Here is a 56,916-nt window from a genome sequence, read left to right on the forward strand (position 1 = left end):
CCTGGACGGCCGCGCCCGCCGGGAGGGCCGCGCCGGTGTCAGAGCGCGACCGCAGCCGACTGCCGGGCGATCTCGAGCTCCTCGTTCGTCGGGATGACGAGCACCGCGACACGTGAGGTGTCCGTGGAGACGACCCGGGCCTCCCGTGAGTGCAGCTCGTTGCGGTCGTCGTCGATCTCGATGCCCAGGTGCTCGAGCCCGGCGAGCACGCGGCGGCGCAGCAGCGCGTTGTTCTCCCCGACGCCCGCGGTGAAGACGACCGCGTCGAGCCCGCCGAGCTGCGCCGTGTAGGCGCCCACGTACCGGCGGATGCGGTGCCGGTACACGGCGAGCGCCGACTCGGCGACCTCGTCGCCGTGCAGGGCCGCCTCCTGCACGTCGCGCATGTCGCCGTTGCCGGTCAGGCCGAGCAGGCCGGACTCCTTGTTGAGCATCGTGTCGAGCTCGTCGAAGGACAGCCCGGCCTCGCGGTGCAGGTGGATGAGCACGGCGGGGTCGAGGTCGCCGGAGCGGGTGCCCATGACGAGCCCCTCGAGCGGCGTGAGCCCCATCGAGGTCTCGATCGACCTCCCGCCGTCGATCGCTGCGGCCGACGCGCCGTTGCCGAGGTGCAGCACGATGGTCTTCAGCTCGGACAGCGGGCGGTCGAGGAACACGGCGGCCTGCTCGGAGACGTACTTGTGGCTCGTGCCGTGCATGCCGTAGCGGCGCACCCGGTGCTCCGCGGCGAGGTCCGCCGGGATCGCGTACGTGTACGCCTCCGGGGGCATCGTCTGGTGGAACGCGGTGTCGAACACGGCGACCTGCGCGACGTCCGGGAACACCTGCTTCGCGGCGCGGATCCCCTCGAGGTTCGCGGGGTTGTGCAGCGGCGCGAGGCTGTTCAGCTGCTCGATCTGCTGCTCGACCTCGTCCGTGACGACGGTCGCGCGGTCGAAGTCGGTGCCGCCGTGCACGACCCGGTGGCCGACGACGGCGGGCGGGTGCTCGTCGAACGACGGGCCGACCTTGCCGAACGCGTCGATCATCGCCTGGAACCCGGCGGCGTGGTCGGGCACGGACGCCGAGTCGTTCGACGACGACTCCCCCGTCAGCGCGTTGGTGTGCTTCCAGGCGCCGGACGACTCGCCGATGCGCTCGACGAGTCCGGAGGCGAGCGTGCGCTCGCCCTCGAGCTCGATGAGCTGGTACTTGAACGAGCTCGATCCGGAGTTGACGACGAGGGCTGCGGTCACGGGTGGGTCACTTTCTCTGTCGGACGGGAGGCACGGCGTGCGTCGCGCGGGTCAGGCCGCGTCGGTCGCGGTGCCGGCCTGGATCGCGGTGATCGCGACGGTGTTCACGATGTCGCCGACGAGCGCGCCGCGGGACAGGTCGTTGATCGGCTTGCGCAGGCCCTGCAGGACCGGGCCGATCGCGACCGCGCCGGCCGAGCGCTGCACGGCCTTGTAGGTGTTGTTGCCGGTGTTCAGGTCGGGGAAGACGAAGACCGTCGCCCGGCCCGCGACCGGGGAGTCCGGCATCTTCGTCGACGCGACCGTGGGGTCGGCGGCGGCGTCGTACTGGATCGGCCCCTCGACGAGCAGGTCGGGGCGGCGCTCCCGCACGAATGCAGTGCCGGCACGGACCTTGTCGACGTCGGCGCCGGAGCCGCTGTCGCCCGTCGAGTAGCTGAGCATCGCGACGCGGGGGTCGATGCCGAACTGGGTCGCGGTCTCGGCGGACGAGATCGCGATGTCGGCGAGCTGCTCGCTCGTCGGGTCGGGGATGACGGCGCAGTCGCCGTAGACGAGCACCCGGTCGGCGAGCGCCATGAGGAAGACGCTCGACACGATCGACGTGTCCGGGCGGGTCTTGATGATCTCGAACGACGGGCGGATGGTGTGCGCGGTGGTGTGCTTCGCGCCGGAGACCATGCCGTCGGCCAGGCCGAGCTGCACCATCATCGTGCCGAAGTACGAGACGTCGGTCACGGTGTCGCGGGCGAGCTCGATCGACATCCCCTTGTGGGCGCGGAGCCGGGTGTACTCCTCGGCGAAGCGCTCCCGCAGCTCGGGGTCGAACGGGGACACCAGGTGCGCGGCCTCGAGGTCGAGGCCGAGCTCGGTGGCCCGAGTGCGGATCGCGGCGGGCTCGCCGAGGATCGTCAGCTCGCAGACCTGGCGCTGCAGCAGGCTCGACGCCGCGCGCAGGATCCGGTCGTCCTCGCCCTCCGGCAGGACGATGTGCTTGCCGTACCCGCGGGCCCGGTCGAGCAGGCCGTGTTCGAACATGAGCGGGGTGACGACGCCGGACGGCGCGAGCTGCAGACGGTCGCGGAGCACCTCGGCGTCGACGTGCTGCTCGAACAGGGCCAGGGCGAGGTCGGCCTTGCGGGGCGAGTCCGCCGCCAGGCGGCCGCGCGTCTGCGTGATGCGCAGGGCGGTGTCGTAGGTGCCGAGGTCGTTCTGCGCGATCGGCAGCGAGCTCGACAGCCCCTCGAGCAGTCGGGACACCTGCGGCGCGATCTCGAACCCGCCGTTCAGGATCACCCCGGCGAGGCTCGGGAACGTCTCGGACTGGTTCGCGAGCAGCGTCGCGATGAGCACGTCGCTGCGGTCACCGGGCACGACGACGATGCCGCCCTCGATGAGCCGGGGCAGCACGTTCTCCATGCTCATGCCGGCGACGACGGTGCCGAGGGCCTCGCGGTCGAGCAGTGCCTCGTCGCCGCGGACCAACGTCGCACCGGTCGTCTCGAGCAGCGCGCGGACGGTCGGCGCGACCAGGACGCGGTCCTCCGGGATCGCCCACACGACGACGTCCGGGTGGTCGTCGTGCACGGCGCGCTCGACGCTCGCCACGACGGCGGGCAGGGCGTCGGGGTCGGCGCGGTTGACGACGACGCCGAGCAGCTGCGCGTGCGCCGCGCGGAGCTCGCTCGTCGTGACGTCGGCGACCTGCGCCATGTCCTCCGGGGTGCGTGCGCCGCGCTCGGCGGCGTCGCGGCCTCCGAGCACGAGCAGGACGGGTGCGCCGAGGTTCGCGGCCACCTTCGCGTTGAAGGACAGCTCGGTGGGACTGCCGACGTCGGTGTAGTCCGACCCGAGGACGACGACCGCGTCGCACTGCCGCTCGACCTGCGCGAAGCGGCTGACGATCGTGCCGAGCGCCGCGTCGGGGTCCGCGTGCACGTCGTCGTAGGTGACGCCGACCGCGTCGTCGTACGAGATCCCGACCGCGGTGTGCTGCAGGAGCAGTTCGAGCACGTAGTCCGGCTCGTCGACCGACCGGGCGACGGGGCGGAAGACACCGACCCGGCCGACGGATCGCGCGAGGGTCTCGAGGACACCGAGGGCGACGGTGCTCTTGCCCGTGTGTCCTTCTGCTGACGTGATGTAGATGCGGGTCGACACGTCCCTCAGGGTAGTCGTCGGACACGTCACGACGACTGGGAGGGAGCGCTCCCGCGACACGCGGTCGTGAGCACCCTCGAAGAACCTGTAGCATTGGGTGTCGCCGTCGCGAGACGGTGCCCAGGAGAATTCGCCTAGTGGCCTATGGCGCACGCTTGGAAAGCGTGTTGGGTGCAAGCCCTCGGGGGTTCGAATCCCCCATTCTCCGCCAGAGCGAGCAGGAACGGCTGCGAGCAAGGTCGAAGGGCCCGCGTCACGAGACGCGGGCCCTCCGTCGTCCGACCCGGCGGCACTGGTCCCCCACCCGGCCGACGAGCGTGTCCCCTGTCGACCGCGCACTCCTCGGAATCCGGCTGAACGGGGTGGAACGGGCTGTCCCCGGGCCCCCTCGGTCACCTATGCTGACCCGAGCGGACGGCTCCGGGACGAGTCGACCGCGGTGCACCGAGCGGCAGGGGCGTCGCTCGAGGGGCGGCCCGTCGGCGTGCCCGCCGCACCCGAGGGGACGAGGAGATGCGCATGGGGGACACGACCGTGCCCGCGACACCGAGCCTGCGAGCCGACGTGTACGACGTGGTCCTGCGCCCGCGCCGGTCGCTCGTCCGGTCCACCGCCCTGAGCATCGTGTTCTCCGCCGTTCCGCTCGCCGTCGCCCTGCTCTGGGTCTCGTTCCCGTTCCGCGGGTGGACCGTGGCCGCCGCCGCCGTCCTTGCGGTCGTGGTGGTCGTCGCCGTGGCCTTCGTCCGGCTCAGCACCGCCTACATCGGCATCGACACCGAGGGGCTGACGATCCGCGGTGTGGTCACCCCGCACCGCCGGGTCCCCCGCGACCGCGTGCACAGCCTCGTGCTCGCGACGACGTTCGGCGCCTCCGTCGACCGGACGACCCGGGAACTCGTGGCGTTCGACGCGGAAGGGACGCACCTGTTCCGCATCCGGGCCGACGTGTGGGGCGACCGCGGCCTCGAGCAGGTGGTCGACGCCCTCGGCGTCCAGGTCCTCGACGAGCCCCGGCCCGTCCCCGCCCGGGCGTTCGCCAAGCGCTTCCCGTCGAGCCGTACCTGGTACGAGCAGCGCGGGGCGCACGTCCTCGTCGGTGGACTCGCGGCCGTGGTCGTCGCCGCCCTGCTCTTCATCGAGACGAACGGGCTGCTCGGTGCCTGACTCCGGTGCCTGACTCCGGCGCCTGACTCCCGCGCCTGACTCCCGCGTCTCACACGCCTGCCCGTCGCTCTCAGCGGCGACGACGCAGGGTCGAGAAGATCCCCTGCACGACCTCCTTCGCGATGGTGCGTCCGAGGGACGAGCCGAGCAGCTCGGACAGCGGGTCGTCGGCCTTCCGACTGGTCGTCGTGCGCGTGCTCCGCCCGGACCGGCCCGCCCGCCGTGACGCAGCCGCGCGCTCGGCGCGTTCGAACTCGCGCTGGGCCCGCTCGTACTCCTGCTGGGCAGCGGCACGCTCCTTCGACGCGCGCTTCTCCTGCGCGGCGGCCTCCTTCGCGGCAGCGGCGGCGGTCCGCGCGGCGGCCTCCTCGGCCGCGGCTGCAGCGGCCGCGGCGTCCTTCGCCGCCTCCGCAGCAGCGGCCTCGGCGGCCGCGGCCTCCATCCGGCGTGCCAGGACCTCGCGGGCGGAGTCGGGGTCGACGGGGGTGCCGTAGGTGGCGAGCAGCGGCGACGACGCGACACGGGCCTCCAGGTCCGCCGCCGGCAGCGGGTCCATCGACCCCTGGGGGGCGCGCAGGCGCGTCCACGCGACCGGCGTCGGCGCCCCCTGCTCGTTCATCACGGTGACGATCGCCTCACCCGTCGCGAGCGAGGTGAGCACCTCGCCCAGGTCGTAGTCGCTCGACGGGTAGGTGGACACGGTCGCACGCAGGGCCTTCGCGTCGTCCGGGGTGTGCACGCGCAGCTGGTGCTGGATCCGCGACCCGAGCTGCGCGAGGACGTCGCTCGGCACGTCCTTCGGCGTCTGCGTCACGAAGAAGACCCCGACGCCCTTCGACCGGATGAGCCGCACGGTCCGCACGATCTGCTCGGTGAAGTCGCGCGAGGCACCGCTGAACAGCAGGTGGGCCTCGTCGAAGAAGAACACGAGCTCCGGCTCGTCCTGGTCGCCGACCTCGGGCAGCTCGTTGAACAGGTCGGCCAGCAGCCACATCAGGAACGTCGAGAAGACCTCGGGCTGGTCCTGCACGCCGGGCACCTCGAGCAGGCTGATGATGCCGCGGCCGTCGGGAGCGGTGCGCAGGAACTCCCGGGTGTCGATCTCGGGCGCGCCGAAGAACCGGTCGGCGCCCTTGTCGGCGAAGGTGACGAGTTCGCGCAGGATGACACCGGCGGTCTGCTTCGACAGCCCGCCGAGCTCGGCGAGTTCCGCCTTGCCCCGGTCGCTCACCAGGAACGTCAGCACGCTCCGCAGGTCCGCCAGGTCGACCAACGGCAGTCCGGCCTGCTCGGCGTGGTGGAAGACCAGTCCGAGCGAGGACTCCTGCGTGTCGTTCAGGCGGAGCACCTTCGCCATGAGCAGCGGTCCGAACCCGGAGACGGTCGCCCGTATCGGCACACCCGTGCCCCGTCCGCCGAGCGAGTAGAACTCGGTCGCGCTGGCCGTACCGGACCACTGCTGTCCGATGCCGGCGGTCCGGGCGAGCAGCTTGTCGTTCGGCTCCCCCGCCGCCGCGAGTCCGGACAGGTCGCCCTTGACGTCGGCGGCGAACACGGGCACGCCGTTCGCGGCGATCTGCTCGGCGAGCAGCTGCAACGTGCGGGTCTTGCCGGTGCCGGTGGCCCCGGCGACGAGGCCGTGCCGGTTCAGCATGCCGAGCGGGATGCGGACCTGGACGTCGGGCTCCGCCTCGCCGTTCACGAGGGCGCCGAGTTCGAGTGCGCTGCCCGCGACGGTGTACCCGGCGCGGACGGCGGCGACCGCGTCCGGTCCCAGCGGGGCCACTCCGGCCGGGCCGGGAGGCACGGGGCCGGCCGGCGGGGCGGCCGCCGGCTGCGGGGCGGTCACCTCCACCGCCGGGGCGGCGTCCGGTGCCGGGGCGGCGTCGAGGGGCGGGGTCGCGGCCGGGGCGGCGTCCGGTGCCGGGGCGGCGTCGGGTCGCGGGGTCGCGGCGGACGCGGGCTCCGCGTCGGGGGTGAGCCGGGCCTCCTGGCCGGTGGGTGCCGGGGCGTCGGCGGCGGCGGGCTCCGCGTCGGACGCGAGGCCCTGCTGCGCCGGGGCCGACGTCTGCGCGGCGAGCGCGGCGGCCAGCTCCTCGGCGCGCTGGGCGGCCTGTTCGGCGAGCCGTCGTGCCTCGTCCGCCGCCTGCTTGGCCGCCTCGGCCGCTGCCCGTGCCTGCTCCACCGCGTCGCTCATGCCGCCAGCATATGGACGCGGCTCCGGACGCGGTACGGTCCCGCGCGACCCCGATCCGGTGCGACGAGATCGTCGTCGTGCGACGTCCATCTCGTCGTCCGGGGTCGTCGGGGAGACCACCCGGCCGTACCGACCGCGCCGACCGTACCGACCGCCCGGCTCGTCAGTGCGTGAGCGCCGGCACCGTCTTCGGGCGGACGACGACCCAGAGCACCACGATCGCCATGGCCGCGGTCGAGCCCATCACCATCGCCATCGGCGTCGCGGTCGTGATGCCGAGCCAGCCGACGACCGGCGAGATGAGCCCGGCGACGCCGAAGTTCAGCGCTCCGAGGAGCGACGCGGCGGTCCCCGCCTCCTTGCCGTGGGCGGCGAGGCCGATGACCTGCACGAGCGGGAACGAGAAGCCGCAGGCGGCGATGAAGAACCACAGCGGCACGAGCACGCCGACGAGCCCGGCGCCGAGCTGGTCGAGGACGATGATCGCGACCGAGGCGAGCAGCAGCGTCGCCGTCGAGCACGCCAGGATCCACTGCGGCCCGACGCGCTGGGCCAGGCGCGCGGAGATCTGCACGCCGAGCACGACGCCGACCGAGTTGACGGCGAACAGCAGGCCGTACTGCTGCGCGTCGAGTCCGTACACGCCCTGGAACAGGAACGGCGACGAGCTGAGGTACGAGAACAGGCCGCTGAAGACCATCGCGCCGATGAGCGCGACGCCGACGAAGATGCGGTCCGAGAACAGCGCCTTGTACCGCTGCCCGATGGTCGAGTGCCCGGCCTCCTGGCGGCGGGCCGGCGGCAGGGTCTCGACGATGAGCAGGATCGAGGCGATGACGACGGCGAGGCCGTAGCAGGCGAGGAACACGAAGATGCCGCGCCAGCTGGTGAACCGGAGCATCTGCGAGCCGATGAGCGGCGCGAGGATCGGGGCGAGGCCGTTCACCATCGCCAGGCGCGACAGCATGCGGACGAGCGGCTTGCCGCCGAACAGGTCGCGGACGGTCGCCATCGCGACGACGCCGCCGGCCGCGGCGCCCATGCCCTGCAGCACGCGGAAGACCGCGAGCAGCTCGATGTCCGGCGCGGTCGCGGCGCCGATCGAGGCGCCGATGTGCACCGTCGTCGCCACGATGAGCGGCAGGCGGCGGCCGACCTTGTCGCTCCAGGGCCCGACGAGGAGCTGGCCGACCGCGAACCCGAGCGTCGTCGCCGTCAGGGTCAGCTGCACGGCGCCGTCGGTGACGCCGAACTGCTCCTTGAGCGCCGGGAACGCCGGCAGGTACAGGTCGATGGTGAACGGCCCGAGCGCGGTCAGGGCGCCGAGGACGAAGACGTAGACGAGTCGCTGCCCGCGGGAGAGCGAGTCTCCGGGGTGCAGGACCCGGATCGAACCGGTGGTGGCGGGCGCGGTCACGAGCAGCAGTCCTTCGACCTCGGGGCGGGGAGGGTGATCGCGGCTCGATCGAATCGATTCGTCCGCGGAACCATCCTACGGGTCGCGAGAGCGCTCACGAAGCGGTGCCGCGTGTTGCCGGTGGTCCCGGGGTCCCGCCGGGCACGCCGTGCGGTACCGTCGGACTGCTCGGGGGACTCCCGGCACGATCAGCATCAGAAGGGGGTGGGTGTCATGGTGGACGCCCGGATCCTGCACACGACCGCTGCCCTGCGCGAGGCGATCCTCCGGCTCGCCACCGACCGCCCGGTCTCCACGATCACCGTCGCGGACGTCACCCGCGCCGCCGGCATCAACCGCGCCACGTTCTACTCGCACGCCGTCTCCCCCGGCTCGCTGCTCGCCGACGTCCTGACGCCGGAGCTCGACCGCATCCGCGAGGACGACGCCGCAGCCCGACGCGCCGCTGCCGCCCGGGGCGCGGACGCCGCCGAGCTCGCCGCCATCACCCGCCGCGGCATCAACGCGGTCGTCGAGCACGTCACGGCCCACCGAGACATCTACTGCAAGGCCCTGCCCGACCCGAACGACGCCTCGCTGCACCGCTTGCTCGTCGAGCACTTCACCGTGTCGAGCGCCCAGCACATCCACGAGCTCGACCCGTCGTCACGTCCGCCGCTGCTCGACGACGTCGCCGCCGGCTTCGTCGCACAGGGGTTCGTCGGCGCCATCGAGGCCTGGCTCGCCGGCCCCCGCCGCTCCCGCAAGGCACTGGTCGAGACGATCACGCTGTCGTTCCCGGCGTGGTGGAACTGACCGCTCGCTAGTCGTCACCCGCGTCGTCGGGCGACGGCTTCTCGCCGCGCTGCAGGGACCGGACGACGTCCACCGCGGTGGCTGCGAGCGCCGCGTCGTCGGCCTCGCCCGGCACCCGGTAGTCGGCGGAGACGCCGTCACCACCGGTGCCCGTCGCGGGCAGCGGGTCGCCGAGCGACACCACCACGACGCCGGCGTCGTGCGCGGTCCGGACGACACCGGTCAGCGCGGAGGCGTCGGCGGCACGGACCAGCAGCGCCTTCGCGCCGGAGCGGACGAGCCCGGCGACCGCCGAGCGCTGGGCCGCCGCAGCGCCGGATGCCGGTGCCACCCGGACGACGGGGCGGAAGCCGGCGTCCCGCAGGCCGGTGCGCAGCTCGGTGGCGAGCGCGGCGTCGTCGTGGACGACCACGACCCCGATGACGGCCTGCTGGTCGAAGCCGCCGTCCGAGCTCGTCAGGTCGGTGCTCTGCACGGGCGTGGGCGCGACGGAGGTCGTGCCCTGGCAGCCGGCGAGTGCCAGGACCGTCACCAGGGCGCCGACGGCGACGACGGAGCGCATGCGGGCCACGCTACCCGCCCGTCCGCGGCGCCGGGACGGGTCCGAGTCGCCGGACCGCCGCGATCGCCAGTGCGGCGAACAGGATCATGGCGCCGAAGATGAGCGGGAAGGCGACCGTCCCCTCCGCGCCGCCCGTCGCGGTGAACAGCAGGCCGGTGGCGGCGAGGCCGATGACGCTCCCCGAGGCGTCGGCGATCGTCAGCGCCGAGCTCGCGAAGCCGTCATCGCCCTCGCCGGAGAAGCGCAGCGTCAGCATCGAGGTCCGGGGGTAGATCGCCCCCATGCCGGCACCGCCGACGAACCAACCGGCCACGAGCACCCACCACGGCAGGTGCAGGGCGGCGACCGCGAACGCCGTCAGCAGGCTCACGAGCACCAGGGCGAGCCCGACGCCGAAGGTGCGCTGCGCGGTCAGGCGCTCCTCGCCGGCCTTCCCGTGAGCCCAGCTCGCCCCCGCCCAGCTCAGCGCGGCGACGGTGAGCGCGAGCCCGGCGGTGGAGGGCTGCAGCCCGTGCTCGGCCTGCAGCAGGAAGGGCACGTAGGCCTCGCTGCCGAAGAACGACGCCGCCATCAGGCCGCGCAGCAGCACGACCGACGGCAACCCGGCCGCCGCGCGGAAGGTGCCGGTGGGCAGCAGCGGCCGGAGCGCGAACCACGTGCCGACCAGGCCGACCGCGACGGCGGCGACCATCCCCCACGGGGTCAGGTCCGGGGCGACGTTGAGCAGCAGGATCGCGACCGCGGCGGCGACCGACCACCCGATCCGGGTCCGCTGCCACGGCGGTCGCAGGGCCTCGGCGGGCGGGTGCAGGCGGCCGAGGGTCGGCACGAGCAGGGTGAAGGCGGCGACGGCGATCACGAGCGCGCCGGCGAACACCCAGTGCCAGTCCCACACGTCGGTGACGATGCCGGCCAGCGCCGGTCCGACGAGCGCCGGCACCACCCAGGCGGCGGCGAACCCGGCGAACACCGGGCCGTGCAGCTCGGCGGGGAAGATCCGGGCCACGAGCACGTAGAGCACGACGTCGATCGCGCCCGCGCCGAAGCCCTCGATGAGCCGGCCGACCAGGAAGACCGTCATCGTCGGGGCGGTCATCACCACTGCGGTGCCGGCCGCGAAGAGCAGCGCCGACACCCACGCGACGACGCGACCGCCCGCGCGGTCCGTCCAGTTGCCCGCCAGCACCATGCCCGGCACACCGGCGGCCAGCGGTGCGGCGAACGCGAGCGCGTACAGGGCCTCGCCGTCGAGGTCGCGGCTGATCACCGGCATGATCGTCGTCATCGCCAGGTTCTGGAAGGCGGCGACGCCGACGATCGCGACCATGCCGATCGTCGCGAGGGCGTGTCCCCCGCCGAACAGGCCCGTCCTCGTCGCCGTGGTGCTCACGGTTTCATCGTAGGGGTGCCCGGCGACGCCGCCGGCCGGGACCGGTGACGGTCAGCGCGCGAGCGCCTGCTGCACGTCCGCGATGAGGTCACCGGCGTCCTCGATGCCGACGGACAGCCGCACGACGTTTTCCGGAACGGCGAGCTCGGTGCCCCGCACCGACGCGTGCGTCATCTCGCTCGGGTAGCCGATGAGCGACTCGACCCCGCCGAGCGACTCCGCCAGCGCGAACAGCTCGGTCGACTCCGCGAACCGCTTCGCCGCGGCCGGCCCGCCGGCGAGCGCCACGGACAGCATGCCGCCGAACCCGCGCATCTGCCGGGCGGCGACGTCGTGCCCCGGGTGGTCGGACAGGCCCGGGTAGTAGACGCGCTCGACACCGGGCGCGGCCACGAGCGCCTCGGCCACGGCCTGCGCGTTCGCGGAGTGCCGCTCCATCCGGACGGCGAGCGTCTTGATGCCGCGCGTGGTCAGGAACGCGTCGAACGGCGACGAGATCGCGCCGGCACCGAACTGCAGGAACTGCACCTTCGCCGCGAGCTCCTCGTCGGCGAGCACGACGGCGCCGCCGACGACGTCGGAGTGGCCGCCGAGGTACTTCGTCGCCGAGTACACGACGACGTCCGCGCCGAGCGACAGCGGCTGCTGCAGGTACGGCGACGCGAAGGTGTTGTCCACGACGACGACCGCGCCGGCCTCGTGCCCCAGGGTGGCGAGGGCTGCGATGTCGGCGATCTTCATGAGCGGGTTCGTCGGCGTCTCGACCCAGAGCACGGTCGCGTCCGGCGCGTCCTGCAGCGCGGCGCGCACCTGGTCGAGCTCGCTCATGTCGACGACGACGAGCTCGACGCCCCACGGCACGTGCAGGCGGCTGACCAGGCGGTGCGTGCCGCCGTAGACGTCGTTGCCCATCACCACACGTGCGCCGGGCGACAGGACCGACCGGAGCAGGGCGTCCTCGGCGGCGAGGCCGGAGGAGAACGAGTACGCGGCGACGCCGCCGTCGAGGTCGGCGAGCAGGGCCTGCAGGCCGTCGCGCGTCGGGTTGCCGGAACGGGAGTACTCGTAGCCGTTCCGCATGCCGCCGATGCCGTCCTGCACGTACGTCGAGGTCACGTGGATGGGCGGGATGACGGCGCCGGTGGCGCCGTCGGGCTCCTGGCCGGCGTGGATGGCTCGGGTGCTGAACTCGGTCATGGGTGTTCGTTCTCCAGGTCGGGTCGGACGGGAGGCGCGGGTCGCGCCCGTCACGGGCGGTGCGTCGCGGACGCCGCCGGGTCTACTCGGACAGGTAGGTGAGCAGGTCGTGTCGCGTCAGCACCGTGACGGGCTTGCCGTCCTCGACGACGAGGAGCGCGTCCACCGTCTCGAGCGCCCGGCGTGCGGCGGAGACGGACTCCCCCACGCCGATGAGCGGCAGCGGGTCGCCGACGAACCCGCTCAGGGCGTCGGTCATCCCCGCGGCACCGGTGAAGACCTGCTCGAGCAGGTCCTTCTCGGCGACGGCGCCGATGACCTCGCCGATGACGACGGGCGGCTCGGCGGTGAGCACGGGCATCTGCGAGACGCCGTACTTCGACATGATGTCGACGACGTCGCGCACGGTGTCGGCCGGGTGGGCGTGCACGAGGTCGGGCAGGCGTCCGTCCTTGCCGGCGATGAGCGACCCGACGGTGCGGGCGTCGTCGGTCTCGGCGAAACCGTAGGAGCGCATCCAGCGGTCGTTGAAGATCTTGCCGAGGTACCCGCGGCCGCCGTCGGGCAGGAGCACCACGACGACGTCGTCCTCGGTGAGGTCGCGGGCCGCCCGGAGCGCGGCGACGACCGCCATGCCGCTCGAGCCGCCGACGAGCAGGCCCTCCTCGCGGGCGAGGCGTCGGGTCATCGCGAACGCGTCCGCGTCGGACACGGCGATGACCTCGTCGGCGATGTCCGGGTCGTAGGCGCCCGGCCAGAAGTCCTCGCCGACGCCCTCGACCAGGTACGGACGGCCGGTGCCGCCGGAGTACACGGAGCCCTCGGGGTCGGCGCCGATGATCCGGACGCGACCGCCGGAGGCCTCCTTGAGGTACTTGCCGGTGCCGGAGATGGTGCCCCCGGTGCCGACGCCCGCCACGAAGTGGGTGAGCTGCTCCTCGGTGTCGCGCCAGATCTCCGGGCCGGTGGTCTCGTAGTGGCTGCGCGGCCCGTTCGGGTTCGCGTACTGGTTCGGCTTGTAGGCGCCGGGGATCTCCTGCACCAGCCGGTCGGACACCGAGTAGTAGGACTCCGGGTGCTCCGGCGCGACCGCGGTCGGCGTGACGACGATCTCGGCGCCGTAGGCGGTGAGCACGTTGCGCTTGTCCTCGCCCACCTTGTCCGGCAGCACGAACACGCACCGGTACCCGCGCTGCTGCGCGACGAGCGCGAGCCCGACGCCGGTGTTGCCGGAGGTCGGCTCGACGATCGTGCCGCCGGGCCGCAGGTCGCCCGAGGCCTCGGCAGCGTCGATGATCCGCGTGGCGATGCGGTCCTTCGAGGACCCCCCGGGGTTCAGGTACTCGACCTTCACCAGGACGGTCGCCCGCACCCCCTCGGTGACGCGGTTCAGCTTGACGAGCGGGGTGTTGCCGACGAGGTCGACGACGGAGTTCGCGTAACGCACGCCCGCGAGTCTACGTCGCGCTGACCGCCTGCTGTCGGCTCGTGACGTGCGCGGACATCGCCGCGGAGCCCTCGGCCCGGCGACGCGACGCGGTCAGCTGCCGACCGACTCAGCGGGGGCGTTCTGCTGCCGGTGCAGCTCGGCGTACGTGCCGTCCAGCGCCAGGAGTTCGTCGTGCGTCCCCTGCTCGACGATCTGCCCGTGGTCGAGCACGAAGATGACGTCGGCGTCCCGCACCGTCGACAACCGGTGGGCGATCGAGATCGTCGTGCGCCCGGCCGCTGCCGTGTCGAGCGCGGTCTGCACCACCCGCTCCGAGATCGAGTCGAGCGCACTGGTGGCCTCGTCGAGCACGAGCACCGGCGGGTCCTTCAGCAGCACGCGCGCGATCGCGATCCGCTGCTTCTCGCCGCCCGACAGCCGGTACCCGCGCTCCCCCACCACCGTGTCGTACCCGTCCGGGAACGACGCGATGGTCTCGTGGATGTTCGCCGCCCGCGCCGCCCGTTCGACCTCGTCGTCGGTGGCGTCCGGCTTCGCGTACCGCAGGTTGTCGGCGATCGTCGCGTGGAACAGGTAGGTCTCCTGGCTGACGATGCCGATGTGGCGCATCAGGTCCTCGTGCTCGAGGTCGCGGACGTCCTGCCCCGCGAAGCGGACCGAACCGGTCGTCGCCTCGTACAGGCGGGGCACCAGGTACGACACGGTCGTCTTGCCTGCCCCGGAGGGTCCGACGAACGCAGCGAACTGCCCGGGCCGGAGCGCGAAGGACACCCCGCGCAGGGTCGGCTTGTCGGCCTCGCCGTCGGGGTAGGTGAAGGTGACGTCCTCGAAGGCCACGTGCCCGACGGCCGCCTGGTCGATCGGCTTCGCCGTCGGCGAGTCGGTGATCGCCGGCTCGAGGTCGAAGTACTCGAAGATGCGGGCGAACAACGCACCGGACGTCTGCAGGTCGAGCACGACCCGGAGCAGGCCGACGGTCGGGAACAGCAGCCGCGACTGCACGGTCGTGAAGGCGACGATCGTGCCGGCGGTGATCGGGACGTCCCCGATGATCAGCCACGCGGCGACCAGGTAGATGATCGCCGGGATGATCGACAGGAAGATCTGCACGATCGCGAAGAACCACTGGCCGGACATCTGCTGGCGGACCTGCAGGCTGATCTGGTTGCGGTTCTCGTCGCCGTAGCGCTTGGTCTCGCTGCGCTGCTGGTTGAAGCTCTTGGCGAGCAGGATGCCGGAGACACTGAGGGCCTCCTGCGTGATCGCGGTCATGTCGGAGAGCGACTCCTGCGTCGCCGAGGCGATCCGCGCCCGGACCTGACCCACCCGGCGCTGGGCGATGACGAGCAGCGGCAGCAGGACCACCGCCACCAGCGTCATCTGCCAGCTGAGCAGCAGCATGGCGACGAGCGCGGCGATGACGGTGACGGTGTTGCCGAGCACCGACGAGATCGTGTTGTTGAGGACGCTCGCCACGCCGCCGACGTCGTTCTGCAACCGGGACTGGATCACGCCGGTCTTCGTGCGGGTGAAGAAGGCGAGCTCCATGCGCTGCAGGTGCCCGAACAGGCGCATCCGCATCGCGCCCATCACCTTGTTGCCGACCGTCGCGGTCAGGTACGTCTGCCAGACGCCGACCCCGGCGCTCGCGATCCAGAGGAAGACCATCGCGGAGACGAGCTCGACGAGCACCGGAACGTTCGGCCGGCCCGACGGCGGGAAGAGTCCGACGTCGAAGGCCTTCTGCGTGAGCAGGGGCGGCACGACCGAGATCGCGGCCCCCACGAGCACGAGCACGACCGTCAGGACGATCGCCCGGCGGTGCGGCACGAAGAGCCCAGCGATGCGGTGCAGCAGGTGCGGGATCTTCGGCGCCTCGGCGTTGGCGGCCTTCTGCGCGCGGAAGTCGCCGCTCGAGATGCGGCCGCCGCCGCGCGGTCCGCCGCCCCCGCCGCCGCGCATCCCGTGGCCCATGCTCATGGGGCCAACGCTATCCCCGTCCCGTGACATCGGTGTCGCCGGTGCATTTGACCCCTCTCAGGGGGCGTGCGAGCATGTGCCGTCCCCGTCCCCGCACCACCGAGGTCCCATGTCGTCCGCGCCCTCCCGTCCCACGTCCCTGCGGGCGCAGCTCGCCCGCCGCAAGCCGATCGAGCAGCTCCAGGCCGAAGCCGCGGCGGGGGTCGACGGCACCCCGCTGCGCCGGTCCCTCGGCGTCTGGCACCTCACGATGATCAGCGTCGGCGCGACGCTCGGCACCGGCATCCTCGTGGTGCTCGGCACCGCCGTGCCGCTCGCCGGCCCCGCGGTGTGGATCTCGTTCGTGGTCGCGGGCATCGCGGCGCTGCTGTCGGCGCTGTCGTACGCCGAGATGGCCGGCGCTGTGCCGACCTCGGGGTCGAGCTACTCGTACACCTACGCGACCATGGGCGAGGGCATCGCCTGGGTCTGCGGCTGGTGCCTCGTGCTCGAGTACGCCGTCTCGGTCGCGGCCGTGGCCGTCGGGGCGAGCGAGTACGTCGACGAGACCCTCCGCGTGTTCGGCGCGCACCTGCCCACCGCGCTGTCGGCGCCTCCCGGCGAGGGCGGTCTGGTCAACCTGCCCGCAGCCGTCCTGGTGCTGCTGGCGACCGTGGTGCTGCTCCCCGGCGCCCGCGAGAGCGCCTGGGTGAACACGGTCATGGTCGTCGTGAAGATCGCCCTGCTCGTGTTCTTCGTCGTCGTGGCCTTCACCGCGTTCCAGGCCCGGAACTTCGAGCCGCTCGCCCCCATGGGCGCCGCCGGCGTGACGGCTGCCGCGTCCCGCCTGTTCTTCTCGTACATCGGCTTCGACGCCGCCTCGACCGCCGGCGAGGAGGCGAAGAACCCCCGCCGCGACCTCCCCCGCGCCATCATCGGCTCGATCGTCCTCATCACGGCGCTCTACATCCTGGTCGCCGTGGCTGCGATCGGCGCCCGTTCGTGGACCGACTTCTCGTCGACCGAGGCCTCGCTCGTCCGCATCGTCGTCGACGTCACCGGCCAGCCGCTCGTCGCGCTCGTGTTCTCCGTCGGCGCCGTCGTCGCCATCGCCAGCGTCGTGCTGACCGTGCTCTACGGGCAGACCCGCATCCTGCTGACGATGTCCCGCGACGGGCTGGTGCCGAAGGTGTTCGGCCGGGTGTCCCCGCGCACCGGTACCCCGATCGCGAACACCCTCATCATCGGCATCGCCGTGACGATCGTCGCCGCGCTCGTCCCCCTCGGCGAGCTCGCCGACGCCACGAGCATCGGGACCCTCGTCGCCTTCGCCCTGGTGAACGTCTCGGTGATCGTGCTCCGACGCTCCCGGCCGGACCTCGAGCGCTCGTACCGCGTGCCGCTCTTCCCCGTCGTCCCGGTCCTCGGCGCGCTCAGCTGCGTCCTCCTCGCGGTGTTCCTCGGCGCCACGACGTGGATCGCCTTCGGCATCTGGATGCTCGCCGGCGCCGCGCTCTACCTGGTCTACGGCCGCCGCCACAGCACCCTGCGCTGACGCGCGAGGCGGGGGCCCGCGGTCCGGTCCACGCCCGGTCCCGTCCGTTCCGGTCCGATCCGCGAAAGCGACAGTTCTCCGCGAACGTTCCGCGCCGCGCTGTCGCTTTCCGGTCCGCGCCGGTCCGATCGGTTCGGTTGGTCCGGTCGGTCCGGTTGGTCCGATCCGGTTCGCGCCGGTCCGGTCGGTCCAGTCGGTCCGGTTGGTCCGATCCGCGAAAGCGACAGTTCTCCGCGAACGTTCCGCGCCGCTCTGTCGCTCTGCCGGGAGGCCCGCCCCACCTTCCGCGAGACGTGTCGCCCTGGCAGCACAGCCACTCGGCGAGCTCGTCCGCCCCCCCCCGGCTCACCGGCACGGCACCCCGTGCTCGCGGAACAGCGCCCGAAGCCGCTCCGGGTGGTGCACGTGCTCCCAGTACACCCGCACGAAGCCGTTCACCTCGGGGCGGGCTCGGATCCGGTCCTCGCGGCGCTTCTCGTCCCAGGCGGTGTCCTCCGGGGTTCGCCCGTGCAGCATCGCCGGGTCCTCGTACTTCTGCCGACCGTCGAACTCGACGACGATGCCCTCGCGTGGCAGCCAGAAGTCGACACGGGCCACGCGGCCGTCCGCGAAGCGGAACTCGTGCTGCGGTTCCATGTCCGGGCATCCGAACTCGGCCGCCCGGACCGCGAGGTACGACTCGCCCACGGACTCGTGACGGACGTCGCAGGTCGCGAGGGCCTGCTCGAGCCGGACCGATCCCCAGGGTCCCACGCTCGCTGCGAGGTCCTCGAGGACCTGGTGTTCGACGCCCCTCCGGAGCGCGTGGTCGAGCGCGACGACGGCACCGGCGAGCGAGTCGCGCCGCGCCGTCTCGACCGCGGTGTGAGCGAGGTCGGCGACCCGCACGCCCTGGAAGGACCGGTCGGTCTGGATGACCCCTCCGCTGTGGACGGTCAACCCGACCCGGTGCAGGTCGTGGTCGAGCCCCGGCACGGTCACGTGCACCCGTTCCGGCCAGGGGCCGAGGCGAGGACAACCGTGGACGGCCGCGGCGGAGTCGAGCACGAAGACGGCACCCGGCCGGAGCAACGGGACGACTGCACGCATCCGGACGAGGTACTGCGACCGCCGGTCGAGCACGTCCCAGGCGGACCGTTCGACGTACACGCCGTGTCGCACCCGGACCAGCTCGCCGGCGCGCTGCCGTCGCTGGAGGAAGCGTGCCGCAGCGCGGTCGAGCGGGTTCGTGCGGAGGAGGTCGATCGCGTTGGCAGGATGCATGCCAGCACCCTGTCGCCGAGTGCCGCGGTGCGCGGGCCCGGTCACTGATCTGTGGAGAACTCCTGCTCGACCGGAAGCCCCGATGGTGCCGCCATCGCGACGCTGCTCGGCCCCGGCGCACCGTTCATCCCGCCGACGCGACACTCTGCCGCGAACAGTTGGCGGCAGACTGTCGCTTGCGCGGAACACTCCACCGCCCCGAACACGACGAAGGCCGCCGCCCCCGAGGGGGCAGCGGCCTTCGTGACCGAAACGGTCGAGACTACGCGAGCTCGATCGTGGCGCCGGCGCCCTCGAGCGTCTCCTTGGCCTTGTCGGCGGTCTCCTTGTTGACACCCTCGAGGATCTTGGCGTCGGCGGTCTCGACGAGCGCCTTGGCCTCACCGAGGCCGAGCGACGTCAGGCCACGGACCTCCTTGATGACCTGGATCTTCTTGTCACCAGCGGACTTGAGGATGACGTCGAACTCGGTCTTCTCCTCGACGGCCTCGGCCGGGGCAGCAGCGCCGGGGGCGGCGGCAGCGGCGACCGGGGCGGCCGCGGTGACCTCGAAGACCTCTTCGAACTTCTTCACGAAGTCCGAGAGCTCGATGAGCGTGAGCTCCTTGAAGGCCTCGATGAGCTCGTCCTGCGAAAGCTTCGCCATGATTTTCTCCTACTACTCAGTAAAACGTGTGGTTGTGGAACGCGAGCCTGATCAGGCCGCGGACTCCTGCTTCTCGCGGAGGGCGTCCACGGTGCGGACGGCCTGCGAGAGGGGGGCCTGGAACAGGTACGCAGCACCGAACAGCGAGGCCTTGAAGGCGCCGGCGAGCTTGCCGAGCAGGACTTCACGGGACTCGAGGTCGGCGAGCTTGTCCACCTCGGTCGCGGAGAGCGGGTTACCGTCGAAGTAACCACCCTTCACCACGAGCTCGGGGTTCGCCTTGGCGAATGCACGCAGCGACTTCGCGACGGCGACGGTGTCACCGTGGACGAAGGCGAGAGCGGACGGACCGGCGAGCTCGTCGTCGAACGACGAGATGCCGGCGTTGTTCGCCGCGATCTTGGTCAGCGTGTTCTTCACCACGGCGTACGTGGCGTGCTCACGGATCGAGTTGCGGAGCTCCTTGAGCTGCGCGACCGTGAGACCGCGGTACTCGGTGAGCAGAACGGCGTTCGAGCTACGGAAGGACTCCGTGAGCTCGGCGACCGCAGCTTCCTTGTTCGCCATGGTTCTCCTTGGGGGTCTTGCCGGCAGCCCCGGGTCCACGAACGAAAAAAGCTCCGGCGCAGAGGCTCGGAGCTGCTCACACCAGATGGTGGGAGTGGTTCGGAACACCTGCGCGGGATGCCTCACGTGTGAGGACCTTCGGTTGCGGCGCAAGCGCAGCAACATCCGGCGGTCTTTGGCTTCGAGAACAGTACCAGATGCGGTGGACGAGACCAAACGGCGGACGGGCGTGCCCAGCTGGGCGGCGATGCGAAGCGTTGCGCTGGGCACGCCGACCGAGCCTGCGAGGGAGGACGGGGCAGGCCCGCCCCGCGCCTCCCGACCGACACGGCCGGCACACCGCTGGCGCGTCGCGCCGGACCGGCGGCGTGGGCCCGGTCGGTCAGCGGGTTGCGTCCACCGCGGCGGGCGTCTCGGCCCACTCTGCCGTTTGCTCGACCCGGGTCGGCGCCACCGCCTGCTCGGTCGGCAGGTGCACCGTGAAGACCGTGTCGCCGGGCTCGCTCGTCACCGCGACGGTGCCGCCGTGGGCCTGCACCACCGCGTCGACGATGGCGAGCCCGAGGCCCGTCGAGCCGACGGACCGCGACCGCGAGCTGTCGGCGCGGGCGAACCGTTCGAACAGCTTCGGCAGGAACTCCGGGTCGATCCCCTGCCCGGTGTCCCGCACGGTCAGGTCGACCCCGCCGTCGCCCGGTGTGATGCCGACCGTGATGCGGGTGCCCTCGGGGGTGTGGGTCCTGGCGTTCGTCACCAGGTTCACGATGACCTGGTGCAGCCGGGCGGCGTCGCCGACGACCGAGACCGGCTCCGGGGGCACGTCGACCTCGATGACGTGGTCGGGCGACGCCGCGTGCGCGTCGTTCACGGCGTCGAGCACCAGCCCGGTCAGGTCGACCTCGGCGAACTGGATCTCGCGGCCCTCGTCGAGGCGGGCGAGCAGCAGCAGGTCCTCGACCATCGAGGTCATCCGGATCGACTCGGACTCGATCCGTCCCATCGCGTAGACGACGTCCTGCGGCAGGTCGCCGCCCATCCGCCGGGTGAGCTCGGCGTAGCCGCGGACCGAGGCGAGCGGCGTGCGGAGTTCGTGCGAAGCGTCCGCGACGAACTGCCGCACCTTCTGCTCGGAGCGTTCACGGGCCTGCATGGCGTTCCCGATGTGCCCGAGCATCCGGTTGAACGCGGCGCCGACGCGGCCCACCTCGGTGCGGGGGTCGGTGTCGGGCACGCGGACGCCGTCCAGCGCGTCGCTGCGGTCGAGCGGCAGCCGGGTGACCGTCGAGGCGGCCTCGGCGACCCGTTCGAGCGGGCGGAGCGACCGGCGGACGACGACCGCGGCGACGACGGACCCCGCGACCAACGCGGCCGCGACGACCGCCACCACCACCCAGAACAACTGCCACACGCTGTCGTAGACCGGCGCCATCGGCAGCCCGACGACGAGGACCGCCGGCCCGACCGTCACCGCGGCGATCCGGTAGGCACCGAGGGTCGAGCCGAGGTCGACCGTCGCCGGCGGCGCGCCGACCCGGACGGTACCGAGCGCCGCGGCGCTCGACCGGGTGATCGCGCTCGGTCGGCCGTAGTCGTCGAGCACGTTCGCGATGACCACCTGGCCGTCGACGAAGTAGGCGGTCAACGTGCCGACCGCCTGCCCGGACGGCCGCGACAGGTCGATGCTCGGCTGTCCGGACGGGTTCTGTTGCAGGTACCGCTGCGCACGGTTCGTGGCACCCGTGATCTGCTTGTCGATCGCACTGGTCTGGATCGAGGACAGCGCGATGATGCTGCCCGCCCCGATGACCGCGCTCACGGCGACGACCAGGGCGACGATGCTCAGGACGAGCCGGCGCCGCAGCGTCACGAGGTCGGCTTGATGACGTACCCGACGCCACGCACCGTGTGGATCATCGGGGTCTCACCGGCGTCGATCTTCTTGCGCAGGTAGGAGATGTAGATCTCGACGACCGAGGACTTGCCCCCGAAGTCGTACGACCACACGCGGTCCAGGATCTGCGCCTTCGACAGCACGCGTCGCGGGTTCCGCATGAGGAACCGGAGCAGCTCGAACTCGGTGGCGGTCAGCTCGATCGACCGGCCGGCACGGGACACCTCGTACGACTCCTCGTCGAGCACCAGGTCGCCGACCACGATGCGGGAGTCCCCCGCCTCGGAGATCGAGATCTGCGAGCGACGGATGAGGCCGCGCAGCCGCGCCACGACCTCCTCGAGGGAGAACGGCTTCGTGACGTAGTCGTCGCCACCCGCGGTGAGGCCGGTGACGCGGTCCTCCACGCTGTCCTTGGCGGTGAGGAACAGTACCGGGGTGTCGTCGTTGTTCTGCCGCATCCGGCTCAGCACCTGCAGCCCGTCGAGGTCCGGCATCATCACGTCGAGCACCATCGCATCGGGCTTGAACTCCCGCGCCGTCGTCAGGGCGTCCTGCCCGCCGTTCGCGCTCTTCACGTCCCAGCCCTCGTAGCGGAGCGCCATGGACAGCAGGTCGGTGAGGCTGGCCTCGTCGTCGACGACGAGGATGCGCAACGGGGTGCCGTCGGCACGGGTGAGACGCGGGGCTGCTGCGGGCTGGGAGATGGTCACGTCTTCGAGTATCGAGACGTTCCTATGAGCGCTCTGTGGGGGTGCCGTCACCCGGCTGTGGGTCTGCGATCAGACGATCGGCCCCGAGCCGGTCGCGCGGCGGGCGACGAACCAGGCGCGGACCGGTGCACGGGTGGCGGGGAACGCCGTCGTCGTCACCACGGCGACGAGCACGCCGCACACCGCGGGGACGAACACGGCGGTCACGGCCCCCTCCGGCAGGGCGGAACGGACGATGCAGGCCGACACCGCCGCGGCGGATGCGACGGTCGCAGCCGGCAACGCCGCTCCGAGGACGGTGCGCAACCGGACACCGGTCCCCCGCAAGGCGATGACGTAGGACGGCAGCACGAGTGCCGCACAGGCGGCCGCGTACGCCACGACCATCCCGCGGACACCCCAGGGCGACCCCGCGACGAACGCCGCGATCGTGAGCGGCTGCGACACGAGCACCCACCGGATCTGGCGACGGACGTGCCCGCTCGCGACGAACCACCACTCGGGGACACAGCCGAGCGCCCGCGCCGCGCCGCCGACCACGAGGAACGGCAGGAGGTCGGCCGACCCCGACCACGCCGACCCGAACAGCAGCTCGACGACCGGACCGGCCAGGACGCCGAGCAGTGCGAGGACCGGCCAGGCCAGCAGGGTCACCGCCGCCGTGAACTGTCGGAGCCGTTCCGTCAGGAGCGTCGGGCCCGCTTCGGCGAGCGCGGGCAGTGCGACGCGCTGCACCGCCGCTCCGATCTGTTCGAGCGGCAGTGTCATGAGCTGCACGGCCTGCACGTACACCCCGGAGGCGGCAGATCCGAAGAGCGCGGCGACGAGGACCCGGTCTCCGGTCCGGAAGACGAGCATGACCACCTGCACGATCGACACGTCACGGGCGATGCCGACCATCTCGCGGACCACCGGCCACGGAGCCGCCTCGCCACGAGGCGCGCGCCGGAGGACGGCGACCCCGGTGCCGACGACGGTCCACAGGACGACGACCTGCGCGATGACCGCGATCGGCCCGACTCCGGCGAGCGCCAGGAGGACGGCCGTCGAGGCCCCGAGCACGGCACCGGCCGACTCGACCGCGACGACCCGCCCCATCTCGGCGCGTCGGGCCATCGTGGCGATCGGGACCGCGACGGCTCCGGACACGGGGAACGCCACGGCGATCGCGAGCAGGAGGACCCCGTAGGGCGCGTCGGGCGCGAGCCACGCCGCGAGTGCTCCGGCCGTCGCGACGGCGACCCCGAGCACGAGCCCGAGGAGCGCACTCATCCGGTGCAGCGCCACGAGGACCGCCTCGGGCTGGGCGCCGGACCGCAGCACCACCGCTGCGAACCCGCCGCTGCGCACGAGTTCGAGGACGATCGACAGGCCGAGGACGACGGCGGCCGCGCCGTAGTGCTCGGGGCCGAGGATCCGCGCGACGACGACGTTCGCCAGGATCTGCACGGATGACCGGATGAGCGTCCCGCCGAGGCTCAGGAGCCCGCTGCGGAAGAACATCACGCATAGAAAATATCACATGTGTACATACGTATCCGCTACGTGCCGGTTGGCAGCCGTGAGCGTCCCTGGTCGCGACACCGTAGCGTTGGCCCCATGTTGCGCACCGCCGCCTGGCCCCCGTCCGCGACGGACGTCGACGCTCCGGCGTTGGAACGCTCGGCCGGGAGGCTCAGCGGGACCCACGCGGACCGGCTCGCGTTCGCGCGGGCGGTCGCGTCCACGACCCCGCCGCTGGCCTCGGGGACCGCCGGACGGTTCTTCGGCACCCTGGCCGCCGTGGCGGCCGCGGACGTCGCCCTGGCACGGACCGTCGAGCCACACCTCGACGCGCTCGGCATCCTCGCGCAGGCGGGAGTCGACGCGCCGGCCGGGACGACGTGGGGCGTGTTCGCGGCCGAGGCACCCGGACTCCGTCTCGACGCCACCGAACAGCAGGACGGCACCGTGCTCCTGCACGGCACGAAGCCGTGGTGCTCCCTGGCCTCGACGCTCTCCCACGCCCTCGTGACCGCACACTCCGGTGACGAGCGACGCCTCGTCGCCGTGGACCTCCGGCAGGACGGCGTCTCGGCGCACGACGACGCCTGGGTGGCGCGGGGGATGCCGGACGTCCCGAGCGGCCCGGTCGACTTCGACGGCGTCCGGGCGCAGCCCGTCGGCGACCCCGGCTGGTACCTGACCCGGCCCGGCTTCGCGTGGGGCGGGATCGGGGTCGCTGCGTGTTGGTGGGGCGGAGCGGTCGGCCTCGGCAGGAGGCTCCGTGCACTCGCCGAGGAGCGCCCGGCGTCCGAACTGCTGCAGGCGGCGCTCGGCGCGACCGTGCTCGACCTCGCCGACGCCGAGAGTGCGCTCGCGGAAGCGGCGTGCGCGATCGACGACGAGACGGCGGGACCGGAGGGTTCCGCACCGGACTGGCCGTTGCTCGCGCAGTCCGTCCGCTCCAGGGTCCGCAGGGCGGTCGACGCCGTGCGCGAGCGGGTCGTGTCCACGATCGGTCCCGCTCCACTGACCGCGGACGCGGCGGTCGCGGCGCGGGTCGCCGACCTCGAGCTGTACGTCCTGCAGGACCACGGCGCCCGGGACCTCGCACGCATCGGCCGGATCGTCGTCGAGCGCGGCGGTGTCGCGTGGTGAGCTTCGACCACCGGGAGCCCGGGACCGATCCGGCGGCGTGGACGGCCTTCCTCGACACCGTGCCGTCCGGCGCCGTCGAACTGGACGGCATCGGGTCCGTCGTCGTCCTCGCGCCGCACCCCGACGACGAGACCCTCGGTGCCGGCGGTCTCATCGCCCGGGCCGCGGACGACGGCATGCCCGTCCACGTGCTGCTCCTGACCCGGGGAGAGCACTCGCACCCGGACTCCCCCACGACCACCGCCACGGACCTGGCCACGGTGCGCGACGCCGAGTTCGCCGCCGCCGTGCGGCTCCTGCACCCGGACGCCACGGTCACCTCGGTCGGCATCCCCGACGGCGCGACCCGCGAGCACCGCGACCGCGTCGTCGGCGCCGTGGCCGACGCCCTCGCCCTGGGAGCCGGGCCGACGCTGCTCGTCGCGCCCTGGCGCGGCGACGGGCACCGCGACCACCGCATCGCCGGAGAGGTCGCCGAGGACGCAGCGCGTGCCGTCCCGGGGACGTCCCTGCTCGCCTACCCGATCTGGACCTGGCACTGGGACGACCCGACCGCGTCCGAGGCGCCGTGGGGACGTGCCCGGACACTCCGACTCACCGAGGACCAGCTGGAGCGGAAGCGCAGCGCGCTCGCGACCTACCGCTCCCAGGTCAGCCCGCTGTCGCCGGCCGTCGGGGACGAGGCGATCGTCGACGACCGGCACGCCGAGCACCACCTGCGCACGACGGAGTGGTTCTTCGCGTCGGAGCAGGTGCCCTCCCGCTCCCAGGCCTCCTTCGACGCGCACTACGAACGGAAGCCCGAGGGGTGGGACTTCGACGGGTCCTGGTACGAACGCCGGAAGCGCGCAGTGACGCTGGCCGCACTCCCCCGACCGCGGTTCCGGTCGGCGATCGAGATCGGCTGCGCGACCGGGGTCCTGACGGCGGCGCTGACCGAGCGTGCCGATGCCGTGCTCGGGACCGACATCTCCGCCGCACCCCTCGAGCAGGCCGCGCGCAGGGCACCGGACGCCCGGTTCGTCCAGGCCGCACTGCCCGCCGAGTGGCCGGCGGGGCGCTGGGACCTCGTCGTCATGTCCGAGGTCGGCTACTACCTGTCCCCCTCGGACCTCGACGCGACGATCGACCGCGTGCTCGCGTCCCTGGACGACGACGGGGTCCTCGTCGCCTGCCACTGGCGCCACCCGGACGACGAAGCGGTCTCGAGCGGCGACGCCGTCGACGCCCGCCTCGCCGAACGGTGGCCCCGCCCCGCACTGGTCCGCCACGTCGAGGAGGACTTCGTGCTGAGCGTGCTGCCGGGTCCGGCCGTCCGTTCCGTCGCGCGGGACGAAGGGCTGGTCCGGTGACCACGCCCGCACGGATCGACGTCGTGGTCCCGGCGCACGACGAACAGGACCGGATCGCCGCCTGCCTCGCCGCGCTCGGCGCCGCTCGCGCCCGGCTCGCGGCCGAGCGGCCGGACGTCGAGGTCTCCGTCACGGTCGTGCTCGACGGCTGCACCGACGGCACCGCCGCTGTGGTGGACGGCTTCGCCGTCGACGTCGTCACGACCGCGCACGTCGGGGTGGGTCGTGCGCGGGCGCTCGGCGCCGCGCAGGCCGTCCGGGACCACCCCGCCGACGCCGGGCGGCGGTGGCTCGCGCACACCGATGCCGACTCCCGGGTGCCGACCGGCTGGCTCGTGCAGCAGGCCGACGCACTGCGCTCCGGGGCGCACGTGCTGGTCGGCGCCGTCGTCCCGGACCCGGACGACCTCGATCCCGTCGTGCTCGCCCGCTGGACCCGGGCGCACCCGCCCGGAGCCGCGCTCGGACACGTGCACGGTGCGAACCTCGGCGTGCTCGCGGCGGCCTACCTGGCGCTCGGCGGGTTCGACCCCGTCCCCGAGCACGAGGACGTCCGGCTCGTCGAACGCGCGCGCGCGACGGGCTTCCGCGTCGACGCGACGGTCGACCTGCCCGTGGTGACGAGCGGCCGGTTCGCCGGTCGCACCCCTGGTGGGTACGCGGAGCACCTGCGGCAACAGTACGGCGACGCGAGCTGACCGGGTCGTCCGGCCGAGTCGCCGGCGTACCCGGCTACCGGACGAGCCACCCGGCGAGCGTCCCGAGCCGGACTGCCGCGATCCGGAGACGGCGGCGGCCGAACGGTGCGCAGACGACCGACCAGCAGGTCGCGACCACGTGCCGCAGCACCGCGCCGCGTTGCCAGGACGCCCCGTGCACGCGGTGCTTCTCCACCAGGAGGTGGTCCCACCGGGCGTAGTGCCGGTGGTTCCGGAAGAGCGCACGGACCGACCGTCGGAGCCGGTACTGGACGACCGCAGCCGGCTCGAAGCGCGTCGGGTACCCGAGGTACGTGGCGCGCCATGCCAGGTCGATGTCCTCTGCTGCGAGGAACGCCGGATCGAAGCCGCCCGTCTGCTCGAGCACGCTCCGCCGCATGCCCAGGTTGGCAGACGTCGTGTGCGGGAGGTGCCCGAAGCGCACGCTCGGCCAGGGCTGCTGCACGCTGCGCCACATCCAAGGCTCGTTGAGTCCGTCGTGCCGCAAGGGTCCGGTGCACACTCCGGCGATCGCGAGACCAGCGACCATCGCCTCGATCCAGGTGGCGGACACCACGTCGTCCGCATCACAGAACAGCACGACTTCGGTGTCGAGGGACCGCCAGCCGGCGTTCCGCGCGGCGGCCGGTCCGCGGACGACGGAGGAGTCGACGACCGACGTCCGCCAACCCGAGGGCCACGCGGTGGCGTCGACGATCGCCTCGACGTCCGCGACCGGAGCCCCGTTGCAACTCAGCACGACGGAGACCAGCCCCCGCCAGGTCTGCCGGACGAGGGCGTCGAGCTGCGCGGCGAGCTCCGTCGTCCCTCCTGGTCCGACGGGGACCACGACGCCCACCGAGGGCCGGTCGTGCGCGTCGGGAGCCCCCGTCCGGGCCCGGGATCCCGGCTCGACGGCGGTCACCGAGCCGTCCCGCCCTCGACCGTGACGCCGCCGGGTCGGAGACCGGTCGCGACGGCACGGACCGCCGGGAACGCCGCGGCGACGAGGACGGCCGCGACCATCCCGGTGCCCGCGGGCAGGAACACAGCGGCGACCGCCCCGGACGGTGCGGCGGACCGGACGGCGAGGGCGACCAGGACGGCTGCCGCCGCGGCGAGCGCTCCCGGTACGGCGGAGGAGCCGAGGTCGCGGAGTCGGATGCCCGAACCGCGCGTGGCGACGAGGAACGACGGCACCACCAGGCCGGCGCAGACCACCGCGTAGGCAGCGGCCATGCCGTGCACGCCCCAGGGCAGTGCGACGACGAGGGCGCCGAGGAGCACCGGCTGAGAGACGAACGCCCACCGGACCTGCCGCCCGGACCGACCACTCGCGACGAAGTACCAGACCGCTGCGAACCCGAGCGCCTGTGCGCCCCCAGCAGCGGCGAGGAAGGGCAGGATCTCGGCGGAGCCCGCCCACGCCGCTCCGAACAGCAGGCCGACCACCGGCCCGGCGAGCGCCCCGAGCAGTGCGAGGACCGGCCAGGCCATGAGGGTCACCGTCTGGACGATCCGCCGGTAGCGGCGGCGGACACCATCGGGGCCGGCAGCGGTGAACGCCGGCACGGCCACCCGCTGCACCGCTGCGCCGATCTGGTCGAGCGGCAGCGTCATCAGCTGCATCGCCTGCACCCAGAGCCCGGCGACGGCGGGTGAGAACACCGCGGCGACGAGCACGCGGTCACCGGTCCGGGCAGCGAGCGAGACGACCTGGACGAGGGAGAGGTCGCGCGCGGCACCGGTCATCGACCGGACTGCGGCCCAGGGTGCCGCACGACCTGTCGGAGTCCCCCGCAGCGCGGCGATGCCGGTCGCCGTCGCAGCCCACAGGACGACCACCTGCGCGATCATCGCGAAGGGACCGGCACCGGCCGCGGCCAGCGTGATCGCGGTGACCGCGCCGAGCACGACCGCGACGGACTCGACCGCGACGACTCGCCCGACCTGCTGGCGACGGACCAGGCTCGCGACCGGGACGGCGACGCGACCGGCGAGGGGGAACGCGATCGCGATCACGACGAGCAACGGGCCGTAGGGCCCGTGCGGGACCGCGATGAGCAGCACCCCGCCCGTGCACCCGACGGCAGCGGCGAGGACCCATCCGAGGCGGGCGCTCATCCGGTGCAGCGCCACGAGGACCGGCGCCGCGAGGTCACCGGAGCGCAGGACGACCGAGGCGAAGCCGTTGGTGCGGACGGGTTCGACGAGCACGGCGAGTGCGAGCACGACGGCGGCCACGCCGTAGGCATCCGGTCCGAGGATGCGAGCGGTGACGATGTTCGCGCTGATCTGGACGCAGGCACGGAAGGCCGTGCCCGTCAGGCTGATCACCCCACCCCGAACCGTCACCACGAATGCAGCATATCACATTCGCGAGAGACTTCCTTGGCTGGTTCATCGGAAGCGGCAGCGATCGCCACAGGCCCGCTCCCTACGTTCCCTCTCGTCGGCCCCGCCCGTGCACGTCGTGCGGCCGGTGACCCGCAGCCGACCACCACCGAGGAGAACCATGTTCCTGACGTACCTCAGGCGCGAACTCACGAACCGCAAGAAGCAGACCGTCATCGTCGCGATCGGGATGGCGTTGGCCATCGCCCTCGTGGTCGTCGTGTCCTCGATCGCCGGCGGCGTGCAGGCCGCGCAGTCGAGCGTGCTGCAGTCCGTGTACGGCGTCGGCACCGACATCACCGTCACGAAGACGACGACCCCGAGCGCGTCGGGCTCCGGTCGACCGAGCTTCGACTTCGGCAGCCGGAGCGGTGACGACGGCGACAGCAGCGGGTCGACCGACCTGTCGCAGTCACGGCTCGCCGTCGCGCGCGGCACGAGCACGCTCAGCGCCGCCAACCTCACGACCGTGACGGGCACCGACGGCGTCGAGGCCGCGACCGGTGTGCTGACCCTCGAGAACAGCACGTTCTCCGGTCAGGTCAAGCAGTCCACCGACGGCAGCAGCACGGACAGCAGCAGCTCCGACAGCAGCAGCACGGACAGCTCCACCCAGCAGGGGCCGCCGAGCGGCGGCGGCTTCGGCGGCGGCTCGTTCGACGTCGACTCGTTCTCCGTGACCGGCATCCCGGTCTCCGGCGACGCCGTCGGGCCGTTGACGAGCACCGAGCTCACGAAGGGCCGGACCTTCACCGCGAAGGACGCCGGCAAGGACGTCGTCGTGCTGGACGCGTCCTACGCGAAGAGCGAGTCGAAGGCGGTCGGCGACACCGTCGACATCGGCGGCACCGACTTCGAGGTCATCGGCATCGTCACCTCGACGGGCTCGTCGTCCACCACGGGCTCGAACACCTACATCCCCCTCGACACCGCGCAGGCGCTCGCCGACCTCGACGGCAAGGTCACCGCGATCTACGTGTCCGCCGAGTCCTCGTCGGACGTCAGCGCGATCAAGACCGCCCTGCAGCAGGAGCTCACCACCGCCACGGTCTCCACCGAGTCCGACCTGGCGTCGAGCGTCTCCGGTTCGCTGGGCACCGCGTCGAGCCTCGTCTCGAACCTCGGCACCTGGCTGTCGATCGTGGTGCTGGCGGCGGCGTTCCTCCTCGCGATCCTCTTCACGATCTCCGGCGTCACGCGGCGCACCCGCGAGTTCGGCACCCTCAAGGCCATCGGCTGGTCGAACGGCCGAATCACCCGGCAGGTCGCCGGGGAGTCGCTCGTGCAGGGCCTGATCGGCGGTGTCGTCGGCGCAGCGGTCGGCCTGATCGGCATCCTCGTGGTGAACGTCATCAGCCCGACCATCTCGGCGAGCGCCTCGAGCACGACCGGTGGTGGCGGCGCAGGCGGCGGCGTGCCCGGCGGCGCGGCGACCGCGGCCGCGGGCAGCGGCACGACGGGCGGCGCTCCGGCCGGCGGATTCGGCGGCGGCACGGCCACCGCGTCGACGACCGACGTGGTCCTGCACGCCCCGGTGACCGTCGAGGTCGTCCTGCTGGCGATCGGCCTCTCGATCCTCGGTGGTCTCATCGCCGGCGCACTCGGCGGCTGGCGTGCGAGCCGGCTCCGTCCGGCCGAGGCACTGCGGAGCGTGGCCTGATGCCCGGCCCCGCGACCGGCACGACACCGACCGCCGGCCCGCACGCCGCACACGCACCGACACCGACACCGACACCGAGCACGCGACCAGAAGGAGTCACCGTGACCAGCACCGACACCGCACCCGGCCAGGCGGAGGCGAACCGCGCCTCCGGTCCGATGTACCGGTTGACGAACGTCAGCAAGACGTACCAGCAGAAGAACCGGACGGTCACCGCCCTGACGAACGTGGACCTGACGATCCCGCAGGGACAGCTCGTGGCGGTCCAGGGGCCGACCGGCGGCGGCAAGTCGACGCTGCTGCAGATGCTCGGGGCGCTCGACCGACCGACGGCCGGGTCGATCCACCTCGGCGGCGACCGCGACGTGGCGAAGCTCGGCGACCGTGCGCTGACCGACCTGCGGGCGACGGAGATCGGCTTCGTGTTCCAGAGCTTCAACCTCATCCCGACGCTGACGGCGCTCGAGAACGTCGAGACGGCGTTCGCGGGGTCGCTCGCGAACCGAGCACGTCCGGAGATCCGCGAGCGGGCCACGGCTGCGCTCCGCGAGGTCGGGCTCGGCGAGCGGATGGAGCACCTGCCGGCCGAGCTCTCCGGCGGGCAGCAGCAGCGCGTCGCGATCGCCCGCGCCCTGGTGAAGAACCCCAGCGTGCTGCTGGCGGACGAGCCGACCGGTGCGCTCGACGAGGGCACCCGCGACGAGATCATGGGCCTCATCGAGAAGCAGTGGGCGGATCGCGGGCTGACGGTCGTCATCGTCACGCACGACTCGTGGGTGGCGAAGCGGGCCGAGCGTCGCCTGCGCCTCGAGCAGGGGCAGGTGCGCGAGGTGTAGCGCCGGCGGGCGGGACCGGGCCTCGGACCCGCCTCAGCCGCCGATCGGGTAGTCGCAGTACGCGAACCACCGCGAGTCCGGCGACCACGGCGGGACGTTGACCGTGCCCTGCCCGCCGTCGAGCGTCACGAGGGTCTCCGGCAGCACCGCCATCCGGGCGCCGCGGACGAGCGCGCCGGGCAGCAGCCGGAGTTCCACCCGGTGGTCGGCGGGGTGGCCCTGCACGCCGGGCTCGTACGACAGGTAGAGCAGGTGCGCGCCGTCGGGCGAGACGTGCGGGAACCAGTTCACCCGGTCGTCGTTCGTGATCCGCACCGGGTCGGTCGCTCCCGGCCGCAGGGCGACGAGCTGGGCGGTGCCGGGGGTGAAGCGCTCCGAGTTCCACACGAGCTGGTCGCCGGCGAACGAGACGCCGTCGTCCGGGTGCTCGTCGCGGGTCAGGAACGTCGGGTCTCCGGTGGCGGGGTCGACGAGTGCGACGTCGGTGGTCCAGACGCCCTGCTCGGAGTGCTCCCCGACGATCGCCGCCAGGGTCTCGCCGTCCGGCGCGATGCCGTGCAGGTAGAACTTCCGGACGACCGGCAGCGCGGTGGTGACGTCGGTGAGCGTCGCTGCGGCTCCGCCGAGCGGGACCGGGACCCGGTACAGGTCGCCGTCGCGACCGCTCACCACGACGGAGTTGCCCGAGGGGTCGAGCACGTGGTCGTTGTTGATCTCCGGGACGCCCGGCATCGGGACCGGCACGAGCGCCGACTCGTCGACGACCGTCCCGCCGTGCTCGAGCAGCCAGAGGTCGCCGCCCCCGTTCAGCAGGAGCCTGCCGTCCGGCAGCACGTTCGGCGCCTCGACGAGCAGCGTGCTCGACTCGAACACGAGCCGACTCGTCCGGCTCTCGAGGTCGTACACGTGCACCCGGCTGGTCTGTCCCGGCAGCAGCTGTCGTCCGCGCGCTTCGTTCATGGGTCCCATCCTGTCGTGGTGCGGGCCGCGTGCGCGCCGCCGCACGGACGGACGGGAGGCACGATGCGGGTCCGACCCGCATCGTGCCTCCCGTCAGGTGGTCCGGTCTACTTCACGGCACCGGCGGTCAGGCCGGCGACGAACTGGCGCTGGACCACGAGGAACGCGATGACGACCGGGATCGACACGACGAGCGAGGCCGCCATGATCTGGTTCCAGTACACGTTCGTCTGCGTCGAGTACTGCTGCAGGCCGACCGCCAGGGTCTGCCCGTCGCCGTTCGTCATGACCGAGGCGAACAGCACCTCGCCCCACGCCGTCATGAACGAGTAGATGCCGACCGCGACCAGACCCGGTCGCGCCGACGGCAGGATCACCCGGAACAGCGCACCCATCGGCCCCGAGCCGTCGACCATCGCGGCCTCGTCGAGCTCCCGCGGGATGGTCTCGAAGTAGCCCGCCAGCATCCAGATCGAGAACGGCAGCGTGAAGGTCAGGTAGGTGATGATGAGACCGGTCCAGCTGCCGACGAGCTGGATGCCGAGCGAGTTCCCGAGGTTCGTGAAGATGAGGAACAGCGGGAGCAGGAACAGCACACCCGGGAACATCTGGGTGGAGAGCACCGCGGTGGTGAAGGTGCTCTTGCCCTTGAAGTTCCAGCGCGAGACACCGTAGGCCGCGAACGTCGCGATGATCAGCGAGAACACCGTGGCGACGGTGCAGACGACGAGCGAGTTCACGAAGTACTTCGCCAGGGGCACGGTCGTCCACATGTCGATGAACGGCTGGATGGTGACGTTCGTCGGGATCCACGTGAAGTCGTTCTGCACGTCGCCGAGCGGCTTGATGGCCGTGGTGATCATCACGTAGAGGGGCACGACCGTGAACAGGGTCAGGACGACCAGGGTCACGATCTTGAAGGACTTGGCGCCGACTGTCTCACGCACGGACGGACCTCCGGTTGGTCACGGCGAGGTAGATGCCGGTGACGACGAGCAGGAAGAGCAGGAGCAACACGCTCATCGCGGCTCCGGAACCGAAGTTCCAGGTGATGAACGACGCGTTGTAGATGTGGAAGCTCAGCAGGTCCGCGGCCGGGGGCTGCGCGGTCGAGCCGAACAGGACGAACGGGGTGTTGAAGTCGTTGAACGTCCAGAGGAACATCACGAGCACGAGCGTCACGTTGACCGGGCGCACCATCGGCAGCGTGATCGAGCGCCACTGCCGGAACGGCTTCGCGCCGTCGACCGAGGCGGCCTCGTACACGTCGTTCGGCACGGACTGCAGACCGGCCATGAGCATGAGGAAGGCGAACGGCCAGGTCTTCCAGATGGCGACGACCACGACGGAGACGAACGCGTTCGAGCCGATGAGCCAGAACGGCCCGGTGCCGCCGAACAGCCCGAGCTGGTCGACCAGCAGGTGGTTGATCGCCCCGGAGTCCCGCTGGAACATGAACTTCCACGTGATGATGCCGGCGTACATCGGCAGTGCGTAGGGCACGAGGAACAGCGTGCGGAAGAGCCCGCGGCCGCGGAACGGCTTCTGCAGCGCGACCGCGGCGGCCATCCCGAACGACCACGACAGGCCGACCACGAGCACGGTGAAGGCGCACGTGATGAGGAACGAGTGCAGCACGCCCTTGCCGACGGCCTGGTCGAAGTCGACGACGAGCTGGTAGTTGCGCAGCCCGGCGAAGGGTGCGGCACCCCAGTTGGCGATGAAGTACTTCGTGAGCTGGATGAAGGAGATCCAGATGCCGGTGAGCATCGGCACGATGTGGATGAGCAGCTCGAACAGGATCGCCGGCGCGACGAGCGCGTACGGCAGCCACTGGAACGTGCGCTTGCGACCCGGCGGACGGCCCGACGCTGTCGGGGCCTTCGTGTGGGTCAGGTCGATCTGCTCGGAGTCGGGCAGGACCGTCGTGGACATGGGCAGGGCCTTTCGGCAGGAGGGATCCGGGTGCTTCGCACCCCCGGCCGGAACGGGCGGACGGGAGGCACGGCATGCGTGAGACCGATGGCTCACTGCCGACTGGTGGTCGGCTCTGGAGGTGGGGGGCGGAGGCCCGGGGCGGTCCTGCGGACGCGCCCCGGGCCTCCTGGCCGGGTCAGCCGATCGACTGGGAGACCTGGTCCTGGGCGGTCTGCAGCGCCGACTTGATGTCGCTGTCGGACACGGTGCCGCCGGTGGCGATCTTGGCGAACATGTCGTTCATCGCCTTGCCGACCGTGGACTCGAACTGGTCCTCGGCGGGCACCAGCGGGAGCGGCTTGGCCTTGTTGTTGTAGATGTCGAGGAACGTCTTGGTCTGCTCGTCGGTGACCGAGTCGGCTGCGGCGGCGAGCACCGGCAGGGCCGAGTACGGCTTGTCGAGCGTGGCCTGCGTGTCGGCGCTCGTCATGTACTTGACGAACTTCAGCGCGCCGTCCTTGTTCTTCGTGTTCTTGAAGACCGACAGGTTGATGCCAGCCGGGAACGACGCGATGTCCTGGCCGTCGGCGGTGGTCGGGAACGGCACGACGCCGAACTCGTCCGACTGCATGCCCTGCGAGGTGATCGTGGCGTTCGCGTTGTTCTGCGTGAGCATCATCGCGGCCTTGCCGTTGGCGAAGTCGGACACGGCCTGGGTGCCGTTGTCGTACTGCGCGTTCGACGTGTTGACGGCCTTGTCGGTCTGCATCAGGTCGAGGTAGCGCTTGATGCCGTCGACGTTCGCCGGGTCGGTGAAGGTCGGCTTGCCGTCCTTGTCGAACCACTCGCCGCCGTTCTGCGCCGAGGTGATGAACGCGAAGTGCGCGTTCTCGGTGTACGAGCCGCCGGCGATGGTGAAGCCGTACTTGCCGCCGGTGGTGAGCTTCTTCGCGTCGGCGGTCAGGTCCTCCCACGTGGTGGGGGCCTCGAGGCCGGCGTCCTTGAACATCGCCTTGTTGTAGTACAGGCCGTAGGCGAGGCCGTAGAGCGGGACGCTCGTGACGGTCTTGCCCGGGGCGCCGCCGGTGGAGAGCGCCACCTTGCCGAACTTGTCCGCCCCGCCGATGGCCTTCATCTCGGAGTCACCGAACTCCTGGAACGCGCCGGTCGCCTGCAGCGACGTCGCCCAGGTGTTGCCGATGTTGACGACGTCGGGGCCCTGGCTCGAGGACACGGCGGTCTGGATCTTGGTCTGCAGGTCGTTCCAGCCGATGACCTGCAGGTTCACCTTGATCCCGGTCTCCTTGGTGAACTTCTCGAGGACGGGGGTGAGCACCTCCTTGTCGTTCTGGAGCGACGTGCCCTGGTTGGACGCCCAGTACGTCAGCGTCTTGGGGTCGCTGGCTCCGGACGACCCGGAGGAGCAGGCTGTGAGGCCGGTCACCGTGAGGGCGGCGGCCGCCGTGATGGCCAGTGCGCGGATGACAGTGCGCATGACTCTCTACTTTCTCGTCGTTGAGATGGTGCAGGAGGTGGTGGTGTCGTGCTGTCGGTGGTGCTGCGGTGGTGCGTGCGGGTCGTCCCGGCGGCGCCCGCCCGTCGTCGGACGGGCTCCGGCCGGACCGGCGGTCAGGCCAGGGTGGACGCCGCGGGGTCCCAACCCTCCGGGAGGGTCGGGGAGGGTGTGACGGTGCTCTCGACGAGCACCGCCTCACCACGTTCTGCCGCCTCGGCGATGGAGACCATCACGTCGAGGACGTGGAAGGCGAGGGCGCCGGGGACCCGGTTCTCCTCGCCGGCACGGAGGGAGCGGGCCAGGTCGACCACGCCGGTTCCGCGCGTGTACGTCGAGCCGACCGCGGGGATCGACTCGGGCTCCTCGGCGCCGAGCGCGTACAGCTCGGTGTCGCCGTCGAAGTCGTTCGGGTCGGGGAAGACGACGGTGCCGGTCTCCCCCGCGATCTCGACGAAGCCGGTGCGACCGCGGTCCGACTCGAACGAGAAGACGCTCTGGGCGCTGCCGCCGTCCTCGAACTCGATGAGCGCCGAGTGGTTCGTCGGGACATCGACGGGGAACTCCGTGCCGGCCTTCGGTCCGGAACCGATCGTGCGGGTCGCTCGGGACTTCGACGCGGTCGCGGTGACCTTCTGCACCGGGCCGAACGCCTGCACGAGGGTCGTGATGTAGTACGGGCCGATGTCGAACAGCGGACCGGCGCCGTACGCGAACAGGAACTCGGGGCTCGGGTGCCACGACTCCGGACCGGGGCTCTGGAACAGCGTCAGGCCGTTGAGCGGACGGCCGATGCGGCCCTCGCGGACGGTGCGGAGGGCGGTCTGCAGACCGGCGCCGAGGAACGTGTCGGGGGCGACGCTGACCGTCCGGCCCGCGGCTCGGGCGGCGTCGCGGAGCGCGGCGGCGCTCTCGCGGTCGAGGGCGTAGGGCTTCTCGCCCCAGACGTGCTTGCCGGCTGCGAGCGCCTGCAGGGCGACCTCGACGTGCGCGGCGGGGATCGTCAGGTTCACGACGATCTCGATGTCGTCGTCGGCGAGGAGCTCCTCGACCGTGCCCGATGCCGGGACGCCCCACTTCTCGGCCTGCGCGGCGGCGCGCGGCAGGTCGATGTCCGCGATGAACCGGACCGCGACGTCCGGGAAGACCGTGAGGTTCGAGAGGTACTGGTCGGAGATGACCCCGGCGCCGATGACGCCGACGCCGACCGGGCCGGTGCGGTTGGTCTCGGCGGCGGCGGGCTGCGTGCCGGCCGCGGTGGTGGTGTCGGTCATGCGCGGACCCCCTCGAGGAACGTGTACGAGTCGGCCACGGCCTGGAAGACGTCGCCGTCGTGGTCGTCGAGCTCGACGACGTGCTGCGCGTCCGGAGCCGCGGCGACGATCTCGCGCACCGGCATGATGCCGTTGCCGACCGCGACCTGCCGCTTGTCGTCGTGCGACCCGTCGCCGTCCTTGACGTGCAGGAACTGCACCTTGTCGCCGTACTTGCCGATGATCGCGACCGGGTCGTCCCCGCCGACCTGCACCCAGTAGGTGTCGAGCTCGAGCACGACGTCGTCGGACAGGGCGTCGGCGAACACCTCGTAGGCGCTCACGCCGTCGATGCGGTTCGAGAACTCGAACGCGTGGTTGTGGTACCCGAGCACGAGGCCGTGGTCGGCGGCGCGCGGTGCGAGGGCGCTGAGTTCGCGGGCGATGGCCTCGACGTCCTCGCGGGTGGTCCAGCGCGACTCGTCGATGTGCGGGTCGATGAGCGTGCCGAGCCCGACCGTGACGCTCGCGTGGAAGATGCGCTCGAGGTCCTGCTCGCCGGCGTCCAGCAGGCGTGCGTGCCCGCTCGGGGCGGTGAGCCCGGCGTCGCGCAGTGCCGCGGCCAGTCCGTCGGCGTCGTCGACGAACCCGAAGGCCTCGACGTCCGTGAAGCCGATGTCGGCGAGGCGCCGGAGCGTGCCGGGCAGATCGGCCGAGAGGGCATCGCGGACGGTGTAGAGCTGGACCGAGATCGGTTGGGTCACCAGGGTTCTCCTCGTCGAGATGGTGCGGTCGTCACTGACCGAGCGTCACACTATGACCGCTTCTGTCGGCGGTCAAGCAGAAGTCGGCGTGATCTCGACGGACTTCGTTGCGTGGCCCGTTCGATTGTGTTTCACTCGCCCCATGGTCGATCTGACTCGGACGGCAGCGTCGCCTCCGGTCGGGACGAGCGAGCTCTTCCAGATCCTCCGCGACGGTGTGCCGCGGACCCGGGCCGAGCTCGCGAGCCTGACGGGACTCGCACGCTCCACCATCGGCGTGCGCCTCGACGCGCTCGTCGACGTCGGACTCGTCGGCCCGGTCGACACCGCGGTCTCGACGGGCGGCCGTCCCCCGGCACAGGTGGCGCTGCGACCGCGCGCTCGACTCGTCGTCGCCGCCGACCTCGGCGCCTCGCACGGCCGCGTCGCCGTGACCGACCTCGTCGGCGCGCCGCTCGCCACCCGCCAGGCGCGGATCGACATCGCCGCCGGCCCCGTCCCCACGCTGACCTGGCTGGTGTCCACCATCGACGAGCTGCTCGGCGAGGTCGGCCACTCCCGCCACGACGTCGTCGCCATCGGCATCGGCGTGCCCGGCCCGGTCGAGTTCTCCACCGGCCGCCCGGCGAACCCGCCGATCATGCCCGGGTGGGACGGCTTCGACGTCCCCTCGTGGCTGCGCCAGCACATCGCCGCCCACGTCCTGCTCGACAACGACGTCAACATCGCCGCGCTCGGCGAACGGCAGCACGGCTGGCCGGACGTCGACCACCTGCTCTTCGTGAAGGTCGCCACCGGGATCGGGTCCGGCATCGTGTCCGAGGGACGGCTGCAACGGGGCGCGCAGGGCACCGCCGGGGACATCGGACACGTCCGCGTCGCCCGCGCCGGCGACGCCCCCTGCCGCTGCGGCAACACCGGGTGCCTCGAGGCCGTGGCCTCCGGGCCGGCGATCGCCCGGGGCCTGCGCGCCGCAGGCCACGACGTCCACTCGAGCGCGGACGTGCTCGACCTGGTGAACCGGGCCGACCTCGACGCCATCGCGGCCGTGCGGCAGGCCGGGCGGGACATCGGCGAGGTACTCGCCACCTGCGTCTCGCTCATCAACCCGTCCGTGATCGCCCTCGGCGGGTCGATCACGCAAGCCGGCGAGCACCTGCTCGCCGGGGTCCGCGAGGTCGTGTACTCCCGCTCGATGCCGCTCGCCACCGAGCACCTGGTGATCGCGCAGTCGCGGTCCGGGTCGCTCGCGGCGCTGCAGGGCGCGGCGGCCCTCGCCATCGGGTACGCGCTCTCCCCCACGGGTGTCGACGCCCTGGTGACCGTTACCGACGGCCGACAGCTGGTGTCCTGACGGACGGGGACGGTGCAGCGCCGGGCGTCGCTGGCAGCTCTGGCGGCTCCGGCACGGCAGTGCGTGGCGCACGGCAGAGCGGAGGGCCGCGTCCGCTCGGTGCGTCGGTTTCGTGACGTCGGTGCACGGGGGGACAATCGTGTGGTGAAGATCGTGCAGCCCACCCTGTGGGGCGACCCGGACCCGGGGCTCGAGGTGGAGTCCGTCTCCGCCGCGCCGACCGCGGCGCCCGGGCACGACGCGTTCACCGCCCTGCGCGGGCACACCGACCGCATCGTCGCGCACTCCTCCGACCGCGTCGCCTGGCTGCGCGCGCGTGCCGCGGGCATCACGGCGACCGACGTCGCACGGCTCGCGTCGCTCCACGCGGTCGAGTCCGTCGTCACCGAGAAGCGCTACGGCTCACGGTTCTCCGGGAACGCGTTCACGGAGCACGGCAAGGACCGCGAGCCGCACATCGCCGCGTGGGTGGCCGCCACCCACGGCATCCAGCCCTCGGCGCACCTGTTCCACGCCGCCACGAACCGCGCGCACCTCGCCACCCCCGACGGCGTCGGTGTCGACGGGTCCTCGCGCGTCGTGCTCGCCGAGATCAAGACGACCGGCAAGGGTTGGCGGAGCATCCCCCGCCACTACCTGCGGCAGGTCTGGTGGCAGCAGTACGTCCTCGGCGCCGACCGCACCCTGTTCGTGTGGGAACGCCACGACGGCTTCGTCCCCGTCGCCGACGAGCCGGAGTGCCGTTGGGTCGACCGCGACGACGACCAGATCCGCGGGCTCGTGCAGCTGGCCGACCTCGTGCTCGACAAGCTGCGCGGCTTCCGCTCCTAGCCCTGCACCCGCGTCAGAGCTTCACCAGCCGCAGCCGGCTCATCCCGACGACGAGCACACCGAGCAGCGCGATCGACACCGCGATGCCGATGCAGTAGATCGTCACGATGCCGTAGCCCTGCGCCGGGTCGAGGAACGGGTACGGCACCCACCCGTCCGTGGCGCCACGGATCAGCACCACCACGGACCACACGACCGGGTAGAGCACGAACCACCAGATGTGCCGGAACAGCAGGCGCGACCGGTCCGAGAACAGCAGCCAGTCGAGCACCACGTACGCGGGGATGACCCGGTGGAGCAGCTCGTTCGACCACGGCACGGTGTCGGCCGCCACGACGTTCGACAGGAGCGTGTTGTACACGATCCCCGTCGTCGCGATGTAGACCGTCGCCGCACCACGGAGCAGGCTGACCCCGAGCTGCGCGCGCTTCCGCCGCGCCGCCACGACGAGGGTCACCGCGAAGGCGACCGCCACGATGATGTTCGACTGGATGGTGAAGTAGCCGAAGAAGTTCCACGGGCTGTAGCCGGCGACCTCCGAGCTGGCGAGCCACTGTCCGACGACGGCGGCGATGGCTGCGATGACGGCGATGAGCCGCAACGAGTTCACGAGGGTGCGCACGGCTCCACGCTAGCGGGCGCTCGGGTGCCGGACGCAGAAGGACCCGCACCGAAACCGGTGCGGGTCCTCCTGGGACTGATCGGGGATCAGATGCTGTTGACGTCCAGCGGGATGCCGGGGCCGAAGGTCGTCGAGACGGCGCCCTTCATGACGTAGCGGCCCTTCGAGGACGACGGCTTGAGGCGGTTGATCTCCTCGAGCGCGGTCGAGATGTTCTCGTCGAGCTGCTCCGGCGTGAACGAGGCCTTGCCGACGACGAAGTGCACGTTGGCGTGCTTGTCGACGCGGAACTCGATCTTGCCGCCCTTGATGTCGTTGACGGCCTGCGCGACGTTCGGGGTCACGGTGCCGGTCTTCGGGTTCGGCATGAGGCCACGCGGGCCGAGCACCTTGCCGAGACGACCGACCTTGCCCATGAGCTCCGGGGTCGAGACGGCGGAGTCGAAGGCGGTGTAGCCCTCGGCGACCTTCGCGATGAGCTCGTCGCCACCGACCTCGTCGGCACCGGCGGCGATGGCGGCCTCAGCAGCCGCACCCGTCGCGAACACGATGACGCGGGCGGTCTTGCCCGTGCCGTGCGGCAGGATGACCGTGCCGCGGACCATCTGGTCGGCCTTGCGGGGGTCGACGCCGAGCTTCAGCGCGACCTCGACCGTGGAGTCGGTCTTCGAGGAACCGGTCTCCTTGGCCAGGGCGACGGCCTCGGTCGGGGTGTAGAACTTGTCGGCCTCGATCTTCGCGGCCGCGGCCTGGTAGGCCTTGGACTTCTTCGCCATGGTGGTCTCCTTGCGAGATACGTGGTTGGCGAGCCGGCGAGGCTCTCCCACGGAAAGGTGTCTGGTGGTGGGCCGGAGCCCGATCGGTGCTTAGGCCTCGACCGTGATGCCCATCGAGCGCGCGGTGCCGGCGATGATCTTCGCGGCCTGCTCGATGTCGTTGGCGTTGAGGTCGGCCTGCTTGGTCTCGGCGATCTGACGGACCTGGTCCATCGAGATCTTCGCGACCTTGACCGTGTGCGGGGTCGACGACCCCTTCTGCACACCAGCAGCCTTCTTGATGAGCTCGGCGGCCGGCGGGGTCTTCAGGACGAACGTGAACGAACGGTCCTCGTAGACGGTGATCTCGACCGGCACGACGTTGCCACGCTGCGACTCGGTCGCCGCGTTGTACGCCTTGCAGAACTCCATGATGTTGACGCCGTGCTGACCGAGCGCCGGACCGATCGGGGGGGCCGGGTTGGCGGCTCCCGCGTTGATCTGCAGCTTGATCAGGCCCGTGACCTTCTTCTTCGGTGCCATGACTTGTCTTCCTCCTGGAATCGAACGCACGGGGACCCGTGCACTCTCCCGCTGGTCCGGCGGATCCGGACAGCGGTGAAGGCCCGCTCGCACGAGGCGCGCGGGCCCAAACCCGTTCAGTGTAGTCGATCTCGGTGATCGCTACAGGATGGTGGTCGCTAGAGCTTGGTGACCTGATCGAAGCTGAGCTCGACCGGGGTCTCGCGCTCGAACAGCGAGACGAGGACCGTGAGCTTGCCGCTCTCCGGCTTGATCTCGGAGATCGAACCCGGCAGGCCCGCGAACGAGCCTTCCTTGATGGTGATCGTCTCGCCGATCTCGAAGTCGACCTCGGCGGCGGGCTGCGCCTGCAGCGAGCCGCTGCCCTTCGTGCCGCCCTTGGTCGGGGCGGCCTCGGCGACCTGCACGAGGGACTTGAGCATGCCGAACGCCTCGTCGAAGCGCAGCGGCGTCGGGTTGTGGGCGTTGCCCACGAAGCCGGTGACGCCCGGGGTGTGACGCACGACCGACCACGAGTCCTCGTTGAGGTCCATGCGGACGAGCACGTACGAGGGGATGCGGACGCGCGTGACCAGCTTGCGCTGGCCGTTCTTGATCTCGACGACGTCCTCCATCGGGACCTCGACCTGGTAGATCGAGTCCTCCATCGACATCGAGACCATGCGGTTCTCGATGTTCGACTTCACGCGGCGCTCGAAGCCCGCGTAGGAGTGGATGACGTACCACTTGCCCGGCTTCATCCGGAGCTCGGCCTTGAAGGCGTCGTACGGGTCGGCCTCGGGCGCGTCGGCGTCCTCGTCGGTCTCGGCGTCCTCGGTCTCGAGGGCCTCGTCGGCGGCGAGCGTCTCGTTCGCGGCCTCGGCGGCCTCGGTCTCGAGTTCGACCTCTTCCTCGTCCTCGACGGCCTCCACCGCGGCCTCGGCCTCGTCGGCGGTGTCCACCTCGAGTGCGTCGTCGACGACCGCGTCGGCCTCGGGGTCGCGGGACTCCTGCAGCGCGGTCAGCGCCTCGTCGAGCCCGGTGTCGACGGTGCCGTCGTCGGGCTCGGAGCCGAACCCGAGGGACTCGTCGTCCTCGTCCTCGATCGAGATCGCACGCTCTTCAGCGGACTCGACAGAGCGCCCCTCGGCGGTCTCGACGTCGCCTTCCTGGTTCTCCTCGACCTCGGAGGACTGCTCGGCAGCCGTCGCGAGGTCGATGTCGTCGCGGGAGTAGTCAGACACAGTCGATTCTTTCCGTTCGGTGGTGCGGGTCGGGGTGGCAGGCGGTCCGGATCAGGATCGAACCCGTCTCGGGCGACCGTACTCCTCGGGTCTGCCGCACTCGGCGGCCGACGTCCGGGTCAGGCCGTCGGACCGTTGCCGAAGACGTAGCCGACGCCGAGACCGAACGCGAAGTCGAGGATCGACACCAGCACCATCATCACGACGACGAAGACGAGGACGACGCCCGTGTAGCTGAAGAGTTCCTTGCGGGTCGGGGTGACGACCTTGCGCAGTTCGCCGATGACCTGACGGATGAAGAGCACGATGGCGGCGATCGGACCGCGGCGCTCGGCCCGGTCCTGCTTCGCCTTGGCGACGACGTCGTCCGCCGTCGTCTCCATGTCTTTGCTCGCCAACTTCTCAACCTTCCAGATGTGCAGGGCGGACAGGACTCGAACCTGCAACCTGCGGTTTTGGAGACCGCTGCTCTACCAATTGAGCCACCGCCCTTCGGAACGCACGCTCGTCACCGATGCGCGTTCCGGTGGTCGAGTGTACGGGAGTCCGTCACACGGTGTCCACTCGGCCGCCTCCACGGCGTGCCGCGCCGGTAGGCTCGACGTCGTGAGCACCGCAGCCCCCGGCCCCGAGTCCACCACCACCTCCGCTGCCGCGCCGACGGATCGGCCGCGCATCGCGTCCCGCATCGCCGCGATCGCCGAGTCCGCGACGCTCAAGGTCGATGCGAAGGCGAAGGCCCTCAAGGCGGCCGGCCGCCCGGTCATCTCCTTCGCCGCCGGCGAGCCCGACTTCGCGACGCCCCAGCACGTCGTCGACGCCGCCGTCCAGGCCGCGCAGGACCCGAAGAACCACCGGTACACGCCCGCGACCGGCCTCCCCGAGCTCAAGCAGGCGATCGCCGACAAGACCGCGCGCGAGTCCGGCACGACCGTCGACCCGTCGCAGGTGATCGTGACGAACGGCGGCAAGCAGGCCGTCTACCAGGCGTTCCAGACCATCGTGGACGCCGGCGACGAGGTCCTGCTCCCCGCCCCGTACTGGACCACCTACCCGGAGGCGATCCGGCTCGCGGGCGGCGAACCGGTCGAGGTCTTCGCCGGGAGCGACCAGGACTACCTCGTCACGGTCGAGCAGCTCGAGGCGGCGCGCACCCCGAGGACGAAGGCGCTGCTGTTCTGCTCGCCCTCGAACCCGACCGGCGCGGTGTACAGCGCCGAGCAGACCCGTGCCATCGGCGAGTGGGCGCTCGAGCACGGCATCTGGGTGATCAGCGACGAGATCTACCAGGACCTCGTGTACGACGGCGTCCGCTTCTCCGGCGTCCTCGCCGAGGTCCCGGCCCTCGCCGACACCACCATCCTGGTGAACGGCGTCGCGAAGACCTACGCGATGACCGGCTGGCGCGTGGGTTGGTTCATCGGTCCGGCCGACGCGGTCAAGGCGGCGTCGAACCTGCAGTCGCACCTGTCGTCGAACGTGTCGAACGTGTCGCAGCGCGCCGCGATCGCCGCGCTGACCGGCCCGCAGGGACCCGTCGCCGACATGCGCGAGGCCTTCGACCGTCGCCGCCAGGCGATCGTCGCCGGGCTGAACGCGATCCCCGGGTTCGTCACGCCGACGCCGCAGGGCGCCTTCTACGTCTACCCGGACGTCACGGCACTGCTCGGCCGCGAGTGGGCCGGCTCCACCCCGACCACGACGCTCGAGCTCGCCGACCTGATCCTCGAGCACGCCGAGGTCGCGGTCGTCCCCGGCGAGGCGTTCGGCCCCTCCGGCTACCTGCGGCTCTCCTACGCCCTGAGCGACGAGGACATCGCCGAGGGCGTCGCGCGCCTGGCGCGCTTCTTCGCGTAGTCCCCCCGCACACCGGAACGGGCCACCTCGTCGAGGTGGCCCGTTCCTGGTTCCCGGGAGGCCCGTGGAGCGTCGTGCGCGTCCGTCCGGTCCGGCGGGCGCGTCAGTCGAGCAGGTCGCCGACCACGACGGGTTCCGGGGCGAGCGCGACCCCGAACCGGTTGAGGACCGTCACCTGGACGTAGCGCGCGAGCTCGGCGACCTGCGCCGCGGTGGCGCCGCCGCGGTTCGTCAGCGCGAGGGTGTGCTTCGACGAGATCCCCGCACGCGACCCCGGGACCGCGTAGCCACGGTGCACGCCGGCGTGCTCGATGAGCCAGGCGGCGCTGAGCTTGACGTCGTCGCCGGCGGCCCACCGCGGTGCCTCGGCGGGCAGCGTCTCGGCGAAGGACGGGGACACGATCGGGTTCGTGAAGAAGGACCCGGCACTCCAGGTGTCGTGGTCGTCCCCGTCGAGCACCATGCCCTTCGACGCGCGCAGTCGCAGGACCTCGTCGCGGACGGTCGCGGGCGGCACGGGTGCGCCGAGCTCCACCCCGAGCGAGCCGGCCAGCTGGGCGTACCGGACGGCCACGCCGTCCTGACCGGCGAGGCCGAGTCGGAACTCGACGGTCAGCACGACGCCGCGCCGACCGTGCTTGAGGGTCGACGTGCGGTACCCGAGCGCCAGTTCGGCCGCCGGCACCCAGGCGCGCTCCCCCGTGGCCGCGTCGAGGAACTCGACGCGGGTGAGCACGTCGGAGAGCTCGACCCCGTAGGCCCCGATGTTCTGCACGGGCGACGCCCCGACGGTGCCCGGGATGCCGCTCAGCGCCTCGAGCCCGGTCCAGCCGTTCGCGACGGTCGTGGCGACGAACGGGTCCCACGGCTCGCCGGCGGCGACGCGGACGGTGACGCCGTCGGCGTCGCGGTCGGCGTCCACGCCGGTGGTGCGGACGAGGACGACGGTGCCGTCGAAGCCGCCGTCGGCGACGAGCAGGTTGCTGCCGCCGCCGAGGACGAGCCACTCGTGGTCGTCGAAGGCGTCGAGGGCGTGCTCGACGAGTTCGTCGGTGGTCGTCGCCGTGAGCAGCCGTGCTGCCGCCCCACCGACGCGGAGCGTCGTGAGGTCGGCGAGCGCCGGCTCGGTCACGGTCAGCGGAACACCACCGTGACCTGCGCCTTGCCGAGCACGGTCTGCCCGGCGGCAGTCACGGTGAGGTCGATGCGGGCGGGACGGCCGTCGTCGTCGACGGTGCCGACCTTGGCGACGATCCCGACCGTGGCGCCCTGCTCCGGGTCGACGACGACGGGACGGGTGAACCGCACGCCGTAGCCCGACACCCAACCGCTGTCGCCGAGCCACTCGGCCACCGGCTGCACGGCGAGGCCCATCGTGAGCATGCCGTGGGCGAGGACACCGGGCAGACCGACCGAGGTCGCGACGTCGTCGCGGTAGTGGATCGGGTTGAAGTCGCCGGAGGCGCCGGCGTAGCGGACCAGGGAGTCGCGGGTCAGGTGCACGTCGCGCTCGGCGACGACCGTGCCGACCTCGAGCGTGGTGGCGGGTGCGGCGGTCATGCGTCGTCTCCTCGGACCACGAGGGTGGAGGTCGCCGTGACGACGTGCTCCCCCGCGGCGTCGTTCATGGTGCTCCGGGCGGTGACCATGGCGTTGCCGCCGAGGGTCTTGACGCTCGTGACGGTGAGCGTGGCGGTGAGTTCGTCGCCGGCGACGATCGGCCGGTCGTAGGTGAACGACTGCTCACCGTGGACGACGCGGGAGAAGTCGATGCCGGCGTCGGGCTCGGCCAGGAGCTGCGCGAGGGTGGCTTCCTGCACGACGACGGCGAAGGTCGGCGGGGCCACGACGTCGTCGTAGCCGGCGGCGCGCGCGGCCTCGGGGTCGTGGTGGACGGGGTTGGTCGCGAACACCGCACGCGAGAACTCGCGTACCTTCTCGCGGCCGACCAGGTAGGGCTGGGCCGGCGGGAACGTCCTGCCGACGAGCTCGGGGTTCACTGACACGCAGGGCAGTCTACCGAGCGCCGCCGACGAGTCCCCGGTGCGATCGGTTACTGTGGGGTGAGTCGGTTCGGGGGGAACCGGCACCGATCTTCCGGGGATGGGGAGGGACGATGGACGCCGTCACCGAGTTCGCCGTGCACACGGGCGACCGGAGCACCGCGATGGAGGTCGCCGGAGCCGTGCTGCGGCGGTCCGGCCACCAGGTCGAACGCACCGGCGGGACGATCACCGCGACGACCGGGAACCGTCTGCTGACGATCCTGCTCGGCGTCTTCGTGCACCCGTCCCGCGAGTTCCGTCGGTACGAGGTGTCGACCACGGTGACGGGCACCGCCACGACGATCACGCTGCGCCGTGCCGCGCACGGGACCGCCGTCTCGGGCGGGAGCATCGGCGCGAGCCGACGCCAGGCTGCGTGGCACGAGGTGGCCACCGGGCTCGAGCGCGCGCTGCGGGCCGCCGGGATCCTGCTCGGGCGGACGGACCGCCGCCACTGACGCCGGCGCGACCCCGACCCGAGCCAGGCCAGCCATCCGGGCCCAGACACCGGCACCGGCTCCGGCTGCGCTCACGCCCCGGGAACGACGAAAGCCCGGCGAGCAGATCGCCGGGCTTGCGGTAGCGAGGGCGGGACTTGAACCCGCGACCCCACGATTATGAGTCGTGTGCTCTAACCAACTGAGCTACCCCGCCAGAGATCCGGAGCGACACGCGCACCGGGTCGGAGCCCCGAGTCAGGATTGAACTGACGACCCCTTCCTTACCATGGAAGTGCTCTACCACTGAGCTATCGGGGCGATGTGCCGCGAACGGCACCACACGAGGATAGCAGACCTCCGACGCTGGTCCGGAACCGGGCGTGACGCCCGGGCGTGCCGCGCCGGCGACCCCTAGTCCGCGTTGGCCTCGAGCCACGCCAGCGGGTCCACCGGGACCCCGTCGACGTGCACCTCGAGGTGCAGGTGCGGGCCGGTCGAGTTGCCGGTGCTGCCGACGAGACCGAGGACGTCACCGACGGTGACCTGCTGACCCGTGACCACCTGGAAGGAGTTGTCCTCCATGTGGCCGTAGACGCTGACGAACTGCTTGCCGTCGACGTCGTGCTGCACCCAGACGTCGTTGCCGAAGCCGCCGTCGTTCGCCTGCACCTTGATGACCGTGCCGGAGGCGATCACCCGGATCGGGGTGCCCTCTCCCGGCGCGAAGTCGACGCCCATGTGGTTCGTCGAGCAGAACGAGCAGCCCGCGACCTGGCGTCCGCCGAAGCCCGAGGTGATCGGCACGCCGGTCAGGAAGGGCCACTGGATGGAGCCGGCCGGGTCGTTCGTGAAGCTCGACGCGTCGACGTGCTGGTACTGCGTGACGTCCGACACCGTGTACTGGTCGCGTGACGTCGAACCGGCCGCGGTGTCGCCCACGTTGAGCGACTGGGTCGCACCGGCGCTGGCCCGGGCCGCGGTCGAACCGCTCTCCGGCACCCACAGTGCCTGCGCCGGCAGCGAGGTGGAGACGACGAGCCCGGCGGCGAAGAGCAGGGCGCCGACGGCGGTCACGCGCGACGCGGTCCGGCGGAAGGACGAGCCGGTTGTCGCCAGTCGGTTCGACGGTGCGGTCGCGGCGATGTGCCGCGTGGCACGGTCCACCTGCACGGGGCGGGTCCCGCGGCGACCGGCACCCCGGGCGGCCGAGGGCGACGCCGTGCCACGGCGCGACGGCGACGACACCGGGGCCACGACGGGCGACGAGGGTGCCGGCGGCGTCGCGATCCGGGACGCCGGACGTGCCGGCGCGGCCGGGGAGGTCGGAGCCAGGTCGACCGGCGACACCGGGGCCGCCGGCGTGGTCGGTGCGGCGGCGCCCTGCACCGCAGGCCGATCGGACACGGTGTGCGCGGGCCGCGCCGTCGTGTCGTCGGCGATCGCGACCGCTCCCTTCGCGGCTGCCCGCTCCGCCTCGATCCGGGCTCGTCGGGTCAGGTGGACGACCGGGGTGGCGGCGTCGACGGGACCGGGGGTGACGGCGGGCGAGAGCGGGGAGTGCGGCATGTGTGCGGTGGCGATCCTGATCGGGGCAGATGCGCTCGGAGGTAACGAGCAGATAACGGGACCTGAGCACGCTAGCAAAGGACGTCGCACGCCGCCAATCACCCGGACGACCAGGACGGCCCCCCAGACCTGGGGACCCGGGCTCAGTCGGCCAGGGCGTCGGCCTCCAGACGGCGGAGGAGGACCTCGAGGTCGTCGGCGACCGCGGGGCTCGCGAAGAGGAAGGACCGCGTGTCGCCGGCCTCCCAGATCCGGACCACGGCGCCGGCCTCGGCCGCGACGACGGATCCGCCCGCCATGTCCCACGGGTTGATGCCGCGCTCGTAGTAGGCGTCCACCCGACCCTCGCCGACCGCACAGCAGTCGAGCGACGCCGCTCCCCCGCGTCGGATGTCCCGGACCTCGCCGATGAGGCCGGCGAGGACCCGGACCTGCTCGCGGCGGCGGTCGGCCGTGTACCCGAACCCCGTCGCGACGAGGGTCTCGGCCAGGGACGCGGGCGAGGCGACGGTCAGCCGCTCCCCGTCGCGGGTCGCGCCGCTGCCGACGGCCGCGCGGAACACGGTGCCGGTCGCGGGCATGACGACGACGCCGGCCACCGGCTCCCACGTCGTGGGGTCCGGGTCGCCGCGCACCACCCCGATGCTCACGCCGTGGTCGGCGCTGCCGTAGAGGTAGTTGACGGTGCCGTCGATCGGGTCGACCACCCACGTGTACCCCGAGGACCCGGTGGCGGAGCCGGACTCCTCACCGTGGAAGGCGTCGTCCGGACGCTCGGCGGCGATGCGCGCCCGGATGAGGGCCTCGACCTCGCGGTCCGCGGCGGTGACGACGTCGACGATGCTCGACTTCCGGTCGGCGACCTCCACCCCCTCGGCGCGTCGTCGGGCAGCGAGCTTCGCCGCTTCGACGGCGATCGACTCGGCGAGGTCGGCGAACCAGGACGGTGTGGGATCGGAGGACATGCCCCCATCCTCCCGGAACACGAACGGCCCCGTCCGCAGTGGACGGGGCCGTTCCGATGGTGGCAAGTGAGGGATTCGAACCCCCGAAGGCTACGCCGGCTGATTTACAGTCAGATCCCTTTGGCCGCTTGGGTAACTTGCCATGCGCACCCAGCCGGTGTGATCACCAACCGAAGGCGCGCACAAGAGCATAGCCGATCCGAGACGGTGGTCGTGACCACGTGAGCCGATCCGACGGGCTGGAACCGGGCCTCCTGTCCGCAGATAGGCTGTCCCGCATGGCAGACAGTTCCTTCGACGTGGTCAGCAAGGTCGACAAGATGGAGGCGGAGAACGCCCTCAACCAGGCCGCCAAGGAGATCGAACAGCGGTACGACTTCAAGGGTGCCGACGCGTCGATCGCGTTCAGCGGCGAGGACGTCCTCATCAAGGCGAACTCGGAAGAGCGCGCGAAGGCCGTCCTCGACGTCCTGCAGAGCAAGGCGATCAAGCGCAACATCAGCCTGAAGAGCCTCGACGCCGGCGACCCCTACCCCTCGGGCAAGGAGTACCGCATCGAGGTGAAGTTCAAGAACGGCATCGAGCAGGACGTCGCGAAGAAGATCGGCGCGTTCCTGCGGGCCAACGCCCCGAAGACCGTGAAGAGCCAGATCCAGGGCGACGAGCTCCGGGTCTCCTCGAAGAGCCGCGACGACCTGCAGAACACGATCCAGCTCCTCAAGGGCGAAGAGTTCGACGTGCCGCTGCAGTACATCAACTTCCGCTGACGCGCAGCGCCCGAACGACGACCGACACCGGCACCCCGTGGAGCACTGGCTCACCGTCGCGATCACCGTCCTGCTCGTCCTGCTGGACCTGGCGATCCGCGTCTTCTCGATCATCTACGTCCCGATCAACCGCAAGCCGCAGACCGCGACCGCATGGCTGCTCGCGATCTTCCTCATCCCCTACATCGGCTTCATCGTCTTCCTCGTCATCGGGTCGACGAAACTGCCCCGCGCCCGCCGCGAGAAGCAGACCGAGATCAACGCGTACATCCTCGAGCAGACCGAGGGCATCGAGCGGGTCCGCCGTGACCACCCGTGGCCGGGTTGGCTCGAAGGGGTCACCCGGCTGAACCGGGAGCTCGGTGCCATGCCGCTCGTCGGCGGCAACTCCGCGGAGCTCTACCCGGACTCGGTGGAGTCCATCGCCGAGATGACCCGGGCGATCGACCAGTCCCGACGGTTCGTGCACGTCGAGTTCTACATCGCCACCCTCGACGACACCACGCGCCCGTTCTTCGACGCCCTCGCCCGGGCGCAGGCCCGCGGCGTCACCGTCCGGTTCCTGCTCGACCACTGGGCCAGCCGCGGCTACCCGGGCTACAAGGACACGCTCGCGTTCCTCGACCAGGCCGGCATCGCGTGGCACCTCATGCTCCCGCTGCTGCCGCTGCAGGGGAAGTTCCAGCGCCCCGACCTGCGCAACCACCGGAAGATCATGGTCATCGACGGCTCGGTGGCGTTCACCGGGTCGCAGAACCTGATCGACGCCTCGTACGACCTCAAGTCGCACATCGAGAAGGGCATGGTCTACAAGGACCTGTTCGCCCGGTTCGAGGGCCCGGTCGTCGCCGGCCTCAACGCCCTGTTCGTCACCGACTGGTACAGCGAGACCGACGAACTGCTGCTGCGCGAGAGCGATCCCGTGCAGCGCGCCGACCGCGGTGACGCGCTCGACTGCCAGGTCGTGCCGTCCGGCCCCGGCTTCGACGGCGAGAACAACCTGCGCCTGTTCAACGCGCTGCTGTACTCGGCGCAGGAGAAGGTGTCGATCACCTCGCCGTACTTCGTGCCGGACGACTCGATGCTCTACGCGATCACCACGACCGCGCAGCGCGGCGTCGAGGTCGAGCTCTTCGTCGGCGAGCTCGGCGACCACGCGATGACCTGGCACGCGCAGCGGTCCTACTACGAGGCGCTCCTGCGCGCCGGTGTCCGCATCTGGCTGTACCGCGCCCCGACGATCCTGCACGCGAAGCACTTCACGATCGACGACGAGGTCTCGGTCATCGGCTCGAGCAACATGGACATGCGGTCCTTCAGCCTGAACCTCGAGGTCTCCGTGATGGTCCGCGGCCACCGCTTCGTCGACGCGCTGCGCGAGGTGCAGCAGGCCTACAAGGAGCACAGCTTCGAGCTGACGCTCGACGCCTGGCTCGACCGGCCGCGCCGCTCGCAGGTGCTCGACAACGTCGCGCGGCTCACGGCGGCGCTGCAGTAGCGGCGCGGGAGCGCGCGGTGGTTGCAGTTCCGCGCGTGGGTGGCAGTTCCGCGCGTAGTCAGGTCTTTCGCGCGTGGTCAGGTCTTTCGCGCGTAGGAGGGCGGAAGTTCCGTCCCCCTACGCGCGATTCTTCTTTCCACGTCGCGCGCGATGGGACGGAACGTGCGGGGGCGGGTGACGCGCGGGGGCAGTTCCGCGCGCGGGTGGCAGTTCCGCGCGTGGTCAGGTCTTCCGCGCATAGGAGGGCGGAAGTTCCGTCCCCCAACGCGCGATTCTTCTCTCCACGTCGCGCGCGATGGGACGGAACGTCCGGACAGCCGGGAGGCGCGGCACCCGACCGGCAGGCCACCACCAGCCCGGCAGCCGCTCACGTCCACTGCGGACTGCCGCGCCGACCGGGTGGGTCAGCGCACCGGGACCAGGCTGGCCAGGGCACCCACCACACGCTCGAATGGGCCGCGCCCGAGGAACCGACGCCAGAGCATCGCGAACACCACGGAACCGAGGGCGAACCAGACCCACGCCTCGCCGGACTCCGGGTACTCGGGTAGCAGCGCGATGACGACGAGGTGCCCCGAGTAGATCGTCAGCGGCATCGACCCGACCGCGGCGAGCGGGAACGCGATGCGCTCGGCGGTTCGGCCGTGCCCGTCGAACACCAGGGTGCAGAGTGCGATGACGGCGACCGCGACACCGGTGGTCCCGACCACGTCGACGATCGACGACGAGTGGTCGCGCGGCGACAGGAAGAGCTGCGCGAGGGCCTCGGCGGGCGTGGAGCCCTCGCCCGCGTACGGCACACCGGGGAACGCCCACGCAGCGTCGGGAGGGGTCGGCGCCAGGAGCGCACCGGCGACGGAGGCCACGACCGCGGCCACGCTGCCGGACGCGAGGAGCGCGACCTGCCGGCCCCGGGCCTCCAGGCCGCTGCGCGCGACCGCGAGACCGACCAGCACGTACGCCAGGAACGTGACCACCGGGTAGACCAGACCGAGTTGGACGCCGATCATGTCGGCGCCCGAGTAGGCGGGGGCGATCGCCAGCGCGACGAGGGGTGACAGCAGCGCGCAGACGGCGGCGATGGTGAGCAGTGCCGCCGGACGGAGGCGGAGCACCGGCACCACCAGCAGGAACAGCGCACCGTAGGTCGGCAGGATCACGTAGACCGGGGTGTCGAGCGCCATGAGCGCGAAGCCGATGAGGACGACCGCGACCGCACGGATCGCGAGCCGGGCGCGGACCCGTCCGATGGTCGGGGGTCCCGGCGGTTCGGTCCGGCCGCTCGTCAGGCCGATCGACACCCCGGCGAGGACCGCGAACAGGGTGGAGGGCCGGCCGTGCGCGACCGCGGACCACGTGGCCGGGTCCGTCCAGTCGAGCGCGTCGGCGATGTCGCCGATGTGCGCGGCCATCATGCTGAGCAGGGCGATCGCCCGCGCGACGTCGACCCCCTGCAGCCGCACGGCGCAGACGGACGCGCCCCGCACCGCTCGGAGCGGGACGGGGCGCGTGTCGGTCATCGTGGTCAGTTGCTCGGCACGTCGACGCGGCCGAGCGAGACGTCGATCATCTCGTCGCGCGGCACGACCTTGATCCGCTCGCGACCCTCGGCAGCGCCGAGTGCCTGCTCGTGGGTGTCGAGGTGGTGCCAGCCGTCGAGGTCCGTGTACTCGACGCCGCGCGAGCGCAGCAGGGCCGGGATCGCCTCGTCGGAGGGGTCCTCCGGCGTCCACCAGCTCGCCTGGTCCGTGACGATGTGCTGCACGGTCTCCATCGCGTCGGACTTCGTGTGCCCGATGAGGCCGACCGGACCGCGCTTGATCCAGCCGGTCGCGTAGACGCCGGGGATCTGCTGGTTGTCGTCGTCGAGGACCTGGCCCTCGTGGTTCGGGATGACGCCGTGACGCTCGTCGAACGGCACGTCGGGCAGCGGGGAACCGAAGTACCCGACGGCACGGTACGCGGCCTGGATCGGGATCTCGCGGATCTCACCGGTGCCCTCGACGCCGCCCTGGCCGTTCGGCCGCGTGCGCTCGTACCGGATGGCCGTCAGCGTGCCGTCCTCGCCGACGAACTCGACGGGCTTCGCGTAGAAGTGCAGGTGCAGCCGTCGGCTCGCCTGCCCGGTCTCGCGCGTGCGCCACTGCTCGAGCACGCGGTTGATCACCATGACCTGCTTGTTCGTCGCGATCGCGGTCTTCGACGCCTCGTCGTGGTCGAAGTCCTCGTCGTAGACGATCATGTCGACGTCGCGGACCTCGCCGAGCTCGCGGAGCTCGAGCGGCGTGAACTTGACCTGCGCCGGGCCGCGGCGGCCGAAGACGTGCACGTCGGTGACCGGGCTCGCCTTGAGGCCCTGGTAGACGTTGTCCGGGATCTCGGTGGGCAGCAGGTCGTCGGCGTGCTTCGCGAGCATGCGGGAGACGTCGAGGGCCACGTTGCCCACGCCGATCACCGCGACGCTCTCGGCCGTCAGGGGCCAGGTGCGCGGGACGTCGGGGTGGCCGTCGAACCAGCTCACGAAGTCGGCTGCGCCGTACGAGCCCTCGAGGTCGACCCCGGGGATGTCGAGGTCGGCGTCCTTGATCGCACCCGTCGAGAACACGACCGCGTTGTAGTGCTTCTTGAGGTCGTCGAGGGTGATGTCCTCGCCGTACCGGACGTTGCCGAACAGCCGGACGACGCCGCTGTCCAGCACGTCGCGGAGGGCGTTGATGATGCCCTTGATGCGCGGGTGGTCCGGGGCGACGCCGTACCGGACCAGGCCGTAGGGGGCGGGGAGCTGCTCGAACAGGTCGATCGACACGTCGTGGCCGCGGGCTTCGCGCAGCAGGATGTCCGCGGCGTAGATGCCGGCGGGGCCGGCGCCGACGATGGCGAGTCGGAGGGTGGGCACTGTTCGTCTCCAGTTCGTTCGGGTGGGGGTTCCCGGGTGCGTCCGCTCGGCCACCGTGCGGTGCCGACGCGGACGGTGTTCAGCGGCTGCGGTCGACGACGGACTCGGCGAAGCGGGTCAGCGCCTTCTTCACCGTGCCGTCCGGCAGCGGGGCGAGCGCGTCGACGGCTTCGTGCGCCCAGGCCACGGCGACCGCGCGCGTCGCCGCGGTGGCCTCGTGCTCGCGGAGCGCGGCGACGGCGGACTGGTACGGCTCCGAGCCGACGGCGTCGTCCGGGGCGCCGTTGACGTCACGGTCGATGCGCTCGACCAGGTCGTGCGCGGACGGGTCCGTGGCGGCGAGCCGGCGGAGCTGCAGCAGCGGCAGCGTGTCGACGCCGGCGCGCAGGTCGTTGCCGGCGATCTTGCCCGTCTTGTCGGTGGCGGGCGCGAGGTCGATGACGTCGTCGACGAGCTGGAAGGCGACGCCGACCTTCTCGCCGAAGGTGCCGACCGCGTCGAGGTACGAGCGGTCCGCGCCGGAGAACATCACTCCGGCGCGCGCCGCGGTGGCGATGAGCGAACCGGTCTTGTCGCTGAGCACCTGGATGTAGTGCTGCACCGGGTCGTCGTCGGGCTGCGGCCCCGTGGTCTCGTGCAGCTGGCCCATGCAGAGACGCTGGAAGGTCTCCGCCTGCATCCGGATGCCCTCGGTGCCGAGGTCGGCCGTGATGAGGCTGGCGCGGGCGAAGAGCAGGTCGCCGGTCAGGATCGCGACGTTGTTGCCGTAGGTGATCTGTGCGGCGGGCACGCCGCGGCGGACGGGTGCCTCGTCCATCACGTCGTCGTGGTAGAGCGACGCGAGGTGGGTCGTCTCGATGCTGACGGCGGCCTTCACCACGGCGTCGGTCACGCCGTTGCCGAGCTGCGCGATGAGGAGCGTCAGCGTCGGACGGATGCGCTTGCCGCCGGCCGACAACAGGTAACGGCTGGTGGTGTCTGCCAGGGTGTCGGTGGAGCGCATGGCGTCCTCGAGGCCCTGTTCGACGAGTTCGAGTCCGTCGTCGACGGCCGCGATGAAGCGGCGGTCGGCGGGCGTGGCGAACAACCGCTCGCCGATGCCCAGCGAGGCGCGCAGGCTCGGTGCACGACGTGCGACCGGGACGCTCGGGTTCAAGTGCTGCTCCGTCTTCGGGTGGTCGGACCGGTCAGTCGGCGGGGTCGACGCGCGGCTGCTCGCCGGTGGCCTGGTGGTCGCGGCGCGCCTTCGCGCGTCGTGCTGCCGACTCGCGGACCGTGTCGGCCACGGGCTTCCGCCCACGGTGCAGTGCGACGATGCCGGCGGTGAGGTTGCGGTAGGCGACCACGGAGAACCCGACGCCGCGCAGCCACTGGGTCAGGACCTGCTGGTCGGGCCACGCGTCGAT

The 56,916-nt window shown here is 71.7% G+C and carries 51 protein-coding genes and 5 tRNA genes (1 of these 56 running past the window's edge); 15 read left to right on the forward strand and 41 right to left on the reverse strand.

Going from position 1 to position 56,916, the window contains the following annotated elements; all coding sequences use genetic code 11:
* Window positions 1-38: 38 nt before the first annotated feature.
* Window positions 39-1,235, reverse strand: a complete 1,197-nt coding sequence (locus BIU97_RS14405; RefSeq protein WP_071261255.1) for an acetate/propionate family kinase — start codon at window positions 1,233-1,235, stop codon at window positions 39-41.
* A gap of 51 nt (window positions 1,236-1,286) precedes the next feature.
* Window positions 1,287-3,395 carry a phosphate acetyltransferase gene (gene pta / locus BIU97_RS14410; RefSeq protein ID WP_071298020.1) on the reverse strand — a complete coding sequence of 703 codons (2,109 nt, stop codon included), beginning with the start codon at window positions 3,393-3,395 and terminating at the stop codon, window positions 1,287-1,289.
* A 123-nt stretch (window positions 3,396-3,518) separates the two neighbouring features.
* Here pta and BIU97_RS14415 point away from each other — a divergent pair.
* Both BIU97_RS14415 and BIU97_RS14420 read left to right on the forward strand, forming a co-directional pair.
* Window positions 3,519-3,606 (forward strand) — tRNA-Ser (locus BIU97_RS14415).
* Between the two features lie 308 nt (window positions 3,607-3,914).
* Window positions 3,915-4,559: a hypothetical protein gene (locus BIU97_RS14420; protein WP_071298021.1), complete on the forward strand. Its 645-nt coding sequence runs from the start codon at window positions 3,915-3,917 to the stop codon at window positions 4,557-4,559.
* Window positions 4,560-4,629: 70 nt separating this feature from the next.
* On the opposite strand, the gene BIU97_RS14425 is transcribed toward BIU97_RS14420, so the two are convergent.
* Window positions 4,630-6,756, reverse strand: coding sequence for a helicase HerA-like domain-containing protein (locus BIU97_RS14425; protein WP_175472461.1), 2,127 nt, complete (start codon window positions 6,754-6,756; stop codon window positions 4,630-4,632).
* Window positions 6,757-6,919: 163 nt separating this feature from the next.
* Window positions 6,920-8,173 (reverse strand): multidrug effflux MFS transporter, encoded by a 1,254-nt coding sequence (locus tag BIU97_RS14430; RefSeq protein WP_175472462.1) that lies wholly within the window; start codon window positions 8,171-8,173, stop codon window positions 6,920-6,922.
* Window positions 8,174-8,386: 213 nt separating this feature from the next.
* Between BIU97_RS14430 and BIU97_RS14435 the strand changes: the two genes are divergently transcribed.
* Window positions 8,387-8,968 carry a TetR/AcrR family transcriptional regulator gene (locus BIU97_RS14435; RefSeq protein ID WP_071261249.1) on the forward strand — a complete coding sequence of 194 codons (582 nt, stop codon included), beginning with the start codon at window positions 8,387-8,389 and terminating at the stop codon, window positions 8,966-8,968.
* A gap of 7 nt (window positions 8,969-8,975) precedes the next feature.
* Here the strand turns inward: BIU97_RS14435 and BIU97_RS14440 are convergent, their stop codons facing one another.
* The 5 genes from BIU97_RS14440 to BIU97_RS14460 all read right to left on the reverse strand — a co-directional run bounded on the left by BIU97_RS14440 (window position 8,976) and on the right by BIU97_RS14460 (window position 15,547).
* Window positions 8,976-9,530 carry a substrate-binding domain-containing protein gene (locus BIU97_RS14440; RefSeq protein WP_139196061.1) on the reverse strand — a complete coding sequence of 185 codons (555 nt, stop codon included), beginning with the start codon at window positions 9,528-9,530 and terminating at the stop codon, window positions 8,976-8,978.
* 10 nt (window positions 9,531-9,540) lie between these two features.
* A complete protein-coding gene (locus BIU97_RS14445; protein ID WP_071298023.1) occupies window positions 9,541-10,920 on the reverse strand; it encodes an MFS transporter in 1,380 nt (459 codons plus the stop codon).
* A 51-nt stretch (window positions 10,921-10,971) separates the two neighbouring features.
* On the reverse strand, window positions 10,972-12,117 hold the full coding sequence (locus tag BIU97_RS14450; RefSeq protein ID WP_071261240.1) for a cystathionine gamma-synthase: 1,146 nt from the start codon (window positions 12,115-12,117) through the stop codon (window positions 10,972-10,974).
* An 82-nt stretch (window positions 12,118-12,199) separates the two neighbouring features.
* Window positions 12,200-13,564 carry a cystathionine beta-synthase gene (locus tag BIU97_RS14455; RefSeq protein WP_071261236.1) on the reverse strand — a complete coding sequence of 455 codons (1,365 nt, stop codon included), beginning with the start codon at window positions 13,562-13,564 and terminating at the stop codon, window positions 12,200-12,202.
* A 93-nt stretch (window positions 13,565-13,657) separates the two neighbouring features.
* Entirely contained in the window at window positions 13,658-15,547 is a 1,890-nt protein-coding gene (locus BIU97_RS14460; protein ID WP_441294399.1) for an ABC transporter ATP-binding protein, read from the reverse strand.
* A 109-nt stretch (window positions 15,548-15,656) separates the two neighbouring features.
* Between BIU97_RS14460 and BIU97_RS14465 the strand changes: the two genes are divergently transcribed.
* Window positions 15,657-17,081, forward strand: a complete 1,425-nt coding sequence (locus BIU97_RS14465; RefSeq protein WP_071298025.1) for an amino acid permease — start codon at window positions 15,657-15,659, stop codon at window positions 17,079-17,081.
* Window positions 17,082-17,426: 345 nt separating this feature from the next.
* Here BIU97_RS14465 and BIU97_RS14470 read toward each other — a convergent pair whose 3' ends face one another.
* From BIU97_RS14470 to BIU97_RS14495, 6 genes are all read right to left on the reverse strand, one after another.
* Window positions 17,427-18,344 (reverse strand): type IV toxin-antitoxin system AbiEi family antitoxin domain-containing protein, encoded by a 918-nt coding sequence (locus tag BIU97_RS14470; protein ID WP_071261232.1) that lies wholly within the window; start codon window positions 18,342-18,344, stop codon window positions 17,427-17,429.
* Between the two features lie 262 nt (window positions 18,345-18,606).
* Complete coding sequence (gene rplL / locus BIU97_RS14475; RefSeq protein WP_071261227.1) at window positions 18,607-18,990, reverse strand: 50S ribosomal protein L7/L12; 384 nt, start codon at window positions 18,988-18,990, stop codon at window positions 18,607-18,609.
* A 51-nt stretch (window positions 18,991-19,041) separates the two neighbouring features.
* Window positions 19,042-19,557: a 50S ribosomal protein L10 gene (rplJ, locus tag BIU97_RS14480; RefSeq protein ID WP_070418388.1), complete on the reverse strand. Its 516-nt coding sequence runs from the start codon at window positions 19,555-19,557 to the stop codon at window positions 19,042-19,044.
* A gap of 382 nt (window positions 19,558-19,939) precedes the next feature.
* Entirely contained in the window at window positions 19,940-21,424 is a 1,485-nt protein-coding gene (locus tag BIU97_RS14485; protein ID WP_071261225.1) for a sensor histidine kinase, read from the reverse strand.
* Complete coding sequence (locus BIU97_RS14490) at window positions 21,421-22,161, reverse strand: response regulator transcription factor (protein WP_139196062.1); 741 nt, start codon at window positions 22,159-22,161, stop codon at window positions 21,421-21,423. The genes BIU97_RS14485 and BIU97_RS14490 overlap by 4 nt, the downstream gene beginning before the upstream one ends.
* Window positions 22,162-22,230: 69 nt before the next feature.
* The gene (locus BIU97_RS14495) at window positions 22,231-23,664 is read right to left on the reverse strand and encodes an oligosaccharide flippase family protein (protein WP_071261220.1); all 1,434 of its coding nucleotides are present in this window, start codon (window positions 23,662-23,664) and stop codon (window positions 22,231-22,233) included.
* A 96-nt stretch (window positions 23,665-23,760) separates the two neighbouring features.
* Between BIU97_RS14495 and BIU97_RS14500 the strand changes: the two genes are divergently transcribed.
* From BIU97_RS14500 to BIU97_RS14510, 3 genes are read left to right on the forward strand one after another with little or no spacing between them, the layout of a single operon-like run.
* A complete protein-coding gene (locus tag BIU97_RS14500) occupies window positions 23,761-24,801 on the forward strand; it encodes an acyl-CoA dehydrogenase family protein (RefSeq protein WP_071261218.1) in 1,041 nt (346 codons plus the stop codon).
* On the forward strand, window positions 24,798-26,153 hold the full coding sequence (locus tag BIU97_RS14505) for a bifunctional PIG-L family deacetylase/class I SAM-dependent methyltransferase (RefSeq protein WP_254783001.1): 1,356 nt from the start codon (window positions 24,798-24,800) through the stop codon (window positions 26,151-26,153). The genes BIU97_RS14500 and BIU97_RS14505 overlap by 4 nt, the downstream gene beginning before the upstream one ends.
* Window positions 26,150-26,851, forward strand: coding sequence for a glycosyltransferase (locus tag BIU97_RS14510; RefSeq protein WP_071261211.1), 702 nt, complete (start codon window positions 26,150-26,152; stop codon window positions 26,849-26,851). The genes BIU97_RS14505 and BIU97_RS14510 overlap by 4 nt, the downstream gene beginning before the upstream one ends.
* Before the next feature lie 34 nt (window positions 26,852-26,885).
* Here the strand turns inward: BIU97_RS14510 and BIU97_RS18175 are convergent, their stop codons facing one another.
* Together BIU97_RS18175 and BIU97_RS14520 are read right to left on the reverse strand one after the other, a co-directional pair.
* Complete coding sequence (locus tag BIU97_RS18175) at window positions 26,886-27,776, reverse strand: glycosyltransferase family 2 protein (protein WP_071261209.1); 891 nt, start codon at window positions 27,774-27,776, stop codon at window positions 26,886-26,888.
* The gene (locus BIU97_RS14520; RefSeq protein ID WP_175472463.1) at window positions 27,773-29,206 is read right to left on the reverse strand and encodes an oligosaccharide flippase family protein; all 1,434 of its coding nucleotides are present in this window, start codon (window positions 29,204-29,206) and stop codon (window positions 27,773-27,775) included. Before BIU97_RS14520 ends, BIU97_RS18175 begins: the two co-directional genes overlap by 4 nt.
* 160 nt (window positions 29,207-29,366) lie before the next feature.
* Between BIU97_RS14520 and BIU97_RS14525 the strand changes: the two genes are divergently transcribed.
* Together BIU97_RS14525 and BIU97_RS14530 are read left to right on the forward strand one after the other, a co-directional pair.
* Window positions 29,367-30,905: an ABC transporter permease gene (locus tag BIU97_RS14525; protein ID WP_071261205.1), complete on the forward strand. Its 1,539-nt coding sequence runs from the start codon at window positions 29,367-29,369 to the stop codon at window positions 30,903-30,905.
* Window positions 30,906-31,063: 158 nt separating this feature from the next.
* Window positions 31,064-31,741: an ABC transporter ATP-binding protein gene (locus BIU97_RS14530; protein ID WP_071262119.1), complete on the forward strand. Its 678-nt coding sequence runs from the start codon at window positions 31,064-31,066 to the stop codon at window positions 31,739-31,741.
* 33 nt (window positions 31,742-31,774) lie between these two features.
* Here the strand turns inward: BIU97_RS14530 and BIU97_RS14535 are convergent, their stop codons facing one another.
* The 6 genes from BIU97_RS14535 to BIU97_RS14560 form a co-directional block, all read right to left on the reverse strand.
* Window positions 31,775-32,701: a hypothetical protein gene (locus tag BIU97_RS14535; protein WP_071261202.1), complete on the reverse strand. Its 927-nt coding sequence runs from the start codon at window positions 32,699-32,701 to the stop codon at window positions 31,775-31,777.
* 107 nt (window positions 32,702-32,808) lie between these two features.
* The gene (locus tag BIU97_RS14540; protein ID WP_071261195.1) at window positions 32,809-33,648 is read right to left on the reverse strand and encodes a carbohydrate ABC transporter permease; all 840 of its coding nucleotides are present in this window, start codon (window positions 33,646-33,648) and stop codon (window positions 32,809-32,811) included.
* On the reverse strand, window positions 33,641-34,636 hold the full coding sequence (locus BIU97_RS14545; RefSeq protein ID WP_071261192.1) for a carbohydrate ABC transporter permease: 996 nt from the start codon (window positions 34,634-34,636) through the stop codon (window positions 33,641-33,643). The genes BIU97_RS14540 and BIU97_RS14545 overlap by 8 nt, the downstream gene beginning before the upstream one ends.
* 178 nt (window positions 34,637-34,814) lie before the next feature.
* Window positions 34,815-36,113 carry an ABC transporter substrate-binding protein gene (locus tag BIU97_RS14550; protein WP_071261191.1) on the reverse strand — a complete coding sequence of 433 codons (1,299 nt, stop codon included), beginning with the start codon at window positions 36,111-36,113 and terminating at the stop codon, window positions 34,815-34,817.
* Between the two features lie 134 nt (window positions 36,114-36,247).
* Window positions 36,248-37,405, reverse strand: a complete 1,158-nt coding sequence (locus BIU97_RS14555) for a Gfo/Idh/MocA family protein (protein WP_071261190.1) — start codon at window positions 37,403-37,405, stop codon at window positions 36,248-36,250.
* Window positions 37,402-38,148, reverse strand: a complete 747-nt coding sequence (locus tag BIU97_RS14560) for a sugar phosphate isomerase/epimerase family protein (RefSeq protein ID WP_071261189.1) — start codon at window positions 38,146-38,148, stop codon at window positions 37,402-37,404. Before BIU97_RS14560 ends, BIU97_RS14555 begins: the two co-directional genes overlap by 4 nt.
* 142 nt (window positions 38,149-38,290) lie before the next feature.
* Here BIU97_RS14560 and BIU97_RS14565 point away from each other — a divergent pair, with 142 nt between their 5' ends.
* The gene (locus BIU97_RS14565) at window positions 38,291-39,502 is read left to right on the forward strand and encodes an ROK family transcriptional regulator (protein WP_175472226.1); all 1,212 of its coding nucleotides are present in this window, start codon (window positions 38,291-38,293) and stop codon (window positions 39,500-39,502) included.
* 144 nt (window positions 39,503-39,646) lie between these two features.
* Window positions 39,647-40,333 (forward strand): YqaJ viral recombinase family protein, encoded by a 687-nt coding sequence (locus BIU97_RS14570; RefSeq protein WP_071262114.1) that lies wholly within the window; start codon window positions 39,647-39,649, stop codon window positions 40,331-40,333.
* 13 nt (window positions 40,334-40,346) lie between these two features.
* Here BIU97_RS14570 and BIU97_RS14575 read toward each other — a convergent pair whose 3' ends face one another.
* From BIU97_RS14575 to BIU97_RS14600, 6 genes are all read right to left on the reverse strand, one after another.
* Window positions 40,347-40,955, reverse strand: coding sequence for a Pr6Pr family membrane protein (locus BIU97_RS14575; RefSeq protein ID WP_083404838.1), 609 nt, complete (start codon window positions 40,953-40,955; stop codon window positions 40,347-40,349).
* Window positions 40,956-41,041: 86 nt separating this feature from the next.
* Window positions 41,042-41,731, reverse strand: a complete 690-nt coding sequence (gene rplA, locus BIU97_RS14580; protein ID WP_071261187.1) for a 50S ribosomal protein L1 — start codon at window positions 41,729-41,731, stop codon at window positions 41,042-41,044.
* A gap of 90 nt (window positions 41,732-41,821) precedes the next feature.
* Window positions 41,822-42,253: a 50S ribosomal protein L11 gene (gene rplK, locus BIU97_RS14585; protein WP_017888638.1), complete on the reverse strand. Its 432-nt coding sequence runs from the start codon at window positions 42,251-42,253 to the stop codon at window positions 41,822-41,824.
* A gap of 158 nt (window positions 42,254-42,411) precedes the next feature.
* Complete coding sequence (nusG, locus tag BIU97_RS14590; protein ID WP_071261185.1) at window positions 42,412-43,476, reverse strand: transcription termination/antitermination protein NusG; 1,065 nt, start codon at window positions 43,474-43,476, stop codon at window positions 42,412-42,414.
* A gap of 119 nt (window positions 43,477-43,595) precedes the next feature.
* Window positions 43,596-43,859, reverse strand: a complete 264-nt coding sequence (secE, locus tag BIU97_RS14595) for a preprotein translocase subunit SecE (RefSeq protein WP_175472232.1) — start codon at window positions 43,857-43,859, stop codon at window positions 43,596-43,598.
* Between the two features lie 36 nt (window positions 43,860-43,895).
* Window positions 43,896-43,968, reverse strand: a tRNA-Trp gene (locus tag BIU97_RS14600).
* Between the two features lie 114 nt (window positions 43,969-44,082).
* Between BIU97_RS14600 and BIU97_RS14605 the strand changes: the two genes are divergently transcribed.
* Entirely contained in the window at window positions 44,083-45,333 is a 1,251-nt protein-coding gene (locus BIU97_RS14605) for a pyridoxal phosphate-dependent aminotransferase (RefSeq protein WP_175472225.1), read from the forward strand.
* A gap of 103 nt (window positions 45,334-45,436) precedes the next feature.
* On the opposite strand, the gene BIU97_RS14610 is transcribed toward BIU97_RS14605, so the two are convergent.
* From BIU97_RS14610 to BIU97_RS14620, 3 genes are read right to left on the reverse strand one after another with little or no spacing between them, the layout of a single operon-like run.
* Window positions 45,437-46,465, reverse strand: a complete 1,029-nt coding sequence (locus BIU97_RS14610) for a UDP-N-acetylmuramate dehydrogenase (protein ID WP_083404836.1) — start codon at window positions 46,463-46,465, stop codon at window positions 45,437-45,439.
* 2 nt (window positions 46,466-46,467) lie between these two features.
* On the reverse strand, window positions 46,468-46,893 hold the full coding sequence (locus BIU97_RS14615) for a MaoC/PaaZ C-terminal domain-containing protein (protein WP_071262101.1): 426 nt from the start codon (window positions 46,891-46,893) through the stop codon (window positions 46,468-46,470).
* A complete protein-coding gene (locus BIU97_RS14620) occupies window positions 46,890-47,339 on the reverse strand; it encodes a MaoC family dehydratase N-terminal domain-containing protein (protein WP_083404835.1) in 450 nt (149 codons plus the stop codon). The genes BIU97_RS14615 and BIU97_RS14620 overlap by 4 nt, the downstream gene beginning before the upstream one ends.
* Before the next feature lie 110 nt (window positions 47,340-47,449).
* Here BIU97_RS14620 and BIU97_RS14625 point away from each other — a divergent pair, with 110 nt between their 5' ends.
* Entirely contained in the window at window positions 47,450-47,836 is a 387-nt protein-coding gene (locus BIU97_RS14625; protein ID WP_071261177.1) for a hypothetical protein, read from the forward strand.
* A 122-nt stretch (window positions 47,837-47,958) separates the two neighbouring features.
* Here BIU97_RS14625 and BIU97_RS14630 read toward each other — a convergent pair.
* The 5 genes from BIU97_RS14630 to BIU97_RS14650 all read right to left on the reverse strand — a co-directional run bounded on the left by BIU97_RS14630 (window position 47,959) and on the right by BIU97_RS14650 (window position 50,491).
* A tRNA-Met gene (locus BIU97_RS14630) sits at window positions 47,959-48,032 on the reverse strand.
* Between the two features lie 32 nt (window positions 48,033-48,064).
* A tRNA-Thr gene (locus BIU97_RS14635) sits at window positions 48,065-48,136 on the reverse strand.
* A 93-nt stretch (window positions 48,137-48,229) separates the two neighbouring features.
* A complete protein-coding gene (locus tag BIU97_RS14640) occupies window positions 48,230-49,384 on the reverse strand; it encodes a M23 family metallopeptidase (RefSeq protein WP_071261175.1) in 1,155 nt (384 codons plus the stop codon).
* Window positions 49,385-49,527: 143 nt separating this feature from the next.
* Window positions 49,528-50,349 (reverse strand): inositol monophosphatase family protein, encoded by an 822-nt coding sequence (locus tag BIU97_RS14645; protein WP_071261173.1) that lies wholly within the window; start codon window positions 50,347-50,349, stop codon window positions 49,528-49,530.
* A 57-nt stretch (window positions 50,350-50,406) separates the two neighbouring features.
* Window positions 50,407-50,491, reverse strand: a tRNA-Tyr gene (locus tag BIU97_RS14650).
* Between the two features lie 136 nt (window positions 50,492-50,627).
* Here BIU97_RS14650 and BIU97_RS14655 point away from each other — a divergent pair.
* Together BIU97_RS14655 and cls are read left to right on the forward strand one after the other, a co-directional pair.
* The gene (locus BIU97_RS14655) at window positions 50,628-51,116 is read left to right on the forward strand and encodes a YajQ family cyclic di-GMP-binding protein (RefSeq protein ID WP_071261171.1); all 489 of its coding nucleotides are present in this window, start codon (window positions 50,628-50,630) and stop codon (window positions 51,114-51,116) included.
* A gap of 37 nt (window positions 51,117-51,153) precedes the next feature.
* Window positions 51,154-52,614 (forward strand): cardiolipin synthase, encoded by a 1,461-nt coding sequence (gene cls, locus BIU97_RS14660; RefSeq protein WP_071261169.1) that lies wholly within the window; start codon window positions 51,154-51,156, stop codon window positions 52,612-52,614.
* Window positions 52,615-53,018: 404 nt separating this feature from the next.
* On the opposite strand, the gene BIU97_RS14665 is transcribed toward cls, so the two are convergent.
* The 4 genes from BIU97_RS14665 to BIU97_RS14680 form a co-directional block, all read right to left on the reverse strand.
* The gene (locus BIU97_RS14665; protein WP_071298027.1) at window positions 53,019-54,134 is read right to left on the reverse strand and encodes a heparan-alpha-glucosaminide N-acetyltransferase domain-containing protein; all 1,116 of its coding nucleotides are present in this window, start codon (window positions 54,132-54,134) and stop codon (window positions 53,019-53,021) included.
* A 5-nt stretch (window positions 54,135-54,139) separates the two neighbouring features.
* On the reverse strand, window positions 54,140-55,510 hold the full coding sequence (locus BIU97_RS14670; protein WP_071261165.1) for an FAD-dependent oxidoreductase: 1,371 nt from the start codon (window positions 55,508-55,510) through the stop codon (window positions 54,140-54,142).
* A gap of 79 nt (window positions 55,511-55,589) precedes the next feature.
* Window positions 55,590-56,666, reverse strand: coding sequence for a polyprenyl synthetase family protein (locus BIU97_RS14675; RefSeq protein WP_071298028.1), 1,077 nt, complete (start codon window positions 56,664-56,666; stop codon window positions 55,590-55,592).
* 31 nt (window positions 56,667-56,697) lie between these two features.
* Window positions 56,698-56,916, reverse strand: partial view of a demethylmenaquinone methyltransferase gene (locus BIU97_RS14680; protein WP_071261161.1) — the 3' portion only. 570 nt of this gene lie beyond the right edge of the window; the window shows 219 of its 789 coding nt (coding positions 571-789); its start codon lies off the right edge, out of view; its stop codon occupies window positions 56,698-56,700.

The organism is Curtobacterium sp. MCBA15_009, assembly GCF_001864895.1.
Taxonomy (GTDB): Bacteria; Actinomycetota; Actinomycetes; order Actinomycetales; family Microbacteriaceae; genus Curtobacterium.

Excerpts from the sequence above, each read along its gene's own strand:
- BIU97_RS14420 (WP_071298021.1), top strand. The coding sequence starts at position 3,915 with ATGGGGGACACGACCGTGCCCGCGACACCGAGCCTGCGAGCCGACGTG.
- BIU97_RS14425 (WP_175472461.1), bottom strand. The coding sequence starts at position 6,756 with ATGAGCGACGCGGTGGAGCAGGCACGGGCAGCGGCCGAGGCGGCCAAG.
- BIU97_RS14435 (WP_071261249.1), top strand. The coding sequence starts at position 8,387 with ATGGTGGACGCCCGGATCCTGCACACGACCGCTGCCCTGCGCGAGGCG.
- BIU97_RS14440 (WP_139196061.1), bottom strand. The coding sequence starts at position 9,530 with ATGCGCTCCGTCGTCGCCGTCGGCGCCCTGGTGACGGTCCTGGCACTC.
- BIU97_RS14450 (WP_071261240.1), bottom strand. The coding sequence starts at position 12,117 with ATGACCGAGTTCAGCACCCGAGCCATCCACGCCGGCCAGGAGCCCGAC.
- BIU97_RS14460 (WP_441294399.1), bottom strand. The coding sequence starts at position 15,547 with ATGAGCATGGGCCACGGGATGCGCGGCGGCGGGGGCGGCGGACCGCGC.
- BIU97_RS14465 (WP_071298025.1), top strand. The coding sequence starts at position 15,657 with ATGTCGTCCGCGCCCTCCCGTCCCACGTCCCTGCGGGCGCAGCTCGCC.
- BIU97_RS14470 (WP_071261232.1), bottom strand. The coding sequence starts at position 18,344 with ATGCATCCTGCCAACGCGATCGACCTCCTCCGCACGAACCCGCTCGAC.
- rplL (WP_071261227.1), bottom strand. The coding sequence starts at position 18,990 with ATGGCGAAGCTTTCGCAGGACGAGCTCATCGAGGCCTTCAAGGAGCTC.
- rplJ (WP_070418388.1), bottom strand. The coding sequence starts at position 19,557 with ATGGCGAACAAGGAAGCTGCGGTCGCCGAGCTCACGGAGTCCTTCCGT.
- BIU97_RS14495 (WP_071261220.1), bottom strand. The coding sequence starts at position 23,664 with ATGTTCTTCCGCAGCGGGCTCCTGAGCCTCGGCGGGACGCTCATCCGG.
- BIU97_RS14500 (WP_071261218.1), top strand. The coding sequence starts at position 23,761 with ATGTTGCGCACCGCCGCCTGGCCCCCGTCCGCGACGGACGTCGACGCT.
- BIU97_RS14525 (WP_071261205.1), top strand. The coding sequence starts at position 29,367 with ATGTTCCTGACGTACCTCAGGCGCGAACTCACGAACCGCAAGAAGCAG.
- BIU97_RS14530 (WP_071262119.1), top strand. The coding sequence starts at position 31,064 with ATGTACCGGTTGACGAACGTCAGCAAGACGTACCAGCAGAAGAACCGG.
- BIU97_RS14535 (WP_071261202.1), bottom strand. The coding sequence starts at position 32,701 with ATGAACGAAGCGCGCGGACGACAGCTGCTGCCGGGACAGACCAGCCGG.
- BIU97_RS14545 (WP_071261192.1), bottom strand. The coding sequence starts at position 34,636 with ATGTCCACGACGGTCCTGCCCGACTCCGAGCAGATCGACCTGACCCAC.
- BIU97_RS14550 (WP_071261191.1), bottom strand. The coding sequence starts at position 36,113 with ATGCGCACTGTCATCCGCGCACTGGCCATCACGGCGGCCGCCGCCCTC.
- BIU97_RS14555 (WP_071261190.1), bottom strand. The coding sequence starts at position 37,405 with ATGACCGACACCACCACCGCGGCCGGCACGCAGCCCGCCGCCGCCGAG.
- BIU97_RS14565 (WP_175472226.1), top strand. The coding sequence starts at position 38,291 with ATGGTCGATCTGACTCGGACGGCAGCGTCGCCTCCGGTCGGGACGAGC.
- rplA (WP_071261187.1), bottom strand. The coding sequence starts at position 41,731 with ATGGCGAAGAAGTCCAAGGCCTACCAGGCCGCGGCCGCGAAGATCGAG.
- rplK (WP_017888638.1), bottom strand. The coding sequence starts at position 42,253 with ATGGCACCGAAGAAGAAGGTCACGGGCCTGATCAAGCTGCAGATCAAC.
- secE (WP_175472232.1), bottom strand. The coding sequence starts at position 43,859 with ATGGAGACGACGGCGGACGACGTCGTCGCCAAGGCGAAGCAGGACCGG.
- BIU97_RS14615 (WP_071262101.1), bottom strand. The coding sequence starts at position 46,893 with ATGACCGCCGCACCCGCCACCACGCTCGAGGTCGGCACGGTCGTCGCC.
- BIU97_RS14625 (WP_071261177.1), top strand. The coding sequence starts at position 47,450 with ATGGACGCCGTCACCGAGTTCGCCGTGCACACGGGCGACCGGAGCACC.
- BIU97_RS14640 (WP_071261175.1), bottom strand. The coding sequence starts at position 49,384 with ATGCCGCACTCCCCGCTCTCGCCCGCCGTCACCCCCGGTCCCGTCGAC.
- BIU97_RS14645 (WP_071261173.1), bottom strand. The coding sequence starts at position 50,349 with ATGTCCTCCGATCCCACACCGTCCTGGTTCGCCGACCTCGCCGAGTCG.
- BIU97_RS14655 (WP_071261171.1), top strand. The coding sequence starts at position 50,628 with ATGGCAGACAGTTCCTTCGACGTGGTCAGCAAGGTCGACAAGATGGAG.
- BIU97_RS14665 (WP_071298027.1), bottom strand. The coding sequence starts at position 54,134 with ATGACCGACACGCGCCCCGTCCCGCTCCGAGCGGTGCGGGGCGCGTCC.